Below are 51,925 nucleotides of genomic sequence, written 5' to 3'. Positions count from 1 at the left end.
TCGGCCCCTCCGGCTGCGGCAAGTCCACCCTGTTGCGCCTCGTCGCCGGGCTGGAGCCGCCGGAGGCGGGCCGCATCGCCGTCGATGGACGGCGGGTCGAAGGCCCCGATCCGTCGCGCCTCCTCGTGTTCCAGGACCCGACGCTCTATCCCTGGCGTACGGTGCAGGGGAATGTGAGGCTCGGGCTTGAGGCCCGCGGCGTCGCGAAACCGGAGCGCGCAGCGAAGGTCGAGGCGGCGTTGCGCCTCGTCGGGCTCGATGGCTTCGCCGAGGTGTTTCCCCACCAGCTCTCCGGCGGCATGGCGCAGCGCGCGGCATTGGCCCGTGCGCTGGTGAACGCGCCGCGCCTGCTGCTGCTCGACGAGCCGCTCGGCAAGCTCGACGCCCTGACCCGGCTCGCGCTGCAGGCCGAAATCCTGCGGCTCTGGCAGGAGACACGCTTCACCGCCCTCCTCGTCACCCACGACGTGGAGGAAGCCCTGGTGCTGGCCGAGCGGGTGATCGTGCTCTCCGACCGCCCGGCGGCGATGCGCGCGGACCTCCCCGTCGATCTGCCCTACCCGCGCCACCGCGACGACCCCGAACTGGTGCGCCTGCGCCGCACGATCCTCGGCCAACCGATCTGATCGGCGGACCCCTCAGGACGATGCGTCCCGCTTCGGGAAGGCGCTGAGCGAGACCCGCGCCACCTCCCGCAGGGCCTCGCGGTCGGCGCCGGAAGAGGCCAGGACGCCCATGCCCGAGGCGACGGTCGAGAGGAAGCGGGCCAGCGCCGCCGGGTCGGCCTCCGGGCTGAGATCGCCGTCGTGCCGGGCCTGGACGAAGCGCTCGCGCAACTCCGCCTCGCCCTGGGCGCGCCGTGCGGCGAGCTCGAACGGGATGTTCTCCGAGCCCTCGCCGCAGGCGAGCCCGCCCTGCACCAGCAGGCAGCCGGGCGGGTTGGCCGGATCGGTGTGGCTCTCGGCGATGCTGCTCAGAAACCGCTCCGCCACCTCGCGCGCCGTCGGGCCCGCCAGGACGTAGTGCATATGCGCCGAGCGGCGCTGCGCGTAGCGGTCGAGGGCGGCCTTGAGCAGGCCCTCCTTGCTGCCGAAAGCCGCGTAGAGGCTCGGCGGCTTGATGCCCATCGCCTTGGTCAGCATCGCGAGGCTCGCCCCGTCGTAGCCGTGGCGCCAGAACACCTCCATTGCCTCGTCGAGGGCCTTGTCCGCGTCGAACGACCGGGGCCGTCCCATCGCCATTGTCTGCCGGCTCCAACTTTTGTATCGAGTGATAGATAAGTCTCTTGACGTTCCGCGTCCATACCGACATGTGTAGTGAACCCTACAGATGTTGGAGCCGGCCGTGGACCCTCATCGCGACACTTCCCTGACCCGTTTCCTCTTCCGGCGCAGCGCCGGAGTCGGTTTGGCCCTCGCCCTGCTCGCGGGTGGCTCCTACCACTTCGCCTCCGGTCCGCTGCTCAAGGGAACACCGGCGGTCGCGGCGACGCCCCAGCCCGAGCCCACCGCACCTGCCGCGGTCGCTACGATCGAACCGCGCGAGGTCGTTCTCTGGGACGAGTTCTCCGGTCGGCTGGAGGCGGTCGAGCGCATCGACGTGCGGGCCCGCGTCGGCGGCGCGATCCAGGCGACGCACTTCGTCGAGGGCGATCTGGTCAAGGCCGGTGACCTTCTCGTCACCATCGATCCGGCGCCCTACGCCGCGGAGGTCCAGCGCCTGGAGGCCCAGGTCGCGGGTGCCGAGGCGCGGGTGGCGCTGACCGCGAGCGATCTCGATCGCGGGCGCCGGCTGTCCGACCAGCAGATCGTCACGGCGCGCGACCTCGACGTGCGCGCCAATGCGTTCCGGGAGGCGAAGGCCGGCCTCGATGGGGCGAAGGCGGCCCTGGAGGCGGCCCGGCTCAACTTGAGCTACACGCAGGTGCGGGCGGCGGTGAGCGGGCGCGTCGGCCGCCGCGAGATCACGCCGGGCAACCTCGTGGCGACCGGCGCCGGGGCTGCGGTGCTCACCACCCTCGTCTCGGTCGATCCGGTCTACGCAAGCTTCGACGCGGACGAGACCGTCGTCCTCAAGGCGCTCGCCTCCATCGCCGGCCCCGCGGGGACGCGCGGCAAGCTCGACCGCATCCCGGTCGAGATGGTGACGGCGGCGGGCACCCGCGCCCGCGGCCATCTCCAGTTCATCGACAACAGGGTCGATGCCCGCAGCGGCACGGTGCGGGTGCGCGCCACCTTCGCCAACGGCGACGGGCACCTCATCCCCGGCCAGTTCGCGCGGATGCGGCTCGGCCAAGTGGCGCCCGAGCGGCTGATCCTCGTGGACGAGCGGGCGGTGGGCACCGATCAGGACAAGAAGTTCGTCCTCGTCGTCGGAACGGACGACCGCGCCGCGTTCCGCGCCGTCACCCTCGGGCGCGCCGTCGAGGGCCTTCGCGTCGTGACCTCCGGCCTGTCGGCCGGCGAGCGCATCGTCGTCAACGGCCTGCAGCGCATCCGCCCCGGAACGCTCCTGCGGCCCGAGGCCGTGGCGATGGGCCAGCGCACGCCCGGCGCCAGCCAGCTCGCCAGCGCCGAAGCGCCGTAGCCTCCAGTCCTCTCCCCCACTCCCGATCCGACCCGCGCGACCGCCCCTTCGGCGGCTGCCCGACGCCTCGTGCCCGATGCCCGACCCCGGAGGGCGACATGAACCTGTCCAAGTTCTTCATCGACCGCCCGATCTTCGCGGGCGTGCTCTCGGTCATGATCTTCATCGGCGGGCTGATCTCGCTCTTCGCGATGCCAATCTCCGAGTATCCGGACGTGGTGCCGCCCTCGGTCGTCGTGCGCGCGACCTTCCCCGGCGCCAACCCGAAGGTCATCGTCGAGACCGTGGCGACGCCGATCGAGGAGCAGATCAACGGCGTCGAGGGCATGCTCTACATGTCGAGCCAAGCCACGACCGACGGCATCATGACCCTGACCGTCACCTTCCGGCTCGGCACCGACCCGGACAAGGCGCAGCAGCTCGTGCAAAACCGCGTCTCGCAGGCCGAGCCGCGGCTGCCGGCGATCGTGCGCCAGCTCGGCATCGTCACGGTGAAGTCCTCGCCCGACCTCACCATGGTCGTGCACCTCGTCTCGCCCAACGGGCGCTACGACATGACGTATCTGCGCAATTACGCGGTCCTGAACATCAAGGATCGCCTCGCCCGCCTCGACGGCGTCGGCCAGGTGCAGCTGTTCGGCTCCGGCGACTATTCCATGCGCATCTGGCTCGACCCGCAGCGGGTCGCCGAGCACGGCCTGTCGGCGGGCGACGTGGTGCGCGAGATCCAGGCCCAGAACGTGGAAGCCGCCGCCGGCGTCATCGGGGCCTCGCCGGCCGTGCCCGGCCTCGACCTACAGCTTTCGCTCAACGCCGAAGGGCGCCTCACCAGCGAGGAACAGTTCGGGGAGATCGTCGTGAAGACCGGCGAGAACGGCGAGATCACGCGCCTGCGCGACATCGCCCGGATCGAACTCGGCGCCTCGGACTACGCGCTCCGCTCGCTCCTCGACAACAAGTCGGCGGTGGCGATCCCGATCTCGCAATCGCCCGGCTCGAACGCGATCCAGATCTCCGACGAGGTGCGCCGGACCATGGCCGAGATCAAGCGCAACATGCCGGAAGGCATCGACTACCAGATCGTTTACGATCCGACACAGTTCGTGCGCGCCTCGATCGAGGCGGTGATCCACACGCTGCTCGAAGCCATCGCCCTCGTGGTGCTGGTGGTGATCTTGTTCCTGCAGACGTGGCGGGCCTCGATCATCCCGCTGCTCGCCGTGCCGGTCTCCATCGTCGGCACCTTCGCGGTGATGCATGCCTTCGGCTTTTCCATCAACGCGCTGAGCCTGTTCGGCCTCGTGCTCGCCATTGGCATCGTCGTCGACGACGCCATCGTCGTGGTCGAGAACGTGGAGCGCAACATCGAGGCGGGCCTATCGCCCCGCGACGCCAGCTATCAGGCGATGCGCGAGGTCTCGGGGCCGATCATCGCCATCGCGCTGGTGCTGGTCGCGGTGTTCGTGCCGCTGGCCTTCATCAGCGGTCTGACGGGCCAGTTCTACAAGCAGTTCGCGCTGACCATTGCGATCTCGACGGTGATCTCGGCGATCAACTCGCTCACCCTCTCGCCCGCCCTCTCGGCGCTGCTCCTGCGCGGCCACCACGCCCCGAAGGACCGGCTGACCCGCGTACTCGACGCCGGGCTCGGCTGGTTCTTCCGCCGCTTCAACCGCGCCTTCGGACGGGCCTCCGACGCCTACGGGCACGGCGTGCGCGGGGTCGTCTCGCGTAAAGGGGCGATGATGGTGCTCTACCTCGTCCTCGTTGGCGTGACCGTGGGACTGTTTCAAAAAATTCCCGGCGGCTTCGTGCCGGGCCAGGACAAGCAGTACCTCGTCGGCTTCGCGCAACTGCCCGACGGCGCCACCCTCGACCGGACCGAGGACGTGATCCGGCAGATGAGCGAGATCGCCCTGAGGGAACCCGGCGTCGAGAGTGCAGTCGCCTTCCCCGGGCTGTCGATCAACGGCTTCACCAACTCGTCGAACTCGGGAATCGTGTTCTCGACGCTGAAGCCCTTCGAGGAGCGTAAAGGTCCGGCGCTGAACGGCGCCGCCATCGCGATGTCGCTCAACAAGAAGTACGCCGCGATCCCCGAGGCCTTCATCGCGATGTTTCCGCCCCCGCCCGTCAACGGGCTCGGCACCATCGGCGGCTTCAAGCTGCAGATCGAGGACCGCGCCGGCCTCGGCTACGAGGCGCTGAACGAGGCGACCAAGGCGTTCATGGCCAAGGCCGCCCAGGCGCCGGAGCTGGTCGGGCTGTTCTCCAGCTTCCAGATGAACGTGCCGCAGCTCTTCGCCGACATCGACCGCACCAAGGCGCGCCAATTGCGCATCCCGGTCACCGACGTGTTCGACACGCTGCAGATCTATCTCGGCTCGCTCTACGTCAACGACTTCAACCGGTTCGGGCGCACCTACTCGGTGCGCGTCCAGGCCGACGCGCCGTTCCGCGCCCGCCAGGACGACATCGGCCAGCTGAAGGTGCGCGCCGGATCGGGCGAGATGGTGCCGCTGTCGGCCCTCCTTCAGGTGCGCCAGACCGCGGGCCCGGAGCGCGCCATGCGCTACAACGGCTTCCTGTCGGCCGACATCAATGCGGGCGCCGCCCCCGGCTTCTCCTCGGGCCAGGCGCAGGCGGCGGCCGCACGCATCGCCGCCGAAACGCTGCCGCGCGGCTTCGCGTTCGAGTGGACGGATCTCACCTATCAGGAGTTCATCGCGGGCAATTCCGGAATCTGGGTCTTCCCGCTGGCACTGCTGCTCGTCTTCCTCGTGCTCGCGGCGCAGTATGAGAGCCTGGCGCTCCCGCTCGCGATCCTGCTCATCGTACCGATGGGCCTGCTGGCTGCGATGTTCGGGGTCTGGCTGTCGGCGGGCGACAACAACGTCTTCACGCAGATCGGCCTGATCGTGCTGGTCGGCCTGTCGGCCAAGAACGCCATCCTGATCGTCGAATTCGCCCGCGAGCTGGAGTTCGCCGGCCGCTCGCCGGTCCAGGCGGCGATCGAGGCGAGCCGCCTGCGGCTGCGCCCGATCCTGATGACCTCCATGGCCTTCATCATGGGCGTGCTGCCGCTCGTCACCGCGACCGGCGCCGGATCGGAGATGCGCAGCGCCATGGGCGTGGCGGTGTTCTCGGGCATGATCGGCGTGACGGCCTTCGGCCTGTTCCTGACGCCGGTCTTCTACGTGCTGCTGCGCCGCCTCTCGGGCAACCGCCCGCTCAAGCAGCACGGCGAGGGCGTCGCGATCGGGGCTCGAGACAGGATCGAGCAAGCCGCTTAGGGCCCAGGGCAGGGATCTGGACCGTACGCATCCGATGTCGGATCAGCCCGGAAATGGGACAGACGCCTTCGAGGCCACCGCCTCGGACGGGCCTCGATCGGTCGTCGAGCTGCTCGTGAATGCCCGGCTCCGGGTGGTGCGTTGGAGGCCGCTCACCACCCCATCCGGACCTCCGGCGGACAGAGGTCGAATGTCCGCTTGGGGTCAAACTGAGGCACCGCTGGCAGCGCCCGACCATCGCCAGCCGGAACGGCTTCCGCTAAGCAGACTCACGCTGTGAGTCCGCTCGCGGCAGCCCTCCTGCCGGACCGATTCTCGGCTCCATGACACACGGCTCCGCCGCCTCGGACGATGCCTCGATCGCCGGCGATTCCTGGCTCGCTACGGCGCAGATCCTCATCGTCGACGACGAGCCGGGCATGCGCAACTTCCTCGTCCGCACGCTCGCGCCGCGCTGCGCCCGGGTCGAGGCGGTCGGCGATACCGTCGCCGCGGGCCGGCTGATCGAGGCGAGCCATTTCGACCTCATCATCCTCGACAACATCCTGGGCGGACGCACTGGCCTCGCCTGGCTGGCGGAGCTGCGCCGCGACGGCCTGTTCACCGACGTGATCCTGATCACCGCCTTCGCCGATCTCGAAACCGCGATTGAGGCCGTGCGGGCGGGCGCGGCCGACTTCGTGCTGAAGCCTTTCCGAACCAAGCAGATCCTCAACGCGGTGGTGCGCTGCCTCGACCGCGCGGCCCTGCGGCGGGAGAACTTCGTCCTGCGCCGCCAGCTGACGGTGCCGGCCCGCACGCAGGCGGTCGAGCGCATCGTCGGCACCTCGCCGCAGATGGCGGCGGTCCGCGACCTCGTCCTGCGCGCCGCCCCGACGCGCAGCACCGTCCTGATCACCGGCGAGTCGGGGACAGCCAAGGAGATCACGGCGCGCGCGCTCCACGAGCAGTCGCCCTTCGCCGACCGGCCGTTCGTGCCGGTCAATTGCGGGGCGATCGCCGCCGACATCATCGAAAGCGAACTGTTCGGCCATGTGAAGGGCGCGTTCACCAGCGCCGCTTCCTCCCGCGAGGGATTGTTCTTCTACGCGCAAGGCGGCACGCTCTTCCTCGACGAGATCGCCGAATTGCCCCTGGCGATGCAGGCCAAGCTCCTCCGGGTGATCGAGGATCGCAAGGTCCGCCCCGTCGGCTCGGACCGCGAGATCCCGATCGACGTGCGCCTGATTGCCGCCACCAACGCCGACCTGCCCGAGCGGGTCGCGGATGGCCGGTTCCGGGCCGATTTGTTCTACCGGCTCGACGTCGTCCGCATCCACCTGCCGCCCTTGCGCGAGCGGGTCGAGGACATCGAGCCGTTCACGCGGATGTTCATGGATCAGCTCTCGCTCCAGCTCGCGTTGCCGCCGCTGCCGATTTCCATGAGCGTGCTGCAGCGCTTCGAGGCCTATCCGTGGCCCGGCAATGCGCGGGAACTGCGCAACCGCATCGAGCGGGCCCTGATCCTCGGCACCTTCGACGAGCCCGGCTCCAGCGCGCCCGCCGAGCCGCGCACCGACGACCTCGCCGATGTCGAGAAGCGCCATATTCTGCGGGTGCTCGCCGCCTGCGACGGCAATCGGGCGGAAGCCGCGCGCCGGCTCGGTGTCTCGCGCAAGACTCTCGACCGTAAATGCGCGGAATGGAATGCCGAGCCGCCCGCCGACCTCTGAGCCGAACTCCGAGCCTTCCGTGGGCCGCTGGGGGCTGCGCTCGGTCCGCGTCCGCCTGCTCGCCCTCGCATTGCTGCCGACGGTGGCGGTGCTGCCGATCGTCCTCGGCTTCGCCCTGTTCTGGTGGCTTGCCGAGTTCGACGCGCTGCTGGTCTCGAAAGCGCGCGACGACCTGATCATCGCCCGCCAGTACCTGCGCCGCATCATGGAGCGGGGCGACGAGCAGATCGCCACACTCGGCCAATCCGCCGCCTTTGCCGAGGCCGCCCGCACGGGCGGGCTCGACGCGCTGCTCGAAGCACGTCGCAGCGCGCTCGGCCTCGACTTTCTCTACCTGACGGCGCCCGACGGCACGATCCTGGCCGCCTCGCCCGTGGGCGCCAAGCCGTCGAGCCCGACGCATTGGCGCGTCGTTGCCGCCGCGCTCGCCGGCAAGCCCGAGACTGGCCTCGACCTGTTCGAGGCCGGCGAGATGACCGCGATCTCCCCCGCCCTGGCGACGCGGGCGCGCCTCGATCTCGTGCCGACGACGGCGGCGGCCGAGACTGACCGCACGGTCGAGACGCGCGGCCTCGTCATCCATTCGGCGAGCCCCACGCCGCTGGCCGACGGCGGCAACGGCGCCCTCGTCGGCGGCTCGCTGCTCAACGGCAATCTCGGTTTCGTCGACACCCTCAACGAGCTGATCTACGCCCCCGCCGGCTTGCCTGCCGGCGGCCAGGGCACCGCGACGCTGTTCCTCGACGACGTGCGCGTGGCCACCAACGTGCGCCTGTTCGGCAATCGCCGCGCCCTCGGTACGCGGGTCTCGCGGGAGGTGCACGACGCCGTGCTGGGCCAGGGCCGCACGTGGCTCGACAGCGCCTTCGTCGTCAACGATCGCTACATCTCGGCCTACGAACCCATCGCCGACAGCGCCGGCCGGCGGATCGGCATGCTCTATGTCGGCTTCCTCGAACGGCCGTTCCGCCTCGCGCGCTGGGCAATGGTGGCGGCCGTGCTGGCCACCTTCGCGGTCGCGGCCGTCATCACGCTTCCGTTCCTGCTGACGGTTGCCCGCGCGATCTTCCGGCCGCTGGAACGCATGAACCGCACCATCGCGGCGGTCGATGCCGGCGATCTCGGCGCCCGCACTGGAACGGTCGTCGGCCACGACGAGATCGGGATCGTGGCGCGCCGCTTCGACGAGCTGCTCGACCGCCTCCAGGCCCGCGACGCGGAGCTGCGCGCCTTCGCGCGCGAACTCGACGACCGCGTCGAGGAGCGCACGCGCCAGCTCGAGGAGACTCAGCGGCAGCTCGTGATGTCGGAAAAGCTCGCCTCGATCGGCGAGATCACCGCCGGCGTTGCCCACGAGATCAACAATCCGATCGCGGTGATCCAGGGCAACCTCGAAGTCGCCCGCGAGGCGCTGGGTTCAGCGGCGGACGAAGTGCGGACCGAATTCGACCTGATCGACCAGCAGGTCCACCGCGTGAACATGATCGTCACGCGCCTGCTGCAATTCGCCCGGCCGGACGAGTATGCCGGCTACGTCGAGACGGTGGTGCCCGCCGAGGTCGTGAGCGACTGCCGCGTGCTCGTCCGCCACCTGCTCGAACGGGCCGATATCGCGGTCGAGAGCGGTGACACGGCAAACCGGACCGTCGAGGTCAGCCGGACCGAATTACAGCAGGTCGTCATCAACCTGATGGTCAACGCCATCCACGCGATGCCCGAAGGTGGCCGGCTCCGGCTGGCGACGCGGGACGAGGACCGCTCCGGCACCCCCGGCGTCGCGATCGAGGTCGCGGATACCGGCGTCGGCATCCCGCCCGACCGGCTGCAAAAAGTGTTCGACCCCTTCTTCACCACCCGGACCCACGGCGGCACGGGGCTCGGCCTCTCGATCAGCTACACGCTGATCGCGCGCTACTGCGGCCTGATCACCGTCGAGAGCGAGGTCGGACGCGGCTCTGCCTTCACGGTCTGGCTGCCGACACGGCAGGTAACGAACTGATGTGGGCTCGCCCTCCGGCAGGTTGACGATACCCAGCACCTGCGGCCTTGCGGCAGCGGGAACGCCGGATATCGGAGTTTGGGACCGAGGTTTAAACGACACCGCGGCCGCCTTTGCCCGTCGCCGCGGTGTCGTTCAGAGGGTATCGATCGAGCCACTGGTCGGACCAACGGCCGCCCGTTTCGGTGAGCGAAGCACGCCGTGTGGCATAAATCCTATGGCACGGACGCGTCACCTTCCCCAGGAGGCAGTCCAGGGCCAGCTGGGCGACCAGGGACGTGACGAACCCGAGCTCAATGGGTCCGTACGGCTGATAGTGGGCGCCGCAAGCGGGCTCCTCGACAGCGACGGCCTGCACGTCGGGCCAAGCCGCTACCCGGACATCAGGTACCCCCGTCCGGTCCAGCCCGCACCTGAGGCAGCCACCCCCAGGCGTGATGGCCCCCGCATGCCCCGCGACGGCGTGCGCCTCGGTCCAGCCGTAGACGACGGGCAATCGAATACTGAAAAACAAGGTCGCATGAACAACAATGATGCCTGTCCGGCCTCGCCTGGACACCCCGGCTAAGCTTTCATGTTTTGTTCCCCTCACCGTTCCAGGCTGCCATTCGAGGGCAGCCTGGAACCTATTCAAATCAAGGCAAGGCTGGATGGAGGTGGACACAACCTTTCATCACAGCCGTCCTTGCCGGATTACGAGCAGCCGGTGGTGCTGCCGCAGGTGTCGCATTTCAGGCAGGTGCCGTTGCGGACCAGCGTGAAGTTCGCGCATTCCGGGCAGGCTTCGCCGACATAACCCTTCATCTTCGCCTCGGCGCGGCGATCCGCGACGCTGCGCTCCGCCTTAATGAAGGGCAGGGCCTCGATGCTGCCCAGGGCCTGCGGCTCGGCCTTCAGCGCGGTCGCTCCGTGCACGGCGTGGACCGCGCCGCCGGCCGGCGCCGTCTGGCCGGTGCTGCCCGCGCCGACGCCGAGGGTGGCGCCCGACGGACCGCCCTGGATCAGAGTGAGCCGGTCGGCCGAACCGCGCAGCAGGCCGCGCGAGACCACCGCGGAGGCGGCCGGGGCCGCCTTGGACGCTTCGCGGGTCGTGTCGCCCTCGCCGCCGCCGAGCACCGTTCCGCCGATCTCGGCCGGATTGACGTGGGCGAGGTCGGTGCGACCGAGATACGAGACGGCCAGCTCGCGGAACACGTAGTCCAGCAGCGAGGTCGCGTTCTTGATCGCGTCGTTGCCCTGCACGAAGCCCGCGGGCTCGAAGCGGGTGAAGGTGAAGGCCTCGACATATTCCTCGAGCGGCACGCCGTATTGCAGGCCGAGGGAGATCGCGATGGCGAAGTTGTTCATCAGGCTTCGGAAGGTCGCGCCCTCCTTGTGCATGTCGATGAAGATCTCGCCGAGGCGCCCGTCCTCGTACTCGCCGGTGCGGAGATAGACCTTGTGCCCGCCGACGACCGCCTTCTGGGTGTAGCCCTTCCGCCGGTCCGGCATCTTCTCCCGCGAGCGGATGCGCTCGATCCGCTCGATCACCCGCTCGACGATTTTCTCGGCTGCGATCGAGGCCTTGGCGGCCGCCGGGGCCTGGATGATCGCCTCGACCGCGTCGTCGGCCTCCTCGTCGTCATCCGAGATCAGCGCCGCGTTGAGGGGCTGCGACAGCTTCGAGCCGTCGCGGTACAACGCGTTGGCCTTCAGGGCGAGGCGCCAGGACATCAGGTAGGCGGCCTTGCAGTCGTCCACCGTGGCGTCGTTCGGCATGTTGATGGTCTTGGAGATCGCCCCCGAGATGAAGGGCTGCGCCGCAGCCATCATGCGGATGTGGCTCTCGACCGAGAGGTAACGCTTGCCCAACCGCCCGCAGGGATTGGCGCAATCGAACACCGCGTAATGCTCGCGCTTCAGGAACGGCGCGCCCTCCAGGGTCATCGCTCCGCAGACATGGGTGTTGGCGGCCTCGATCTCCTTCTTGGTGAAGCCGAGGAAGGGCAGCAGCTCGAAGGTCGGATCGGCCAGCTTCTCCGCCGGGACCTTGAGGGTCTGGGTGAGGAAATCGTCGCCGAGCGTCCAGCGGTTGAACACGAACTTGATGTCGAAGGCCGACTTCAGCCCCGCTTCGATGGCCGCGATCTTGTCGTCCGTGAAACCCTTGGCCCGCAGGGAGCCGGGGTTGATCGATGGCGCCTGGCCCATCGAGCCGTGGCCGACCGCGTAGGCCTCGATCTCGGCGATCTCGGCCTCCCGGTAGCCCAGCGCCCGCAGGGCGTCGGGTGCGGCTTGGTTGATGATCTTGAAGTAGCCGCCGCCCGCGAGCTTTTTGAACTTCACCAGGGCGAAGTCGGGCTCGATGCCGGTGGTGTCGCAATCCATCACCAGGCCGATCGTGCCGGTCGGCGCGATCACGGTGGCCTGCGCGTTGCGGTAGCCGTGCCGCTCGCCCAGGGCGAGCGCCCGGTCCCAGGCCGCCCGGGCATGGGCGCCGATATCCGCCTGCGGGATGTTGGCGTGGTCGAGGCCCACCGGGGCGACGTTGAGGCCCTCGTAGCCCTCGGCCTCGCCATGGGCGGCGCGGCGATGGTTGCGGATCACCCGTAGCATGTGGGCGCTGTTCTCGGGATAGGCCTCGAACGTGCCGAGCTCGGCCGCCATCTCGGCGGAGGTGGCATAGGCCACGCCCGTCATGATCGCGGTGAGGGCGCCGGCGAGGGCCCGGCCCTTGTCCGAGTCGTAGGGCAGACCCATCGTCATCAGCAGGCCGCCGATATTGGCGTAGCCGAGACCGAGCGTGCGGTACTTGTAGGAAAGCTCGGCGATCTCCTTCGACGGGAACTGCGCCATCATCACCGAGATCTCGAGCACCACCGTCCAGAGACGGTTGAGATGCTCGAAGGCCTCGACGTCGAAATGCTTGGCCTGACGGTCATACATCGTCAGCAGGTTGGCCGAGGCCAGGTTGCAGGCGGTGTCGTCGAGGAACATGTACTCGGAGCACGGGTTCGAGGCCCGGATCCGCCCGCCGGTCGGGCAGGTGTGCCAGTCGTTCATTGTCGTGTTGAAGTGCAGGCCCGGATCGGCCGACGCCCAGGCGGCCTCGCCGATCTTCTCCCAGAGGTCCCGCGCCTTCACCGTCTTGGAGACCTTGCCGGTGGTGCGGGCGGTGAGCGCCCAATCCTCATCCGCCTCGACGGCCCGCAGGAACTCGTCGGTCAGCGAGACCGAGTTGTTGGAGTTCTGGCCGGCGACGGTGAGGTAGGCCTCCGAATCCCAATCGGTGTCGTAGACCGGGAACTCGATCTTGGTGAAACCCTGGCGGGCGAACTGCACCACGCGCTTGATATAGGCGTCGGGCACCATCGACTTGCGGGCGGCCTTGATCTCGCGCTTGAGCGCCGGATTGCGCTCGGCGTCGAAGCAGGCGTCGCCCTCCGCCTCGCACTGGGTGCAGGCCTTCATCACCGCCGTGAGGTGTTTCGAGACGACCTTGGAGCCGGTCACCAGCGCGGCGACCTTCTGCTCCTCCTTCACCTTCCAGTCGATGAAGGCCTCGATGTCCGGATGGTCGATGTCGACGATCACCATCTTGGCGGCGCGCCGCGTGGTGCCGCCGGACTTGATCGCGCCCGCCGCCCGGTCGCCGATCTTGAGGAAGGACATCAGGCCCGACGACTTGCCGCCGCCGCCGAGCTTCTCGTTCTCGGCGCGCAGCATCGAGAAGTTGGAGCCGGTGCCGGAGCCGTACTTGAACAGGCGCGCCTCGCGCACCCACAGGTCCATGATGCCGCCCTCGTTGACGAGGTCGTCCTGGACGCCCTGGATGAAGCAGGCATGCGGCTGCGGGTGCTCGTAGGATGAGGCCGACTTGGTCAGCTCACCGGTGCGGTAGTCGCAGTAATAGTGGCCCTGGCTCGGGCCATCGATGCCGTAGGCCCAGTGCAGGCCGGTGTTGAACCATTGCGGCGAGTTCGGCGCCACCATCTGGCGGGCCAGCATGAAGCGCAGCTCGTCCTGGAAGGCCGAGGCGTCTTCCTCCGACGAGAAGTAGCCGCCCTTCCAGCCCCAGTAGGTCCAGCACCCGGCGAGCCGGTCGAACACCTGGGTCGAGGAGATCTCGGAGACGAAGCGCTCATCCTCCGGCAGCGCGGCCAGAGCGGCCTCGTCGGGCACCGAGCGCCACAGGAACGAGGGAACGCTGTTCTCCTCGACCTTCTTCAGGCGGGCCGGCACGCCCGCCTTGCGGAAATACTTCTGCGCCAGCACGTCGGCGGCGACTTGGCTCCAGCTCTCGGGCACCGAGATGCCGGCGAGCCGGAAGACGACCGAACCGTCCGGGTTGCGGATCTCGCTCACCGCCTCGCGAAAGGCGATGGATGCGTAGGGGGACTGGCCGGCCGTGGTGTAGCGCCGATCGAACCGCATGAATCATTTCCCCATGGGACGCGTGGAAGCGCCCGGTGCGGAAGGTGCCGCACCGTGTCAGGATGAAAAGCAGGATGTCCGCTCCGGCCGTGTCGCGGCAAACCGCGCACGAAACCGTTCGATCCGATGTGCGGGCTGGGGATGGTGACCCGGCGCCGACCCGTCCGAAGCGATGCCCGAACCTTAACGCCCGGCTGCCTCTGACGTCAATAACTAGTGCCGGCTACCCGTGTTCCGCGCTAGATGTAGTGGTTTGAGGGATAATCCTGTGGATATCGCCGCCATTCCGCTAAGTGCCGTTTTCGCCTGTCGGATTCGACCGCGAATTATTTTCGATTCACAGGCAACCGCGCCGACCCGCCGGTCGGCATGGTAAACGGGCGTTTGGAACCCGGGCGGGCGTGCCGAAAATGCGACAGATGCGCCGTCTCGCTGGACGGGGCGTGCGGGCTGCCGCATAACGCCCGCATCGTATCGCGCCGGCCCGCGCCGCCGGGAGGAACCATGGCCCTGAAGGACACGCTGCTGCGGATCTTCACGTGGTGGAACGGGCAGACCGTGTCGCTCGCGCTCATCACCGCGCGCAGCGGCCAGTTCGTCGGCACGGACGAGCTCGGCAACAAGTACTACAAGGCGCAGGGCCCCCTGATCGATCGCTCGGTCGGCCCGGAGCGACGCTGGGTGGTCTATAACGGCTACGCCGACGCCTCCCGCGTGCCGCCCGGTTGGCGCGCATGGCTCTGCCACAACAACGACATCCCCCCGAGCGAGGAAGATTACCGCCCCCGCGAGTGGCAGAAGCCGCACGAGGAGAACATGACCGGCACCGCGGCCGCCTATCGGCCGAAGGGCTCGCAGCTCTCCTGGGGGGCACGCCCGGCCGCGACCGGCGATTACGTGCCCTGGACGCCGGGCGAGTGATCCGACGATTCCGTGATCGGTCGGGGCAACGCCTGAACTGAACCGATCCGGGGCTGCGGCCTTTCCCTCCCCAGACAGGATGGAGGGACTCGGATGCGCGCGATCACGATGGCGGCCCTGCTATGCCTTGCGGCCTCGGCGCCTCATGCCCAGGAGGCCGATGCGCGGGCGCAGGCCGAGCTGACCCCTGCCCTGAAATCCGAGAGCCTCGTCTTCAACGGCATCACCCGCTCCAAGGACGGGCGGCTGTTCTCGCCGTTCCAGCGTCAGCAGAAGGACAAGGGCATCCAGCTCGGCGAGTGGATCGACGGCAAGCCGCAAGCCTATCCCGACACGGCCTGGAACAGCTGGAAGACCGGTGACGACCCGGCCAAGGCCTTCGTCGGCGCCAACGCGATCCGCATCGGACCGGACGGCGATCTCTGGGTGGTCGACAAGGGAGCGCCCGAACTCGGCGGCACGCCTTTGCCCGGCGGGCCGAAGCTGGTGCAGATCGACCTCGCCACCAACGCCGTCCGCAAGGTCCACCCGCTCGGGGGGGCGACCACGGACAAGAGCTTCATCGACGATTTCCGGTTCAACGGTCGCAAAGTCTACCTGACCGATGCCGGCCAGCCGGGAATCATCGTGCTCGACCTCGACGACGGTTCGCTCCGCCGCGTCCTCGACGGGCATCCGTCCACGGTGGCGCAGCGCCCGCTCACCGGCGAGAACAAGGTGCTCCTCAGCGAGAAGGAGAAGCCGATCGCGATCCACGCCGACCAGCTCGAGGTCTCGCCCGACGGCAAATGGTTCTACTACCAGGCCTGCACCGGCCCGCTTTACCGGATCGAGACGAAGTGGCTGGACGACAAGGGGGCGAGCGAGCAGGAGCGGGGACGCCATGTCGCGCTGTTCGCCGCCACCGTCTCCACCGGCGGCACCGCCATCGACGGGGATGGCAACATCTACGCGTCCGACACCGACAATCTGCGCATCCTCAAATTCGCGCCCGACGGCACGCAGAGCACCCTGGTGCAGGATCCCCGCCTCGTATGGGTCGACGCGATGTGGATCGACGAGGAGGGGGGGCTGTGGATTCCGGCGGCGCAGATGAACCGCAGCAAAGCCATGAACGGCGGCACGGGCAAGATCGTGTTCCCGACCACTGTCTACCGCATGGCGATCGGGGCGAAGCCGGTGCGGAACTGACCGAACCGCACGCCATCGCCCTTTTTCCACCACCCTTGGGGTGTTGAGACGGCCGAAGCAGTGTTCGGGCCCACCGGCCGTTCGAATGACTCAAGAGGGCGACTTGAGCCGCATCCCCGTCAGAGCCGTGCGCCGGACCGCGCTCGCCGTCTTCGCCCTCGGCCTCGCCGCGCTGCCGGCCGCGGCCGACAAGATCAAGAACCCGACCGCGGTGTTCTCCGGGCTCGACAAGATCACCGGCCGCATCGTGACCTTCGAGGTCGCCATCGACGAGACCGTGCAGTTCGGGGCCCTGCAGATGACGCCGCGGGTCTGCTACTCGCGGCCGCCCACCGAGACGCCCAAGACCACCGCGTTCCTCGAAGTCGACGAGGTGACGCTCGACAGCAAGTACCGGCGCATCTTCACGGGCTGGATGTTCGCGGCGAGCCCGGGACTGCATGCCATCGAGCACCCGATCTACGATGTGTGGCTGACCGATTGTAAGGGCGGCACCGACGTGATCGCCGAGGCGAAGGATCAGGAAGACGTGCCGGCCCTCGCCTCGCGCCAGGAGAAGCCCGGCCGCAAGAAGGGGACGGATCCGACCAAGACCGCCAGCCAGGTCAACCAGAACGGCCAAGTCGATGTCGAGGGCCCACGCGGCGTGCCGGTCCAGCCCAAGCAGAAGCCGTCCCGAAAGTTCTTCCCGAACAACGAGGGCCCGGCGCCGGCCCCGCCGCCGCCCCGCGAGCCGCAGAACCTGTTCGACGCGCTGTTCCGGTAGGGGCACTCACCCTCTACCCCTCATACTCCCCCTCATCCTGAGGTGGCGGCGCGCAGTGGAGCCCTCATTCGAGGCCGCTCATGTGGCGCCTCAGGATGAGGGGGCCGGGTGGGAGAGGCCGCTCGATTGGGGGACTCACCCCGCCAGTCTTTGCCGCGAACTCAGGAACGGGCCGAGTGGCTTGCGGGCACCGGCGAAGCGCGCAAGCCCGATCGGGCGCGGCAGGCCGACATAGATCGCCTCCATACCCCCCGACAGACGGTAAGCCTCGTGCCAGAACGCGGTGCCGGAGCGATCGCGCCCGAAATCACGCCACCATGTCCGGTGCGGCTCCGAACGGGTGAAGGCTTCCAGGCTTTCGAAGTCGCGCCAGTACTGGCGCATGCCGATATGGTTGAGACCGAATACGAGGTTCTCGTGGGCCAAGAGCCCGTCGGGCATGTCGCGCTGGATACCGACGAGGCCACGACCGATCCCGAACAGCGCCTTCAGACCTCGCCAGGTGCCGACGCGAAAGCCGAGATAGACCACGACGAGATCCGGAAAGCCGGAGAGATCGACCGATTCCCGGTCCGGACGAGGCTCGTGGGTCGCTTGCGCTTGGCCGATCCGCATGGCACCACCTCGATGTTTACGCTGTCATCATAGGATCGTCGCGTACAGTGTCAACATCACCGTCGGCGAAGGCTAGCTACCACCATGGCGGATTGCGCGAAGCCCTGGTCGAGGCGGGACTGGCCATCCTGGAGGAGGGGGGTGATCCGGCCTCGCTGGGATTGCGCGAAGCCGCCCGACGGGCAGGCGTTTCGGCGATGGCGCCGTACCGGCATTTTCCGGACAAGGACGCCCTGCTCGCCGCCGTCGCCACGGTCGGCTTCGAACGACTGCGCGCCGCGCTCGAGGCCGCGGACGATCCGGACCGAGGCGTTCAGGGTTCCGTCGGAGAGACGATGGACGCCCGATCCGGTCTCCGCCGCGATGTCGAGACTTCGGCGGCTGCGGGTGGGGCAGGGGAGGGGCAGGCGGCGCTGGTTGCTCAAGGCGTCGCCTATATCGGCTTCGCGGCGGCCCATCCCGGACTGTTTCGGTTGATGTTTCGCACCTGCGCGGCCGAGCCGCCCGAGGCCCTGGCGGCGGCGTCCTCGGGAGCTTTCGGCGTGCTTGCTCACCGGGTGGCGGCGCTGATGCCGCCCGAGCGCGCGACGGACGAGGCGCTCCGGTGCTGGGCGCTCGTCCACGGCATCGCCGTGCTGGCGCTCGACGGGCTGCTCGGCGCGGATCTGCGCGGCAATCGTGAGGCCGTCGCCGCGCTCGCCGAGCGGCTGCTCGATCTCGACGCGCGGGGGCGCTGAGGCCGGTCAGTCCGGCGTATCGCGCCCCAAGCCGAGATCGGCCAGGGCCTCGCTGCCGGAGAAGACCCGCGCCGGGTCGCCCCACTCGGCCCGTTGGGTGGCGGCTTCGGCGAGGCGGCGCTTGTAGATGTGGCGCGGGACTTCCTCGACGCCGAACTGGCTGAGGTGGTCGGTGAGGAACTGGGTGTCGGCGAGCCGGAAGCCACCGCGGCGCAGCCGGGCGACGAGATGGACGAGGGCGACCTTGGACGCGTCGCGGGCCTCGTGGAACATGCTCTCGCCGAAGAACGCGGCACCGAGGCAGACGCCGTAGAGCCCGCCCACCAGCTGCCCGTCGCGGTAGACCTCGACGGTGTGGCAGGCGCCGCGGTCGTAGAGGGCGCCGTAGAGGTCGCGGATCCGGCCATTGATCCAGGTTCGCGCCGTATCGCGCCGTGGGGCGGCGCAGCCGTCGATCACCGCATCGAAATCGCGGTCGGTGACGACTTCGAACTGGTCCGACCGCACGGTGCGGGCGAGGCGCCGGGGCACGTGAAAGCGGTCGAGGGGCAGGACGCCTCGGGCCCGCGGCTCGACCCAGTAGATCGTCGGGTCATCGGCATCCTCCGCCATCGGGAAGATCCCCGCGGCGTAGGCCTTGAGCAGGATGTCGGGCGTGATGTCCACGGAAGTCCTGTCGTGCATCGACAAGTGTTGTCGCTCCGGTCGCGTGGGAACGCCAGCCCTATCCTCAACCCTCATTCCAAGGCCGCGGAGCGGGACGCGGACTCCACCCGTGATGCGGATGCAAGGCGGAATCTGCCCCCTCGCGGCCCCGTCATGGTTTTCGGGTTCTCTCCTTCGGCGAGACCCGGAACGACCGCGGAGGGCATAAAAAAGCCGACCCTCTGACGAGGGCCGGCTCTCGTATCCTCGTCTTGTCCGCTCAGCGCTTCGGATCCGTCTCCGACAGGCCCTCGCGTTCCAGGAAGGCCTCGAGCCAGTGGATGTCGTACTGGCCGTTCTGCACGTCGGCGTTCCGCACCAGGGTGCGGAACAGCGGCAGCGTCGTGTCGATGCCGTCGACCACGAACTCGTCGAGGGCGCGGCGCAGGCGCATCAGGCACTCGTTGCGGGTGCGCCCGTGCACGATCAGCTTGCCGATCAGCGAGTCGTAGTTCGGCGGAATGCGGTAGCCCTGGAAGGCCGCCGAATCGACGCGCACGCCGAGACCGCCCGGCGGGTGGAAATAGGTGATGAGGCCGGGTGAGGGCCGGAAGGTCGCCGGGTGCTCGGCATTGATCCGGCACTCGATGGCATGGCCCTCGACCTTGATGTCCTCCTGAGCCACGGACAAACCGCCGCCGGCCGCGACCCGGATCTGCTCGTTCACGAGGTCGATCCCGGTGATCATCTCGGTGACCGGATGCTCCACCTGGATGCGGGTGTTCATCTCAATGAAGTAGAACCGCCCGTCCTCGTAGAGGAACTCGATGGTGCCGGCGCCGAGATAGCCGAGCTTCCGCATGGCGTTGGCGCAGATGCCGCCGATCTCGGCGCGCATCTCTGCATTGAGCGCGGGCGAACCGCCTTCTTCCCAGACCTTCTGGTGCCGACGTTGGAGCGAGCAGTCGCGCTCGGCCAGATGCACCGCGTCGCCGCGACCGTCGCCGAGGATCTGCACCTCGATGTGGCGCGGCTTGGTCAGGTACTTCTCGAGATAGACCGCATCGTCGCCGAAGGCCGCCTTGGCCTCGGTGCGGGCCATGTTCAGCGCCTGCTCGAGGTCGGCCTCGGTGCGGGCCACCTTCATGCCGCGCCCGCCGCCGCCGGAGGCCGCCTTTACGAGCACCGGATAGCCGATCTCGGCGGCGACCCGCTTGGCCTCGTCCGTGTCGGTGATGCCGCCTTCCGAGCCGGGCACGCAGGGGATGCCGAGCGCCTTCGCCGTGCGCTTGGCCTCGATCTTGTCGCCCATCACCCGGATATGCTCGGCCTTGGGGCCGATGAAGCCGATATTGTGGTGGGCCAGCACCTCGGCGAAGCGGGCATTCTCGGACAGGAAGCCGTAGCCCGGATGCACCGCGTCCGCCCCCGTGATCTCGCAGGCCGCGATGATCGAGGGGATGTTGAGGTAGCTGTCGCGGGCCGCGGGCGGCCCGATGCAGACGCTCTCGTCGGCCAGCCGCACATGCATGGCATCGGCATCGGCCGTGGAATGGACCGCCACGGTCGCGATACCGAGTTCCTTGGCCGCCCGCAGGATGCGCAGGGCGATCTCGCCGCGGTTGGCGATCAGGATCTTGTCGAACATCCGCCAGCCATCACTCGAGGACGAGGAGCGCTTCGCCGTACTCGACCGGCATGCCGTCCTCGACGAAGATCGCGGTGACGGTGCCGGCGCGGGGCGCCACGATCTCGTTGAAGGTCTTCATCGCCTCGACGAGCAGCAGCTTGTCGCCCGCCTGGACCTTTGTGCCGATCTCGATGAACGGCTTCGCCTCCGGGGAGGGGCGCAGATAGGCGGTGCCGACCATCGGCGAGGGGACGGCGCCGGGATGCCCGGCCCCGGCCTTGGCGGGCGCGGGGGCGAGAGCCGCCGGAACCGCCGCGGGCGAGGCCGCAGGCGCCGCCGCGGCGATGGCGGCGGGCGGGGCGACCTGAACCGCCACCGTCTCGATCTTGCGGGCGACGCGGATGCGCAGGTCGCCCTTCTCGACCTCGATCTCGGTCAGATCGGTCTCGGCGACCATCTTGGCGAGTTCGCGCACCAGATCGGGATCGAAGGGTTCGTTCTTGGCCATCGGCTCTTGGTTCTGCAGTCAGGGAGCGGACGGGGACCGTCCGCGCAGGAGATGGGCGAGGGCTTCGAGCCCTGCGAGATAGCTGTAGGGGCCGAAGCCCGCGATCACCCCGGCGCAGACCGGTGCGATCAGAGAGACATGACGAAACGCCTCGCGGGCATGCACGTTCGAGAGGTGGATCTCGACCGCGGTCACGCCGGTTCCTGCGATGGCGTCGCGGAGCGCGACCGAGGTGTGCGTGTAGGCGGCGGCGTTGATGAGCACCCCGGCTCCGGCCGCGCCGGCCTCCTGCACGAACGTCACGAGTTCGCCCTCGTGATTCGTCTGACGGAAGGTCAGGGCGATATCGAGGCGATCCGCGCGCGATCGCAGGTCGCGCTCGATATCGGCCAGGGTGGCCGCGCCGTAGATGCCCGGCTCGCGCGTGCCCAGCAGATTGAGGTTCGGCCCGTTGAGACAGTGAATCGCGGTCATGCCAGCCGGATTTCTTTCGACGGGGGCCTGAGCCGCCCGGCGGGAGGGCCGGTCTTAGACGAGGCCGAGCGCCCGCGACAAGGGCGGTCGTGGTTTCCCTGCGATGGTCGCGTCCGCGTTCACGCCGTCCTTCGACGCGTGCCGTCATTCTGGGACCGCTCAGCTTAACCCGGAGCCCGCCCGCAATGCGCGGCTGGGGCAGGGGGCGAGGCCCGTCGTGGATGCCGGATCCGGCCTTCTTCGTGCTCCGGAATGACCGGGCGAAGATGACTCGGAAGAGCCCTCAGTAGGTCCAGCGCTGGGCCTTATTGACGAGGAAGTCGCGGAACGCCTGAACGCGGGCGACCGTACGCATTTCCTCGGCATAAACGAGGTAGCTCTCCATGGTCGGCATCTCGGCCTCGCGCAGGACCTGGACGAGGTTCTCGTCGCCGTCCACCGCGTAGTCGGGCAGGATGCCGACGCCGATCCCGGCCTCCATGGCCTTGTGCAGGGCGGTGATGTTGTTGACCGTGAAGTGGACCGGGCGGCGGTCGTCGCCCTCGCGGCCGATGCTGGAGAGATAGTGGGTGGCCAGCAGGTAGGAGGGCTCGTTTCCGCCGAAGGAGACGAGCCGGTGCTCGTCGAGATCGGCGATGGTCTTGGGCTCGCCGAAGCGCTTCACGTAATCGCGACTGGCGAAGGCGTGGTAATGCACCGTGAACAGCCGCCGCTGGATCAGGTCCGGCTGGGCCGGCCGACGCATGCGGATGGCGATGTCGGCCTCGCGCATGGCGAGATCGAGTTCCTCGTTGGTCAGCACCAATTCGACCCGGACATCCGGGTAGAGGTCGAGGAATTCCGAGATGCGGCCCGCGAGCCAGGACGAGCCGAGCCCGACCGTCGTCGTCACCCGCAGATCGCCTGACGGGCGCTCGCTCGTCTCGACGAGGCGGGCGCGGGTGTTCTCAAGCCGCAGCTTCATGTCCCGCGCGGCGCGGAACAGCAGGTCGCCCTGCTCGGTCAGGATCAGGCCGCGGGCGTGGCGGTGGAACAGCGGCGCCTTCAATTCGCGCTCGAGGGCGCTGATCTGACGGCTCACCGCCGACTGGCTGAGCCCGATATCGTCGCCCGCCCGCGTGAAGCTGCCGGCCTCCGCGACGTTGAGGAAAATCCGGATCTTGTCCCAATCCAAGGCCGTCACTCCCGCCCGTCGAGGTCTGCCCGTCACGGGAGGCCGCGACCCTTGGGCGTTGCACGACATCCACCCTGCTGGCGCCCCCGTCATTCGCTGAGCGAAGGGCTCCTCGCGAAACCGTAGGGCTCCTGCATGGTTCAGACTAGGACGGCAAGCTTGCGATTTGGTTGCGTCACAGGGCCGTCAACAGGGAAATGGGCGCCGGTCGCCGGTGCCCACCGTTATCCCCAAACGAACCTGCGAAGCGGCGGCCTTACTCGGCCGCGGCCTTGGCCGGGCTCTCGCCGACATCGAGGGCAGCCAGATACTTCTCGGCTTCGAGGGCCGCCATGCAGCCCATGCCGGCGGCGGTGATCGCCTGCCGGTAGACGTCGTCGGTGACGTCGCCCGCCGCGAACACGCCCGGCACGTCGGTCGCGGTCGTGCCCGGCGTCACCGCGATGTAGCCGCCATGTCGCATCGGCAACTGGCCCTCGAAGATGGAGGTCGCGGGCTGATGGCCGATCGCGACGAACAGGCCGTCGGTGGCGTGCTCGACGATCTGGCCGGAGCGCAGATCCTTCAGGCGCAGATGCGTGACCGAGGGCGGCGCCTCGGAGCCGCAGATCTCCTCGACGGCATGATGCCACTTCACGGTGACGTTGGCGTGCTTGAACAGCCGCTCCTGCAGGATGCGCTCGGCCCGGAACTCGCCGCGACGGTGGATCACCGTGACCGACTTGGCGAGATTGGCCAGATACAGGGCCTCCTCGACGGCGGTGTTGCCGCCTCCCACCACCGTCACGTCCTTGCCGCGGAAGAAGAAGCCGTCGCAGGTGGCGCAGGCCGAGACGCCGAAGCCCTGGAACTTCGCCTCCGACGGAAGGCCGAGCCACTTCGCCTGCGCGCCGGTGGCGATGATGAGCGCGTCGCAGCTATAGGTCTCGCCGGAATCGGCTTCCAGCCGGAAGGGACGGGTCTGCAGATCGACCTTGGTGATGTACTCGGACACGATCTTCGTGCCGACATGCTCGGCCTGAAGGCGCATCTGCTCCATCAGCCAAGGCCCCTGGATCGCTTCCGCGAATCCCGGATAATTCTCGACATCGGTCGTGATCATGAGCTGGCCGCCGGGCTGGAAGCCGGAGATCAGCAGCGGCTCGACCATGGCGCGGGCGGCGTAGATGGCGGCCGTGTAGCCCGCAGGTCCCGAGCCGATGATCACGAGTCTCGTGTGGGTGTGGGCCATCTCTCGCCGTCTCCTGGTTCCGGCCGAACCCGCGCGGCAGAGCGGGCCCGTCGCCTCATCGATTCGCGCGCAGTGTGGCACAGCGCACGGAAATTGATCGTTTCGAAGTCCGTGCCGCCCGGAGGCGTTCGATCTCCGTCTTTTGCCTCGTCCGAGAATGCCGCCCGACCCCGTTCAGTCCGGGCGCATCCCTCGCTCCGTGTGTGCCGCGGCTTCTCGCGACGAATTGGTTTCCGCCCCGTCGGAGTACGGTTCAGATGGACCCCTTCGGCGCCGGTATGACCGCCGATGGGCCCGCCGCCTCAGGGCTTTCCACCCGCCGCGCCGGATCGAACAGCCGCCGATGCGCCGCGTAGGCTGCGGCCATCGCTTCGGCGATCTCGGGGGTCGCGTCGATCGGGGTGTAGCGCAGGGCCTCCAGACGGCCGATGAAGGGTTTGAGGGCCCCCGCCATGGCGAGGCCCGCGAACATCCGCCGATGCCGAATATAGGTGCGCGGCAGGTCGAACAGCAGGAGTGGCACCCCGGTGCTCGCCGCCTCGCCGACCATGTTCGCCGAATCCGAGGTGACGACGATGTGGTCGGCGATCGCCAGCATGCCGATATAGGGATTCTCTCCCGTGCCGTCCCAGAGGAAGCCGCCCTTGCGGCGGATCAGGTCGCCGAGGGCCGCGCTGAGATCGGGCGGCGTGCGCCGCGACACCGTCATCATCAGGGTGCAGCCGCCATCGGCGAGCTTGGTCAGGTCGCGCACGAGGCGGCGCGTGTCGGACTTGCGGTAACTGAGGTGCCGGCTGTCGCCACCGATCAGCACGGCGATGCGCGGCCAGGGGAGGGCCGACAGCCGTGGGTCCGGCTGCGCGCGGGCGGCGTCGAGCCTGGCGCGGGAGACGGGGTGCGGGGCGGTGAGCGTCGTGAAGACGTTGGGGCCGCGCAGATCGTCGTAATCCGGAACCCAAATGAAGTCGGCGGTGTCGTGCCCCGTCCGCGGGTCCTTGAGGAAAGCCGTGAAGGTGCGCCCCTGCGAGGCACGTCGCACCGCCCGCAGATAGGGCACCGCGCGCCGGCCCGAGGCGATCAGGATATCGGGCAGGGGGCCTTCGAGGACGCCCCCGGCCCGGCCGGGCGCGTCGCGGGGATCGATCGGTCCCCAGGGAGCCATCCAGGTCAGCGGGCGACCGCGCGGAATGCGCCGCCGCTCGACATCCAGGCCGAGGGCTTGGGCGATCCCGATGCACTGGTTCTCGTCGCCGGCCTTGCCGTCGGTCACGATCCAGGCGCGCGCGCGCCCGATCTCGGGCGGCACGACGCCGTCCCCCGCCACCGGCCCGCTTCCGCTCACGCCACGCACGTCCCCGAACTGTGTCCCGCTTCCGACCCGACCGGCCGACTCTACTGAGTCGGCAGTTGGCGCCGAAGCCATGCCGCGTAATGCTCGGCCAGCGCCGCGACGCGCCGCCGCTCCGAGGCTGGATCGTACCACGCTCCGCCCGAACTCGCCGGCAGAGCCGAGAGCTGGGGATGGCGGGCGAGAACCGCACCGTCACGGCCGACCAGCAGCGCCTCGCCATCGAGATAATCGGTGACGCCGCCTCCGCCGAAGCTGCCGCGGCTCGCGCCTTGGGCCCCGGCATAGGGGTTGAGCGAGAGACCGCTCACGCGCACCACCAGGGTCGGCGCCCCCCGCACGATCCGATCGCCGAAGGCCTGCCGCAGCGCCGCCGTCAGATCGGCCCGCAGAGCCTCCGCCTGGGGCCCGCCGCCATAGGCGGCGAGCGGGCGCACATCGACGGAGACGCCACCGATCCGGCCGAAATCCTGGGCGCCGGCCGGCCCCGCGAACAGGCCGAGGCCCAGGGCCAAGAGGGCCGAGAGGGCCTTGAGGCCGGGGGCCGGCAACGGGATCAGGCTCCCCACTCGACGGCGACGACCTCGTAGGATTTGCCGCCGCCGGGCGTCGTCACCTCGACGGTGTCGCCGACGCCCTTGCCGATCAGCGCGCGCGCGATCGGCGAGGAGATCGAGACCCGACCCTCGCGCACGTCCGCCTCCGGCTCGCCGACGATCTGGTAGGTCTTCTCTTCCTCGGTATCCTCGTCGAGGAGCTTCACCCGCGCGCCGAACTTGATCTTGGCGCCCGAGAGCTTCGCGGTGTCGATGATCTCGGCCCGCGCGATCATGCTCTCCAGTTCGAGCACCCGGCCCTCGTTGTGGGACTGGGCCTCCTTGGCGGCATGATACTCGGCGTTCTCGGACAGGTCGCCCAGGGCGCGCGCCTCGGAGATCGCCTGGATGATGCGCTGCCGCTCCACCTGCTGGCGATGCTTCAGCTCTTCCTCGAGAGCTGCGTAGCCACGGATCGTAATCGGAACCTTGTCGATGCTCATGGTCTCGCGCCACAATGAAGAGGCCCGGCGGGAGCGGTGAGCTCCTTCCGGGCCGGAAAACGGCTCTCAGTTCAGACCGCGAGGCGCCCTGTCCGCCGGGCACCTCGCGCGCCGGAGGTATTTAGGCCGCGAAGTACTCCTGCAAGGCCCGCACCCGAAGGTCGCCTTCGAGATAGGCTCTGATCCCCTCGGCCGCCGCCATCGCGCCCGCCAGAGTGGTGTAGTACGGCACTTTATGCAAGAGGGCCGCCCGCCGGAGCGAGCGGGAGTCGGACAGCGCGCCCGCTCCCTCGGTGGTGTTGATGACGAGCGCGATCTCGCCGTTCTTGATCGCATCGACGATGTGGGGGCGGCCCTCCAGCACCTTGTTGATGCGGCCCGTCGGGATGCCTTCGTCGGCCAGATACCGCTGCGTCCCGCCGGTGGCGAGGATGCTGAAGCCGAGCTCCGACAGGAGCCGGATGGTCGGCAGCACGCGCGGCTTGTCGTCGTCGCGCACCGAGATGAATACGGTGCCGGTGCGCGGCACGGCGGTGCCGGAGCCGAGCTGGCTCTTGGCGAAGGCCACGCCGAAGCCGGCATCCAACCCGATCACCTCGCCGGTCGAGCGCATCTCCGGCCCGAGCAGGACATCGACGCCGGGGAAGCGGGCGAAGGGGAACACCGCTTCCTTGACCGCGATATGGTCGAGCTTCTTCGGCTTGAGGCCGAAGCCGTCGAGCCGCTCGCCTGCCATGATCCGCGCGGCGATCTTGGCGATCGGTTCGCCGATCACCTTGGCGACGAAGGGGACGGTGCGCGAGGCCCGCGGGTTCACCTCCAGCACGTAGATCGTGCCGTCCTTGATCGCGTATTGCACGTTCATGAGGCCGCCGACCTTGAGGGCCAGGGCCATCGCCTTGGTCTGGCGCTCCAGTTCGGCGATGATCTCGGGGCTGAGCGAGCGCGGCGGCAGCGAGCAGGCGCTGTCCCCCGAATGGATGCCCGCCTCCTCGATATGCTCCATGATGCCGGCGATGAACACGGTCTCGCCATCGCAGACCGCGTCCACATCGACCTCGGTGGCATCCGACAGGTAGCGGTCGAACAGCAGCGGGTTCTTGCCCAGGACCGTGTTGATCTGCCCCGTCTTGTCGTTGGGATAACGGGACTTGATGTCGGAGGGGATCAGGCTCGGCAGGGTGCCCAGCAGGTACTCGGCGAATTGCGCCTCGTCGCGGATGATCGCCATGGCCCGCCCGCCCAGCACGTAGGAGGGGCGCACCACGAAGGGCAGGCCGAGTTCGGCCGCGACGAGCCGGCTCTGCTCCACCGAGTAGGCGATGCCGTTCTTGGGCTGCTTGAGGCTGAGCTTGTCGAGGAGCCGCTTGAACTGATCGCGGTCCTCGGCGAGGTCGATGGCGTCGGGCGAGGTGCCGAGGATCGGCACGCCCGCCGCCTCCAGCGCGCGGGCGAGCTTGAGCGGCGTCTGGCCGCCGAACTGCACGATCACCCCGTGGAGCGTTCCGGCCTGCCGCTCCGTCTCGACGATCTCCAGCACGTCCTCCGCCGTCAGCGGCTCGAAATAGAGCCGGTCGGACGTGTCGTAATCGGTCGAGACCGTCTCCGGATTGCAGTTGACCATGATGGTCTCGTAGCCGGCTTCCGTCAGGGCGAAGCAGGCGTGGCAGCAGCAATAGTCGAACTCGATGCCCTGACCGATCCGGTTCGGGCCGCCGCCGAGGATGATGACCTTCTTCTTGTCCGACGGGTAAGCCTCGTCCGCCACCGTGCCGGCGAAGGGGGCGACGTAGGTCGAGTACATGTAGGCGGTGGGCGCCTTGAACTCGGCGGCGCAGGTATCGATCCGCTTGAAGACCGGGCGGACGCTCAAGGTACGGCGCGCGTCGCGCACGACCTGCTCGTCGGTATCGGCCAGAACCGCCAAGCGAGCGTCGGAGAAGCCCGCGGCCTTGAGCTGGCGGAAGGCGCCGGGCGTCGTCGGCAGGCCGTGGGCCTTCACCCGGTTTTCCAGATCGACGATGGCCTGGAGCTGCTCGAGGAACCACGGGTCGATCTTGCAGGAAGCGTGGATCTCCTCATGGCTGATCCCCAGCCGCATCGCCTGGGCGACCTTGAGCAGGCGGTCGGGCGTGGGCGTGCCGAGCGCGGCCTTGATGGCGTTGTGGTCGTCGCCCTTGCCGAGGCCCTCGATCTCGATCTCGTCGAGGCCGGTCAGGCCCGTCTCCAGGGAGCGCAGGGCCTTCTGCAGCGATTCCGCGAAGCAGCGGCCGATGGCCATGGCCTCGCCCACCGACTTCATGGCGGTGGTCAGGGTCGGCTCGGCGCCGGGGAACTTCTCGAACGCGAAGCGCGGGATCTTGGTGACGACGTAGTCGATCGTCGGCTCGAACGAGGCCGGCGTCGCCCCGCCGGTGATGTCGTTGGCGATCTCGTCGAGGGTGTAGCCGACGGCGAGCTTGGCCGCCACCTTGGCGATGGGGAAGCCCGTCGCCTTCGAGGCCAGCGCCGAGGAGCGCGAGACGCGCGGGTTCATCTCGATGACGATCATCCGGCCCGTGGCCGGGTCGATGGCGAACTGCACGTTCGAGCCGCCGGTCTCGACGCCGATCTCGCGCAGGACCGCCAGCGAGGCGTCGCGCATCACCTGATACTCTTTGTCCGTCAGCGTGAGGGCCGGCGCCACCGTGATCGAGTCACCGGTGTGGACACCCATCGGATCGACGTTCTCGATGGAGCAGACGATGATGCAGTTGTCCGCCTTATCGCGGACCACCTCCATCTCGTATTCCTTCCAGCCGAGCACGCTCTCCTCGATCAGCACCTCGTTGGTCGGCGACGCGTCGATGCCGCGCTCGACGATCTCCAGGAATTCCTCGCGATTGTAGGCGATGCCGCCACCGGTTCCGCCCATGGTGAAGGACGGGCGGATGATCGCCGGCAGGCCGACCTCGGCCAGCGCGATCAGGGCCTGGCCCAGAGCGTGCTCGATGTAGCGACGGCGACGGTCGCCCTCACCGCCGCTCCACTGCCGCTCGAACTCGGCGAGCGCTGCCGCGCGGGCATCCGGATCGGCATTGGCCGCCTCGATTCGCGCAGTCTCGGCCAGATACCGGTCGCGATCCGCCTTCTTGGCGGCGGAGGCGTTGGCGAGCTCGGATTTCGGCGTCTCAAGGCCGATCTTCGTCATCGCGTCGCGGAAGAGGTTGCGGTCCTCGGCCTTGTCGATGGCCTCCGCCGTGGCGCCGATCATCTGCACGCCGAACTTCTCGAGGACGCCCATGCGTTTCAGCGAGAGGGCGCAGTTCAGCGCGGTCTGGCCGCCCATGGTCGGCAGGAGGGCGTCGGGCCGCTCCTTCTCGATGATCTTGGCCACGATCTCCGGGGTGATCGGCTCGACATAGGTGGCGTCGGCCATGTCCGGATCGGTCATGATCGTCGCCGGGTTCGAGTTCACCAGAACGATCCGGTAGCCTTCCTCGCGCAGGGCCTTGCAGGCCTGGGTGCCGGAATAATCGAACTCGCAGGCCTGCCCGATGATGATCGGCCCCGCACCGATGATGAGAATGGAATGGATGTCGGTGCGTTTCGGCATTGAGCGCCTTGAGGTCTAGCTCGCGCGCGCTCACCCCCCGCGCGCCGCCTCTTTCGGGCGGCGCCCGAAGGGATCGGGCGGCCTGGATGATCGTCAAGCCCCGCGTTTACACCCGGCCGCGCGGCATTGAAAGAGCGGCCCCGCCATGCCCGTTTTCCAACCCCGCGATCTCTCCCGCCGGCTCGGAGACCCCCTCCGCCTCGACTGATTTTAAAAGTTTAATTATTCGAATTTATACCAGTATATCTCCATTTGCTGTTTCCTAATAGAGTCTATATCGGACGAAGATCGGCGATGTATGCCGATCATCATGAGAATCATTCCGAGGAAGCGAACAATGGCGTTGAAGCATCTGATGGTCGCGGTGACCCTGCTCTCGGGCGTCGCGTCGGCGCTGCCGGCCGCGGCCGAGGAATTCACGGTCAAGGCCCTCAACAACGGGCCGGGCGGGTCGATGGTGTTCGATCCGGCCTTCGTGAAGCTGAAGCCCGGCGACAGCATCAAGTTCGTGCAGACCGACAAGGGCCACAACGTCGAGACCATCAAGGGCATGGCGCCGGAGGGCGCGGAATACGTGAAGACGGTCGTGAGCCAGGACGCCGTCGTCACGTTCGACAAGGAGGGTGTCTACGGCTTCAAATGCGCGCCGCATTACATCATGGGTATGGTCGCGCTCGTGGTCGTCGGCGACAAGCGCGACAACCTGGAGGCCGCCAAGAGCGTCCCCCACAATAAGCTGACGCAGAAGCGGTTCGAGCCGCTCTTCGCCCAGGCGCAGTAACCGGAGCCCGCCCCGGGAAGGCGGTCCCGCCTCATCTAGCGAGGACCGCCGCTCAATCCCCCGACATGACCAGCGCCCAGAAGCGCTTGTAGCGGGTGCCCGGGGCATCGACCCGGGCGATGCCGATCCGGCGCAACTGCGGCATGAGCATGTTGCGATTGTGCTCGGGCGAGGCCTTCCAGCGGTCAAGGACCTGATCGAAGGTTTCCGAACCCGCGCTGAGATTCTCCGACGCGTAGCGCTTGGCAAAGCCGGCCTGCGCCATTCGGCTCTCGAACGAGCCGGCGGCCTCGTGGCTGAGGCGCCCCATCCGCGCATTGGCGCCTGCCTGGAACGAGGCCGCGCGAATCAAGCTCGAATCGATCGTGACGGGTCCGAGGCCGTGCTGCGCCCGGTAGCGCGAGATCGCCTGGGCGGCGGCGCCCTCGTCGAGAATCACCGGGACCGTCGGAAGGCTGGCGTCCAGAACGGGCGAGCCGCCGCAGCCCGCGAGCGTGAGAGCGAGGAGAAGCGCGGCGGAAACGGGGCGCAGGATCGGCATCGGGCGATTCGGAGCGAGGGCGTGAGGCGTTGCCCCAGCGCATCCCCGGCCGATGCGGCGAAACAGCGGCGAGTCCGGACAGACGCAACGGTGCGGTCGCCGCCGTGGCGCCGCGGCCACGCATGCGCCGCAGCCAGCCATGCATCCCGGCGCACGAACAGGCCGACCGGCCCGAGGGCGCGGACCGAATTCGACGATGCAAGGGATCAGATAAGTTCGAGCCGCTTGTGCCGATTTCAGCTTGCGGTCTAGATTGTCTTCTTAAGAAGACGTGGCGCGGGCGACGGGGCTCGAACCCGCGACCTCCGGCGTGACAGGCCGGCACTCTAACCGACTGAGCTACGCCCGCGTGGCGGTCGCCGGAGGGGATGGCCTCGCTGCCGGCGACGAGGCGGGGTTTAGGGGGGGCGCTTCGGGCTGTCAAGCAAGGGAAGCGCACTTTCGCGATTCGTTTTCCGGCCGGCTTCCGGCGCGGTGAAGGGCGATCGGAAAGATCTCGGCGCGGCCTACGCGTTTAACGTGTATCGAGCGAGAAGAGTGGTATGGGCCATCGCGCGGATCGCCCGACCCGCCCTTCCGTGGGGGCAACCCATGCGTGCTGCGAAGGTAGCCCATGCACTGGTATACCAGCGTGGCTGTCTCGGGGTGCATGGGGTGTTTGTGCGACGCGCAATACCCTTGTTTCGTCCTGAGGCCTCGTCTAAGCCTCGCCAGCGCCCAGTCTGGCATTGGAGGAATTCCACGGGAGGAACCCTCTCCGCGGCCAGGCGTCGACGCGAGGGCACTTCCATGATCCTCCCGCGCAACGAAACGAGGGGTTCGGCATGACCGGCCTGCTTGCGGACTATCTTCCGCTTATCGTGTTCATCGGCGTCTCGCTGTTCATCGCGGCGGCCCTGCTGGTTGCGCCCTTCGTGGTCGCCTATTCGAGCCCGGATCCTGAGAAGCTCTCGGCCTACGAATGCGGCTTCAACGCATTCGATGATGCGCGCATGAAGTTCGATGTGCGCTTTTACCTCGTCGCAATTCTATTCATCATTTTCGATCTAGAGGTCGCTTTCCTGTTTCCCTGGGCGATCACGTTCGGGGAACTTGGTTGGTTCGGCTTCTGGTCGATGATGATTTTCCTCGGCGTCCTGACCGTCGGCTTCGTCTACGAGTGGCGCAAGGGCGCCCTCGAATGGGACTAGGCCACGGCCGGTCCGACGCCGCCCTTCCTATCCTCGCTCAGAGGCAGAAATGGCCCTGAACCCGACCCTTTCCCGCGCGCCCGAGATCGCGCCCCAGCCGAAAGGGATCATCGATCCCGCGACCGGCCGGCCCATCGGCGCCAGCGATCCGATGTTCCTGTCGATCAACGATGAGTTGGCCGATCGCGGGTTCCTGGTCACCAGTGCCGACGAACTCATCAACTGGGCCCGCACCGGCTCGCTGATGTGGATGACCTTCGGCCTCGCCTGCTGCGCCGTCGAGATGATGCAGATGTCGATGCCGCGCTACGATTGCGAGCGCTTCGGCTTCGCGCCCCGTGGCAGCCCGCGTCAGTCCGACGTCATGATCGTCGCCGGCACGCTGACCAACAAGATGGCCCCGGCGCTCCGCAAGGTCTACGACCAGATGCCGGAGCCGCGCTACGTCATCTCCATGGGCTCCTGCGCCAATGGCGGCGGCTACTACCACTATTCCTACTCGGTGGTCCGCGGCTGCGACCGCGTCGTGCCGGTCGATATCTACGTGCCGGGCTGTCCGCCTTCGGCGGAAGCGCTGCTCTACGGTGTTCTGCTGCTGCAGCGGAAGATTCGCCGTATCGGCACGATCGAGCGCTGAGGGAGAGGCGATGAGCGAAGCCATGCCCGCCGCCGTGACCACCAACGGCATTGTCCTGCGCGGCACCGTCGCGGCGCCCCAGGGCGACGACGCCTTGCGCGCCATGGGCGAGCGCATCGACGGCGCCCTGGGCCCCGCGGTCACCGATTGGGCGATCGCCTTCGGCGAACTGACCCTGACCGTGCAGGGCAGCGACATCGTCTATGCGCTGACCTACCTGCGGGACGAGCCGGCCTGCGCCTTCCGGTGCTTCATCGATATCTGCGGCGCCGATTATCCGCAGCGGGCGCGCCGGTTCGAGGTGGTCTACCACCTGCTCAGCCTGCGCCATAACACCCGCGTGCGGGTGAAGGTGCAGACGGATGCCGCGACGCCGGTGCCCTCCGCGATCACGGTCTTCCCGGCCGCCAACTGGTACGAGCGCGAGACCTACGACCTCTACGGCATCCTGTTCTCGGGTCATCCCGACCTGCGCCGGCTGCTCACCGATTACGGCTTCGAGGGGCATCCGCTCCGCAAGGACTTCCCGCTGACGGGCTTCGTTGAGGTCCGCTACGACCAGGACGAGGCGCGCGTCGTCTACGAGCCGGTCAAGCTCACCCAGGAATTCCGGAACTTCGACTTCCTGTCGCCGTGGGAGGGCACGGATTACGTGCTCCCCGGCGACGAGAAGACGTCGAGCTGAGGCCGCGGGCATGTCCGAACACAATATCCGCAACTTCTCGATCAATTTCGGGCCGCAGCACCCGGCGGCGCACGGCGTGCTGCGCCTCGTGCTCGAGCTCGACGGCGAGGTGGTCGAACGTGTCGATCCGCATATCGGCCTGCTTCATCGCGGCACCGAGAAGCTGATCGAGCACAAGACCTACCTCCAGGCGACGCCCTATTTCGACCGGCTCGACTACGTGTCGCCGATGAATCAGGAGCACGCATTCTGCCTGGCGATCGAGAAGCTCGCCGGCATCGAGGTTCCGCGCCGCGCCAAGCTCATCCGCACCCTGTTCTGTGAGATCGGGCGGCTGCTCTCGCATCTCCTCAACGTGACGACGCAGGCGATGGATGTCGGCGCTCTCACGCCGCCCCTCTGGGGCTTCGAGGAGCGCGAGAAGCTGATGATCTTCTACGAGCGCGCCTCGGGTGCCCGCCTGCACGCCAACTATTTCCGCCCCGGCGGCGTGCATCAGGACCTGCCGCCCGCGCTCATCGACGATATCGAGGCGTTCTGCGACCCGTTCCTGCAGGTGGTCGACGACCTCGACAACCTCGTCATGGCCAACCGCATCTTCAAACAGCGCAACGTCGACATCGGCATCGTCAGCCAGGACGAGGCGATGGAATGGGGCTTCTCGGGCGTGATGGTGCGCGGTTCGGGCATCCCGTGGGATCTGCGCAAGTCGCAGCCCTACGAGGCCTACGAGGAGATGGATTTCGACATCCCCGTGGGCAAGAACGGCGACACCTACGACCGGCAGGTCATCCGCATGGAAGAGATGCGGGAATCGGTGAAGATCATGAAGCAGTGCTGCGCCAAGTTGCGCGAGCCTGCCGGGCAGGGCCCGATCGCCTCCACCGACGGTAAGTTCGCGCCCCCGCCGCGCCGGGAGATGAAGCGCTCGATGGAAGCGCTGATCCACCACTTCAAGCTCTACACCGAAGGCTTCCACGTCCCGGCGGGCGAGGTCTACGCGGCGGTCGAGGCGCCCAAGGGCGAGTTCGGCGTCTATCTCGTGTCGGACGGCACCAACAAGCCGTATCGCTGCAAGATCCGGGCTCCGGGCTTCGCGCATTTGCAGGCGATGGACTGGATGTGCCGCGGCCACCTGCTGGCCGATGTGTCCTGCGTGCTCGGCACGTTGGACATCGTGTTCGGTGAAGTGGACCGCTGAAGGAACGCGTCGGACGTCATGGCCAACCGCAGACTCGCCCCCGCCGCCGAGCAGCCTCAGAACTTCGCGTTCTCTCCGGAGAATGCCGAGTGGGCCCGCGGCCAGATCGAGAAGTACCCGGAAGGGCGTCAGGCCTCCGCCGTGATCCCGCTGCTGTGGAAGGCGCAGGAGCAGAACGGCGGGTGGCTGCCGCAGAAGGCGATCGAGGCGGTCGCCGACCAGCTCGGCATGCCGCATATCCGCGTGCTGGAGGTCGCGACCTTCTACACGATGTTCGCGCTGGAGCCGGTCGGCCGCTTCTGGATTCAGCTCTGCGGCACGGTTCCCTGCGATTGCTGCGGGGCGAAGGAGCTGAAGGCCGCGCTTCAGGCGCGCCTCGGCCCGCCCGGCCACGTTTCGGCGGACGGCAACTTCTCCTGGCTCGAGGTCGAGTGCCTGGGCGCCTGCTGCAACGCGCCGATGGTGCAGATCAATCAGGATTACTACGAGGATCTGACGCCCGAGAGTCTCAACAAGCTCATGGACGATCTCGCCGCCGGGCGCCCGGTCAAGATCGGATCGCAGATCGGTCGCGTCTCGTCCGAGCCGAAGGACGCGGTCAACACGCTCACCGACCCGACGCTGTTCGACGGTTCGCGCGTCGGCGCTTGGCGCAAGCGCTTCGAGGCGACGAAGGCCGAGGAAGAGATCAAGCACGAGGAAGCTGCCTCCTCCGAGGCACGGGCCGCGACGGAGGCGAAGCCCGCCCGTCCAGAGGCCGGTCGTCCCATCGAGCAGGGCACCGCCGACGGGCCGGCGCAGCGCGCCGCCGCGGGTGAACCTCCGGTGCGGGAATCGGACAAGGCCGAGGCCACGGAGCGGGGCACCTCGCAGGCCAAGACCGCTGGGTCCCGGCCGGGGGACAGCTCGGCCCTCGACTCGCCGGCCGAGCGCGTCGCGGCGGGCGAACCCCCGGCCGTGACCGTGACGCCCGACGAGGAGACCCGTGCGCTCGCCGAAGATGCGGCTCTGCGCACCGAACCGCCGCAGCACCCGGTGGCCGGGGGCGCGGACGACGCGGTGCCCGAGACGGAGAGCCCGGAGGCGCGCGCCGACGCGGCAGGCCAGCGTCCTGCGGGATTGCCGGCTGCCCGCGACGACCGTCCGGACGACCTGACCCGGATCCGGGGAATCGGCCCGGTCAACCAGACCCGCCTGAACGGCCTCGGCATCTGGCATTACGACCAGATCGCCGCCTGGACCCCGCAGGAGGTCGCCTGGGTCGGTGCGTACCTCGCGTTCCCAGGTCGGATCGATCGCGAGAACTGGGTGCGGCAGGCCGCCGACCTCGCCGGAACGAAGGGCTGAGGACCGACACATGCTCTCCGATCAGGATCGCATCTTCACCAATCTCTACGGCCTGCATTCGCCCGATCTCGAGGCGGCGAAGAAGCGGGGCGCCTGGGACGGCACCAAGTTTCTGCTCGATCAGGGCCGGGACTGGATCATCGACGAGATGAAGGGCTCGGGCCTGCGCGGCCGCGGCGGCGCAGGCTTCCCGACCGGCCTGAAATGGTCGTTCATGCCCAAGAAGTCCGACGGGCGTCCCCATTACCTCGTCGTCAATGCCGACGAGTCGGAGCCGGGCACCTGCAAGGACCGGGAGATCATGCGGCACGATCCGCATCTCCTGATCGAAGGCTGCTTGCTGGCGTCCTTCGCCATGGGCGCGCATGCCTGCTACGTCTATATCCGCGGCGAGTACGTGGCGGAGAAGTTCGCCCTTCAGCGGGCCGTGGACGAGGCTTACGCGGCCCGTCTTGTCGGCCCGTCGAACATCCACGATTACCCGTTCGACATCTACGTGCACCACGGCGCGGGTGCCTATATCTGCGGCGAGGAGACGGCCCTCATCGAGAGCCTTGAGGGCAAGAAGGGAATGCCGCGGCTGAAGCCGCCGTTCCCGGCGAATATGGGCCTCTATGGCTGTCCCACGACCGTCAACAACGTCGAGTCGATCGCGGTCGCCGGCACCATCCTGCGCCGGGGCGGCGCGTGGTTTGCTGGTCTCGGCGGCAAGAACAACACCGGCACCAAGCTGTTCTGCGTCTCGGGCCACGTCAACAAGCCCTGCAACGTCGAGGAAGAACTCGGCATCACCTTCCGCGAGCTGATCGACAAGCATTGCGGCGGGATGCGCGGCGGCTGGGACAATCTTCTGTGTTCCATCCCGGGCGGTTCATCCGTCCCGCTCGTTCCGGCCGAGCAGATCATCGACGCCAAGATGGACTTCGATACCCTCCGCAATCTCGGCTCGGGTCTCGGCACCGCGGCGGTGATCGTGCTCGACAAGTCGACCGACATCGTCGGCGCGATCGCGCGCATCTCGTACTTCTACAAGCACGAGTCCTGCGGCCAGTGCACGCCTTGCCGGGAGGGCACCGGCTGGATGTGGCGCGTGCTGACCCGCATGGCCGCCGGCCGCGCGCAGAAGCGCGAGATCGACATGTTGCTCGAAGTCACCAAGCAGGTGGAGGGGCACACGATCTGCGCGCTGGGCGATGCGGCGGCCTGGCCGATCCAGGGCCTGATCCGGCATTTCCGGCCGGAGATCGAGAAGCGGATCGACCAGTACAGCGCCAACCCGCACATGGATGCAGTGCCGATGGCGGCGGAGTGACCGCCGCCCCGATGCTCAACGTCGAGAAGACACGATGACCAAAATCCTCGTCGACGGCACCGAGGTCGATGTCCCGGCCGATTACACCCTGCTCCAGGCCTGTGAGGTCGCGGGCGCGGAAATCCCGCGCTTCTGCTTCCACGAGCGGCTGTCGATCGCCGGCAATTGCCGCATGTGCTTGGTGGAGCTGAAGGGCGCGCCGAAGCCGGTGGCCTCCTGCGCCTACGCGGTGAAGGATTGTCGGCCCGGACCGAACGGCGAGCCGCCGGAGGTTCTGACCCGCTCGGGCCTCACGAAAAAGGCCCGCGAGGGGGTGATGGAGTTCCTCCTCATCAATCACCCGCTCGATTGCCCGATCTGCGACCAGGGCGGCCATTGCGACCTGCAGGATCAGGCGATGGCCTACGGCGTCGATTCGACCCGCTATCACGAGAACAAGCGCGCGGTCGAAGAGAAGTATATCGGCCCGCTGGTGCGCACGGCGATGAATCGCTGCATCCACTGCACCCGCTGCGTCCGCTTCCTGGCGGAGGTGGCCGGCGTGCCGGATCTCGGCGCCATTGGCCGTGGCGAGGACATGGAGATCACGAGCTACCTGGAACAGGCGATGGGCTCGGAGCTGCAAGGCAACGTCGCCGATCTCTGCCCCGTCGGCGCGCTGGTCCACAAGCCGCAGAGCTACAACGTGCGCCCGTGGGAGCTGCACAAGACCGAATCCGTCGACGTGATGGATGCGGTGGGCTCCGCGATCCGCGTCGATGCCCGCGGCCGCGAGGTGATGCAGATCGAGCCGCGGATCAGCGAGGAGATCAACGAGGAGTGGATCTCCGACAAGACGCGCCACGTGGTCGACGGTCTCCGCCTCCAGCGGCTCGACCGACCGTTCCTGCGCGAGAACGGACGCGTGCGTCCGGCCTCCTGGGGGGAGGCCTTCTCGGCCATCGCCGCCAAGATGAAGGGGGCCGACCCGAAGCGCGTCGGCGCGCTGGTCGGTGATCTCGCGGGCGTTGAGGAGATCTTCGCCCTCCAGCAGCTGATGGGATCGCTCGGCGTCACGAATCTCGATGCGCGCCAGACCGGCGAGGCACTCGATCCGGCCTGGGGCCGCGCCGCCTACACGTTCGGACCGACGATCCCCGGTATCGAGCGGGCGGACGCGATCCTCCTGGTCGGCACCAATCCACGCACCGAGGCCTCGCTGCTGAACGTGCGCATCCGCAAGCGCTGGCGCATGGCGCCGCTCGCCGTCGGCCTGATCCTCGACGAGCAGCCCGATCTGACCTACCCCTACACCTATCTCGGCGCGGGCGCGGACACCCTGACCTCGCTGGGCAAGGGCGAGCACAGCTTCCTCGAAATCCTGCAAAAGGCCGAGCACCCCCTCATCATCGTCGGCGAGGGCGCGCTCGGCGTGCCCGGCGCGCTCGCCGCCGCGGCGGCCCTGGCGAAGGAAGTCGGCGCCGTCGCGGAGGGCTGGAACGGCTTCGGCGTGCTGCAGACGGCGGCGGCCCGCGTCGGTGCGCTCGATCTCGGCTTCGTGCCGGGGGAGGGTGGGCTGACCTTCTCGCAGATGCTGGAGCCGGGTGCGCTCGACGTGGTGTTCAACCTCGGCGCCGACGAGCGGGCGATCCCACCGGGTGCCTTCGTGATCTACCAGGGCACCCACGGCGATGCCGGTGCGAGCCGCGCCGACGTGATCCTGCCGGGCGCCGCCTATACCGAGAAGAGCGCGACCTACGTCAATCTGGAAGGCCGGGTGCAGATGACCAATCGCGCCGGCTTCCCGCCCGGGGATGCCCGCGAGGATTGGGCGATCCTGCGCGCCCTCTCCGACATCCTGGGCAAGCGCCTGCCCTACGATTCGCTCGGAGGCCTGCGCAAGGCGTTGTACGCTGCCCATCCGCATCTCGCCGCGGTCGGGTCCGTCGAGCCGTCGGATATGGCGGCGTTGGAGACGCTCGCGGCGCTGCCGGGTCGGTCCGAGAAGGCGGCGTTCTCCTCGCCGGTTGCCGACTTCTATCTCACCAATCCGATCGCCCGTGCCTCGCGGGTGCTCGCCGAGTGCTCCGGGCTCGCCCGGGGCCGCGCGCTCGAAGCGGCGGAATAGGGAACGGCCCGATGACCTTCCTCGAGGTGCTCGGCACCGTTCTCCTGATCGCGCTGAAGAGCTTCGTGCTGCTCGCAGCGCTCCTGGTCTTCATCGCCTACGCCCTTCTGGCGGATCGCAAGATCTGGGCGGCGGTGCAGTTGCGGCGGGGGCCCAACGTGGTCGGCCCCTGGGGTCTGTTCCAGTCCTTCGCCGATCTCCTGAAGTTCGTGCTGAAGGAGCCGGTCATTCCGGCGGGCGCCAACAAGGCGATCTACCTGTTGGCGCCGCTGGTCTTCGCGATGCTGGCGCTCGCCTCCTGGGCGGTGATCCCCCTGGCGGATGGCTGGGCGATCGCCGACCTCAATGTCGGCATCGTCTATATCTTCGCCATCTCCTCCCTCGGCGTTTACGGCGTCATCATGGGCGGCTGGGCGTCGAACTCGAAATACGCCTTCCTCGGCGCGCTCCGATCCGCCGCGCAGATGATCTCCTACGAGGTGTCGCTGGGCTTCGTGATCATCTGCGTGCTGCTCTGCGCCGGCTCCCTCAATCTCTCGCGCATCGTCATGGCGCAGGACACGGCGCTCGGGCTGTTCGGCTGGTACTGGCTGTGGCTGTTCCCGATGTTCGGCGTGTTCTTCGTGTCCGCGCTCGCCGAGACGAACCGCCCGCCCTTCGATCTCCCTGAGGCGGAATCGGAGCTCGTGGCCGGTTACATGGTCGAGTATTCCTCGACGCCGTACCTGCTGTTCATGCTCGGCGAATACGTGGCCATCATGACCATGTGCGCGCTCGGGACCGTGCTGTTCCTCGGCGGCTGGCTCTCGCCGATCCCGTTCGCGCCCTTCACCTGGGTGCCGGGCGTGATCTGGTTCGCGCTGAAAGCAAGCTTCCTGTTCTTCATGATCGCCATGGTGAAGGCCATGGTGCCGCGCTACCGCTACGACCAGCTCATGCGGCTCGGCTGGAAGGTCTTCCTGCCGCTGTCGCTGATCTCGGTCATCGTCGTCGCCTTCGTCCTCAAGCTCACCGGCCTCGCGCCGGGAGCCTGACCGCAACCGCATTCGGAGATCGCGCCGTGAAGCTCGATCAGGTCGCCAGAAGCCTTCTCCTGAAGGAGTTCGTGTCGGGGTTCGTCCTCGCCATGAAGTATTTCTTCAAGCCGAAGGCCACGATCAACTATCCCTTCGAGATGGGGCACCGGGGGCCGCGCTTCCGGGGCGAGCATGCCCTGCGCCGCTATCCCAACGGTGAGGAGCGCTGCATTGCCTGCAAGCTCTGCGAGGCGATCTGCCCGGCCCAGGCCATCACCATCGAGGCGGGCCCCCGCCGCAACGACGGCACGCGGCGCACCACGCGCTACGACATCGACATGGTGAAGTGCATCTATTGCGGCATGTGCCAGGAGGCCTGCCCGGTCGATGCCATCGTCGAGGGGCCGAACTTCGAGTTCTCGGTCGAGACTCGCGAGGAGCTGCTCTACGACAAGGAGAAGCTGCTCGCGAACGGCGACCGCTGGGAGCGCGAGATCGCCCGGAACATCGCGACCGACGCACCGTATCGCTGAGGTTCCGGCCAAGGTCTTCCGGTGCGCTGTTGTGCGCCGCAGGGCCGAGTTCTATAGACGGGCCGCCGCCTGCGGCCGAGGGTCCACCGAGGCAGAAGGGAGCCGCCCGCGAGGGCGGCCGATGCTGAAAACCGCATGACCGCAGCCGCCGCCTTCTTCTATCTCTTCGCGGGCCTCGCCGTTGCCTCGGGCTTCATGGTGATCGCCGCCAGGAACCCCGTCACATCGGTGCTGTTCCTGATCCTCGCCTTCGTGAACGCCGCGGGCCTCTTCATCCTGATGGGGGCCGAGTTCCTGGCGATGATCCTCGTCGTCGTCTATGTCGGCGCGGTGGCGGTGCTGTTCCTGTTCGTCGTGATGATGCTCGACGTGGATTTCGCCGCCCTCCGGCAAGGCTTCCAGCGCTACCTTCCCGTCGGCGGGTTGATCGGTGCCGTGTTCCTCATCGAGCTGCTGCTGGTCGTCGGCAGCTGGACGATCGATCCGGGGCTCGTGCAGGCGCCGCTCGGGCGTGCCGCCCACGGCGAGAGCCTGACCAACACCCAGGCGCTCGGGCGGGTGCTCTACACGGATTACGTCTACTTCTTCCAGATCGCCGGCCTGATCCTGCTGGTCGCGATGATCGGCGCCATCGTCCTGACGCTGCGCGACCGCACCGGCGTCAAGCGCCAGAACATTTCCGTCCAGAACGCCCGCACTCAGGCGATGGCGGTCGATACCATCAAGGTGCCCTCCCGGCAGGGCGTGGAGGTCTGAGCATGATCGGCCTGAGCCACTACCTGACGGTCGCCGCGATCCTGTTCACGCTCGGCGTGCTCGGCATCTTCATCAACCGCAAGAATGTCATCGTCATCCTGATGTCGGTCGAGCTGATCCTGCTCGCGGTCAACATCAACTTCGTGGCGTTCTCGACCCACCTCAACGACATCACCGGCCAGGTCTTCGCTCTGTTCGTGCTGACGGTGGCCGCGGCCGAGGCCGCCATCGGCCTCGCCATCCTGGTGGTGTTCTTCCGCAACCGCGGCTCCATCGCCGTCGAAGACGTGAGCATGATGAAGGGCTGACCGCTCTCACCAGCGCGCCACCCTCTCGTCCGCCTGCTGCGAGGCACGATCCCCCATGTATCACGCCATCGTCTTCTTCCCGCTGATCGGCGCGCTGATCGCCGGCCTGTTCGGCCGCACGCTCGGCGCCCGGCTGAGCGAGCTCGTGACGACGGGCTGCCTCGCCTTCGCCTGCCTCCTGTCCTGGGGCGCCTTCTTCCTCGTCACCGGGGACGGCCGGGCCGAGACGGTCCACGTCGCGCAGTGGTTCACGGCGGGCGACCTCGTGGTCGATTGGGCCTTCAAGGTCGATACGCTGACGGCGATCATGCTCGTCGTCGTCACCTCGGTCTCGACCCTCGTGCACGTCTATTCCATCGGGTACATGCACGAGGATCCGCACCGGCCGCGCTTCTTCGCCTATCTGTCGCTGTTCACCTTCGCCATGCTGATGCTGGTGACGGCCGACAACCTCGTGCAGATGTTCTTCGGCTGGGAAGGCGTCGGCCTCGCCTCCTACCTGCTGATCGGCTTCTGGTACGAGAAGCCCTCGGCCAACGCCGCGGCGATGAAGGCCTTCATCGTCAACCGCGTCGGCGATTTCGGTTTCTCGCTGGGCATCTTCCTCGTCTTCGTCCTGACGGGATCCGTGGGCTTCGACGCCATCTTCGCCAAGGCCCCGGAGCTGAAGGACGCGACCTTCCACTTCCTCGGACATGACTGGCACGCCCTGACGCTGGCCTGCCTGCTCCTGTTCATGGGGGCCATGGGCAAGTCGGCGCAGTTCCTGCTGCACACCTGGCTGCCGGACGCCATGGAGGGCCCGACCCCGGTCTCGGCGCTCATCCACGCCGCCACCATGGTGACCGCCGGCGTGTTCATGGTCGCCCGCCTGTCGCCGCTGTTCGAGCTGGCCCCGACCGCGCTCACCGTCGTCACGATCATCGGCGGCATCACGGCCTTCTTCGCCGCCACCGTCGGCCTCGTGCAGAACGACATCAAGCGGGTCATCGCTTACTCGACCTGCTCGCAGCTCGGCTACATGTTCGTCGGCCTGGGGGTGGGCGCCTACGCCACCGGCGTGTTCCACCTCTTCACCCACGCCTTCTTCAAGGCGCTGCTGTTCCTCGGCGCCGGCTCGGTCATCCACGCGATGCACCACGAGCAGGACATGCGGAACATGGGCGGCCTGCGCCCGTACATCCCCTTCACCACGGCGATGATGACGATCGGCACGCTCGCCCTGATCGGCTTCCCGTTCACCGCCGGCTACTACTCCAAGGATGCGATCATCGAGGCGGCCTACATGTCGGACCGCCCCGGCCACGTGCTGGCGTTCCTCGCCACCGTGATCGCCGCGCTGATGACCTCGTTCTATTCCTGGCGCCTGTTCTTCCTCACCTTCGAGGGGCCTCAGCGCTGGGTCGCGCACGGGGCCCATGGTCACGACGACCACGCGCACGCCGCGCACGACGATCATGCCTCGGCCCATGCCCACGCTCTCGCGCACGAGGCCGACGGCAAGCCCGGCCATCATGAGGGTGTGGCGCACGACGACAAGGGTCACGATCTGGAGCCCGCCTCGCACAGCGCGATCGAGCACCACGACGATCACGGCGCCCACAAGCCGCATGAGAGCCCGCTCGTGATGACGATTCCGCTCGGGATCCTAGCCTTCGGTGCGCTGTTCGCCGGCCTGATCTTCAAGGAGCGGTTCATCGGGCACGACATGGACCGGTTCTGGGGTCACGCGCTGCCGCACCATTCCGGCAACGACATCATGCACAAGATCCACGACGCGCCGGGCTGGGTCGCCGCCTCGCCCGCGATCATGCTCGTGCTCGGCTTCGTTCTGGCCTTCTGGATGTATCTCCGCCGGCCCGACCTGCCGAACCGTCTCGCGACCTCGCAGCCGATCCTGTACCGCTTCCTGCTCAACAAGTGGTACTTCGACGAGATCTACGACCGGCTCTTCGTGCGTCCGGCCAAGAACTTCGGGCTGTTCCTCTGGAAGGAAAGTGACGGGCGCGTCATCGACGGCTTCGGCCCCGACGGCATCTCGGCCCGGGTCGTGGACGTCACCCGCGGCGTGGTCCGCTTCCAGACCGGCTACGTCTACCACTACGCCTTCGTGATGCTCGTCGGGGTCGCCGGCCTGATCACGTGGTACCTCGTCTCCGGCGTGCCGGCGGTCGGAGGAGCGCATTGATGTTCGGCCTCGGCATTCTCTCCGGGCTCCTGATCGTCCCGCTCGCGGGCGCCGCCTTCATCCTGACGCTGGGTGAGGAGACGGAGGCCGTGAAGCGCAACGCCCGCTGGGCGGCGCTGATCACCACCATCGTCACCTTCCTGCTCTCGCTCGCCGCCTGGGCCCGCTACGACATCGCGTCCCCCAGCTTCCAGCTGGTCGAGAGCCATGCGTGGCTGGCCGAGACCATCCGCTTCAAGCTCGGGGTCGACGGCTTCTCGATGCCGCTGATCCTGCTGACCACCTTCCTGATGCCGTTCTGCATCGGCGCCTCGTGGCTCTCGGTCGAGCACCGGGTGAAGGAGTATTTCGTCGCCTTCCTCGTGCTGGAAACGACGATGATCGGCGTGTTCTGCGCCCTCGACCTGGTGCTGTTCTACCTGTTCTTCGAGGCCGGCCTGATCCCGATGTTCCTCATCATCGGCATCTGGGGCGGCAAGCGGCGCATCTATGCCAGCTTCAAGTTCTTCCTCTACACCCTGCTCGGCTCGGTGCTGATGCTGCTGGCCATCATGGCGATGTACTGGGAGGCCGGCACCACCGACATCCCGACGCTGCTGGCCCACCGCTTCCCCGTCGGCATGCAATGGTGGCTGTGGCTCGCCTTTTTCGCCTCTTTCGCGGTGAAGATGCCGATGTGGCCGGTTCATACCTGGCTCCCCGACGCCCACGTCGAGGCGCCGACGGCGGGCTCCGTGATCCTGGCGGGCATCCTGCTGAAGATGGGCGGCTACGGCTTCATCCGGATCTCGCTGCCGATGCTGCCGGACGCGAGCGCCGAATTCGCGCCCCTCGTCTTCGCCCTCTCGGTGATCGCGATCATCTTCACCTCGCTCACCGCGATGATGCAGACCGACATCAAGAAGCTGATCGCCTATTCCTCGGTGGCGCATATGGGCTTCGTGACGCTGGGCCTGTTCACCCTGAACGAGCAGGGCATCCAGGGTGCCCTGTTCCTGATGATCTCCCACGGCATCGTCTCGGGCGCGCTCTTCCTCTGCGTCGGCGTCGTCTACGATCGGATGCACACCCGCGAGATCGCGGCCTATGGCGGTCTGGTGAAGCGGATGCCGCTCTACGCCGCCGCCATGATGGTTTTCACCATGGCCAATGTCGGCCTGCCCGGCACCTCGGGCTTCGTTGGCGAATTCCTCGCGATGATGGGCGCGTTCAAGGCCAACCCGACGGTCGCGTTCTTCTCGGTCTTCGGCATCATCCTGTCGGCGGGCTACGCCCTGTGGCTCTACGCGCGGGTGATCTACGGGAAGCTGGAGAAGCCCAATCTCCAGGGTATCCTCGACCTCGACCTGCGGGAGAAGATCATCATCGCGCCGCTCGTCGCGCTGACGATCTGGTACGGCGTCCACCCGGCCCCGGTGCTCGATACCTTCGCGCCCTCGACCGAAGCCCTGATGCAGAACATGCGCACGGCGCTCGCCAACACGCAGACCGCGGAAGCGGCCGCCAAGGCGGCGAAGCTCGCAGCGGCCGAGAACATGGCTGGACCGAAGTCCCAGAAAATCGAGGCCGCCGCGCGATGACCCCGATCCAATCCGTCCTGCCGGCGATCACGCCGGTCCTGCCGGAGATCGTTCTGAGCATCGGCGCGCTGCTGCTGGTGCTCTGGGGCGCGTGGCGCGGCGAGCGCTCGGCCGAGAGCGTCAATCTCGGCGCGCTCGGGCTTCTGATCTTCACCTTCTTCCTCGTGGTCTCCCAGACCGGCCAGGTCACCACGCTCAACGGCGCCTTCATCGCCGACCCCTTCGCCCGGGTGATGAAGGCCCTGATCCTGATCGGCTCGTCCGCCACGATCCTGCTCTCGCGAGACTATTTCCAGCGCGAGCGCATCGACCGGTTCGAGTATCCGCTGCTGATCGTGCTGTGCACCATCGGCATGATGGTGATGGCCTCGGCCAACGATCTGATCTCGCTCTATCTCGGCCTGGAGCTGCAATCGCTCGCCGCCTACGTCATCGCCGCCTTCCACCGCGACGACGTGAAGTCCACGGAAGCCGGCCTGAAGTACTTCGTGCTCGGCGCGCTCTCGTCGGGCATGCTGCTCTACGGTGCCTCGTTGGTCTACGGCTTCACCGGTACGGTCTCGTTTCCCGGCATCGTCACGGCGCTCGACGGCCCGGTGAGCTTCGGCATCGTGCTGGGCATCGTGTTCGTCGCGGCGGGCGTCGCCTTCAAGCTGGCGGCGGTGCCGTTCCACATGTGGACGCCGGACGTCTACGAGGGCTCGCCGACGCCGGTCACCGCCTTCTTCGCCTCGGCGCCCAAGATGGCCGCCATGGCGATGACCGTGCGCGTGTTCATCGGTGCCTTCCCCGACGTGACCGCGGTCTGGCAGCAGATCATCGTGTTCGTCTCGATCGCCTCGATGGCGCTCGGCTCCTTCGCGGCGATCGGCCAGCGCAACCTCAAGCGCCTGATGGCCTATTCGTCGATCGGCAATGTCGGCTACGCCCTCATCGGCTTGGCCGCCGGCTCGGAGGAGGGCATCCGCGGCGTCGTGATCTACATGGTGATCTATCTCGCCATGACGCTCGGCGCCTTCGCGGTGCTGCTCTCGCTGCGGCGCAAGGACCGGATGTTCGAGACCATCGACGACCTGTCCGGGCTCTCGCGCACGCATCCGTGGCTGGCCTTCAGCCTCGCCGCGATGATGTTCTCGCTGGCCGGCATCCCGCCGCTCGCCGGGTTCTTCGCCAAGTTCTACGTCTTCGCCGCCGCCATCAAGGCGGGGCTGGTGACGCTGGCGGTGATCGGCGTGGTGACTTCCGTGGTCGGCGCCTTCTACTACCTGCGCCTCGTCAAGGTGATGTATTTCGACGAGGCGCAGGCTCCGTACGAGCGGATTCCGCCAGGTTCGGCCATCGTGCTCGCCGCATCGAGCGTCGTCGTGGTGCTGTTCTTCCTCATCCCGGCGCCGCTGGTGGCGGCGGCGGGCAGCGCCGCGAAGTCCCTGTTCTGAGAAGCATGACCTTCCGGCTCAGCCCGGCGGCCCGCGCGGAGGGCCACCGCCTGCATAGCCACGACCGCCTCGGCTCGACCAACACCGAGGCTCTCGCCCGCGCTCGCGAGGGCGAGACCGGCCCGCTCTGGGTCGCGACCCGCCTGCAGGAGGCGGGCCGGGGCCGGCGCGGCAACGTCTGGCAGTCGCCCGAGGGCAATCTTTTCGCGAGCTTGCTCTGGCCGGTCCAGGGCGTGGCGCCGGAGATGGTCGCGACCCTGGGGTTCGTCGCCGGGGTGGCGCTGGTCGATGCGATCCGGGATGTGTGCCGCTCCTCCCACCCCCACCCTCATTCAGAGGTGCCCGCTTCAGCGGGCCTCGAAGGAGGGCTCCAGGGATCGCCCGATCCGCTGGAGCCCTCCTGCGAGGCTGCGCTTCGCTTCGCACCTCAGGATGGGGGTATGGGAGGGACAGGCGAAGCTTCGTTCCGCCTGAAATGGCCCAACGACGTCCTCATGAACGGCAAAAAACTCGCCGGGATCCTCTTGGAGGCCGAGCAACTCCCCAGCGGGCGGCGTGCGGTCGTCATCGGTTTCGGCGTGAACGTTGCGGCCGCCCCCGACGATCTGCCCTACCCGGCCGCGGCCCTTCGCCCCGCGCATGCGGTCGATGCGCCCAGACTGCTCGAATCCTTGACCGAACGATTTGTCGAAGCGGCCCAGATCTGGAACAAGGGGCGCGGATTTCCGAAAATCCGGCAGCTCTGGCTGGAGCGCGCGGCGGGGGTGGGTGCCCCCGTGTCGGTGCGAACCGCCGAGACGACGCTGTCCGGTGTTTTCGACACGATCGACGAGGGGGGGCGGCTTGTGATCCTCGCCCCGGACGGAACACGACGAACCGTGACGGCGGGCGAGGTGCATTTCGGAAGTGCCGCGACGGCGGCCTGAGACTGGATAGACGACAAGATGACGACACGGCAGGACGAGCTCGTCTTCGTGCCGCTCGGCGGCGTGGGCGAGATCGGCATGAATGCGGGCCTCTACGGGATCGGACCCGAGCGGGCACGCAAATGGATCATGGTCGATTGCGGCATGGGCTTCGCCGGTGAGGAGGGTTTGCCGGGCATCGATCTGATGTTCCCCGACCTTGCCTTCATCGAGGAGCGCAAGAAGGATCTTCTGGGGATCTTCATCACCCACGCGCACGAGGATCATATCGGCGCGATCTCCGAATTGTGGCCGCGCCTGAAGGCGCCGGTCTACGCCACGCGCTTCGCCAAGCAGCTTCTCGAGACTCGCCGCCTCTCCGAGCCCGGTGCGCCCAAGGTCGATCTGCGCGAGATCAAGCCGGGCAAGCGGGTCACCGTCGGCCCGTTCGAGATCGAGTTCGTGCCGGTGGCCCATTCGATCCCGGAATCGAATGCGGTGGCGATCCGCACCGAGTTCGGCCTCGTGGTGCATACCGGCGACTGGAAGCTCGACGACACGCCGGTGGCCGGCGACACCACCTCGCCGGAGGCGTTCACCGCACTCGGCGACGAGGGCATCCTGGCGCTGGTATGCGATTCCACCAACGTCCTGCGCGAGGGCCGTTCGCCGAGCGAGTCTGAAGTCTCGGCCACGCTCCGGCGCATCATCGAGGAATCGCCCCACCGCGTGGCGGTGACGACCTTCGCCTCGAACGTCGCCCGCATCCGCGCCGTAGCGGAGGCCGCCCAGGCTTGCGGTCGTGAGGTGATCGCGGTTGGCCGGGCCATGGACCGAGTCATCGATGTCGCCCGCGAATGCGGCTATCTCGACGGCCTGCCGGACTTCCGCGGTGCGGAATCCTACGGCCACATCCCCCGCGACAAGGTGGTCTGCCTGCTCACCGGTTCGCAGGGCGAGCCGCGGGCGGCCATGTCGCGGGTCTCGCGCGACGACCATCCGGCGATCTCGCTGACCGCCGGGGATCGGGTGATCTTCTCGTCCCGCGCGATCCCCGGCAACGAGCGCGATGTCGGCGCCATCATCAACGACCTGATCGAGGCCGGCATCGAGGTCATCACCGACCGCACCGAACTCGTCCACGTCTCGGGCCATCCCCGGCGCGAGGAGATGGTGGCCATGTACAGCTGGACCCGGCCGAAGGCGGTGGTGCCGGTCCACGGCGAGGCGCTGCATCTCGACGAGCATGCGCGCTTCGCCCGCTCTCAAGGCGTCGAGACGGTGGTGAAGGCGCGCAACGGTGCCGTCGTGCGCCTCGCTCCGGGCAAGCCCGAGGTGGTCGAGCATGTCCGCGCCGGCCGGCTCTACAAGGACGGCAACGTCCTGATCGACGCCAAGGACCGGGCGATCCCCGAGCGCCGCAAGCTGTCCCAGACCGGCATCGTCTCGGTGGCCATCGCCATCGATGAGCGCGGCGCGGTGGTCGGCGAGCCGGCGGTCGACATCATGGGTCTGCCCAATCGCGGTCGCGATGGGGAGCCCTTGCTCGACACCGTGGTCGATACGGTCAACCGCACCCTGAGCGGCCTGTCGCGCGGCAAGATGAAGGATTCGGAAGCCGTCGAGAACGCGGTCGACCGGGCCGTGCGCTCCGCCGTCAACGAAGCCTGGGGCAAGAAGCCCGCCTGCCACGTGCAGGTGGTCGAGGTCTGAGCTCTCGTTCCTCGCCACGGATCCCGGGCTCGCCCGGGATCCGCACGGAGCTGCCGCCATAGGGCGGACCGATCCGGGTGGGGAGGATCCAAAAGTGGGGAGGTACAGGATGAAGCCGGAGCGGTACCTTCCGCATCACCCCTAACCCCCTCCCCACGAGGGGGAGGGGAACGCAGCGGGTAGGGAGGAGCAAACAATGATCGGACGGCTCAATCACGTGGCCATCGCGGTGAAGGATCTCGACGCGGCGACCGCGGTCTATCGCGATACGCTCGGCGCCAAGGTGACGGAGCCGCTGCCGCAGCCGGAGCACGGCGTCACCGTCGTCTTCGTCGAACTGCCCAACAGCAAGGTCGAGCTGATGTCGCCGTTGGGTGAGAACTCGACCATCCAGGGCTTCGTCGACAAGAACCCGGCCGGCGGCATCCACCATGTCTGCTACGAGGTCGACGACATCATCGCTGCCCGCGATCAGATGAAGGCGGCCGGCGCCCGCGTGCTCGGCACCGGTGAGCCGAAGATCGGTGCGCACGGCAAGCCGGTGATTTTTCTCCACCCGAAGGACTTCCTGGGGACCCTCGTCGAGTTGGAGCAGGTCTGAGCGCCTTCCCGACGGGGCTTTCTCTGCCGTGTCGGCACGCGGCTTTCCTGATTCCCGCCCACATCCCGAGGCGCCCGCCTCGGTGGGCCCTCGAAGGAGGCTCCAGGGGTCGCGAACCTTCCGGAGACCTGCTTCGAGACTGCTTCGCGGCACCTCAGGATGTGGGCGGTGGATGGGAAAGGCCGATCAGGCAAGTCCAAGACTCGCCCCTAAGACTCGCTCCTAAGGCTCGCCCCGAAATCCCTCCCGTCGGCGGGCAGGGATCCGTGCGGTGCGCGATCCGTCAAGAATAACGGCCATCCATGACCCCCCTTCGCACCATCGCCGCCTCGACCCCGCTCACCGTGCTGACGGTAGCAGCCCTCGTCGCGATCCTGGTGGCGGTCGCCGTGAAGGGGTTTGCCCTCACCGTTTTCGGGGCGCTCGCCCTGTACTTCGTGCTGTGGTGGACCTTCCTGTTCGCGATCCTGCCCCTCGGCAACGCGGCCGAGGCGGATCCGCAGCGGTTGGTGCCGGGGCAGGATCCCGGCGCGCCGGCCTTGCCCCGCTTGCGGGAGAAGGCATTGCTGACCACGCTGCTGGCCGGCGGGGCTTTCGTGGCCGCGATGCTGATTTTCCCGCTCGCGCGGCTGTGAGCGACCTGACACCCGAAAGATTCGCGGCCGGACGCAGCGCCGCGTTGACAGGCGCCTGAGGGGATCCGCACCCTGTCTCGACGGCCCCGGTATCCATGCGGGCCGGTAGGGAGACACGCCATGGCCGGGATGGTGGCAGGGCCGCGCGCGCCCGCTGACAGCAAGGCCGGCGCGGGCGGCAATGGCTGGCTTCTGCCCTTCATGCTCGCCCTGTTCTTCGCCTGGGGCCTCGCCACCGTCCTCGTCGATATCGTCACGCCCAAGCTCAAGAGCCTGTTCGCGCTGAGCTACACCGAGGCGACGCTCACCCAATTCTGTTTCTTCGCCGCCTACGCGCTGATCTCGCTGCCGGCGGGTGCGATGGTGACGCGGATCGGCTCCATGCGCGGTCTGGTCGTCGGCCTCGTCGTGATGGCGGCGGGCTGCCTGCTCTTCGCGCCCGCCGCGCGGATCGGCCTGTTTCCGATGTTCCTGCTGGCCCTGTTCGTGATGGCCTCGGGCATTGCCGTATTGCAGGTGGCGGCCAACCCTCTGGTGGCCGGCCTCGGCGACCCGGCTCAGGCCTCAAGCCGGCTG

43 protein-coding genes and 1 tRNA gene (1 of these 44 only partly in view) are annotated in these 51,925 nt (G+C 67.9%); 29 read left to right on the top strand and 15 right to left on the bottom strand.

Going from position 1 to position 51,925, the window contains the following annotated elements; all coding sequences use genetic code 11:
• A partial coding sequence (locus OWC43_RS03090; protein ID WP_393955668.1) for an ABC transporter ATP-binding protein occupies nt 1-626 on the top strand: 626 nt, incomplete at its 5' end.
• A 12-nt stretch (nt 627-638) separates the two neighbouring features.
• On the opposite strand, the gene OWC43_RS03085 is transcribed toward OWC43_RS03090, so the two are convergent.
• A complete protein-coding gene (locus OWC43_RS03085; protein WP_137828781.1) occupies nt 639-1,241 on the bottom strand; it encodes a TetR/AcrR family transcriptional regulator in 603 nt (200 codons plus the stop codon).
• An 88-nt stretch (nt 1,242-1,329) separates the two neighbouring features.
• Here OWC43_RS03085 and OWC43_RS03080 point away from each other — a divergent pair, with 88 nt between their 5' ends.
• From OWC43_RS03080 to OWC43_RS03065, 4 genes are all read left to right on the top strand, one after another.
• Nucleotides 1,330-2,586: an efflux RND transporter periplasmic adaptor subunit gene (locus OWC43_RS03080; protein WP_393955667.1), complete on the top strand. Its 1,257-nt coding sequence runs from the start codon at nt 1,330-1,332 to the stop codon at nt 2,584-2,586.
• Nucleotides 2,587-2,684: 98 nt separating this feature from the next.
• Nucleotides 2,685-5,879, top strand: coding sequence for an efflux RND transporter permease subunit (locus OWC43_RS03075; RefSeq protein ID WP_393955666.1), 3,195 nt, complete (start codon nt 2,685-2,687; stop codon nt 5,877-5,879).
• 323 nt (nt 5,880-6,202) lie between these two features.
• The gene (locus OWC43_RS03070) at nt 6,203-7,591 is read left to right on the top strand and encodes a sigma-54-dependent transcriptional regulator (protein WP_393955665.1); all 1,389 of its coding nucleotides are present in this window, start codon (nt 6,203-6,205) and stop codon (nt 7,589-7,591) included.
• Nucleotides 7,566-9,590 (top strand): cache domain-containing protein, encoded by a 2,025-nt coding sequence (locus OWC43_RS03065; protein ID WP_393955664.1) that lies wholly within the window; start codon nt 7,566-7,568, stop codon nt 9,588-9,590. The genes OWC43_RS03070 and OWC43_RS03065 overlap by 26 nt, the downstream gene beginning before the upstream one ends.
• Before the next feature lie 693 nt (nt 9,591-10,283).
• Here OWC43_RS03065 and OWC43_RS03060 read toward each other — a convergent pair.
• Nucleotides 10,284-14,003, bottom strand: coding sequence for a vitamin B12-dependent ribonucleotide reductase (locus OWC43_RS03060; RefSeq protein ID WP_393955663.1), 3,720 nt, complete (start codon nt 14,001-14,003; stop codon nt 10,284-10,286).
• Nucleotides 14,004-14,507: 504 nt separating this feature from the next.
• Between OWC43_RS03060 and OWC43_RS03055 the strand changes: the two genes are divergently transcribed.
• The 3 genes from OWC43_RS03055 (at nt 14,508) to OWC43_RS03045 (ending at nt 16,881) form a co-directional block, all read left to right on the top strand.
• Nucleotides 14,508-14,924: an NADH:ubiquinone oxidoreductase subunit NDUFA12 gene (locus tag OWC43_RS03055; RefSeq protein WP_137828774.1), complete on the top strand. Its 417-nt coding sequence runs from the start codon at nt 14,508-14,510 to the stop codon at nt 14,922-14,924.
• Nucleotides 14,925-15,017: 93 nt separating this feature from the next.
• The gene (locus OWC43_RS03050) at nt 15,018-16,115 is read left to right on the top strand and encodes an SMP-30/gluconolactonase/LRE family protein (protein ID WP_393955662.1); all 1,098 of its coding nucleotides are present in this window, start codon (nt 15,018-15,020) and stop codon (nt 16,113-16,115) included.
• A 103-nt stretch (nt 16,116-16,218) separates the two neighbouring features.
• A complete protein-coding gene (locus tag OWC43_RS03045) occupies nt 16,219-16,881 on the top strand; it encodes a DUF2155 domain-containing protein (protein ID WP_137828772.1) in 663 nt (220 codons plus the stop codon).
• 135 nt (nt 16,882-17,016) lie between these two features.
• On the opposite strand, the gene OWC43_RS03040 is transcribed toward OWC43_RS03045, so the two are convergent.
• The gene (locus OWC43_RS03040) at nt 17,017-17,496 is read right to left on the bottom strand and encodes a monooxygenase family protein (protein WP_393955661.1); all 480 of its coding nucleotides are present in this window, start codon (nt 17,494-17,496) and stop codon (nt 17,017-17,019) included.
• Between the two features lie 47 nt (nt 17,497-17,543).
• On the opposite strand from OWC43_RS03040, the gene OWC43_RS03035 reads away from it, so the two are divergent.
• Entirely contained in the window at nt 17,544-18,233 is a 690-nt protein-coding gene (locus tag OWC43_RS03035) for a TetR/AcrR family transcriptional regulator (RefSeq protein ID WP_393955660.1), read from the top strand.
• Between the two features lie 6 nt (nt 18,234-18,239).
• Here OWC43_RS03035 and aat read toward each other — a convergent pair whose 3' ends face one another.
• From aat to carB, 10 genes are all read right to left on the bottom strand, one after another.
• Nucleotides 18,240-18,917: a leucyl/phenylalanyl-tRNA--protein transferase gene (aat, locus tag OWC43_RS03030; RefSeq protein ID WP_393955659.1), complete on the bottom strand. Its 678-nt coding sequence runs from the start codon at nt 18,915-18,917 to the stop codon at nt 18,240-18,242.
• Nucleotides 18,918-19,158: 241 nt separating this feature from the next.
• Nucleotides 19,159-20,526, bottom strand: a complete 1,368-nt coding sequence (gene accC, locus OWC43_RS03025; protein WP_137828769.1) for an acetyl-CoA carboxylase biotin carboxylase subunit — start codon at nt 20,524-20,526, stop codon at nt 19,159-19,161.
• Nucleotides 20,527-20,536: 10 nt separating this feature from the next.
• Nucleotides 20,537-21,016 carry an acetyl-CoA carboxylase biotin carboxyl carrier protein gene (accB, locus tag OWC43_RS03020; RefSeq protein ID WP_393955658.1) on the bottom strand — a complete coding sequence of 160 codons (480 nt, stop codon included), beginning with the start codon at nt 21,014-21,016 and terminating at the stop codon, nt 20,537-20,539.
• An 18-nt stretch (nt 21,017-21,034) separates the two neighbouring features.
• Entirely contained in the window at nt 21,035-21,490 is a 456-nt protein-coding gene (aroQ, locus tag OWC43_RS03015; protein ID WP_137828767.1) for a type II 3-dehydroquinate dehydratase, read from the bottom strand.
• A 283-nt stretch (nt 21,491-21,773) separates the two neighbouring features.
• A complete protein-coding gene (locus OWC43_RS03010; protein ID WP_137828766.1) occupies nt 21,774-22,664 on the bottom strand; it encodes a LysR family transcriptional regulator in 891 nt (296 codons plus the stop codon).
• Between the two features lie 256 nt (nt 22,665-22,920).
• On the bottom strand, nt 22,921-23,895 hold the full coding sequence (gene trxB / locus OWC43_RS03005; RefSeq protein ID WP_137828765.1) for a thioredoxin-disulfide reductase: 975 nt from the start codon (nt 23,893-23,895) through the stop codon (nt 22,921-22,923).
• Between the two features lie 253 nt (nt 23,896-24,148).
• A complete protein-coding gene (locus tag OWC43_RS03000; protein ID WP_393955657.1) occupies nt 24,149-25,237 on the bottom strand; it encodes a mitochondrial fission ELM1 family protein in 1,089 nt (362 codons plus the stop codon).
• A gap of 50 nt (nt 25,238-25,287) precedes the next feature.
• Complete coding sequence (locus OWC43_RS02995) at nt 25,288-25,794, bottom strand: hypothetical protein (protein ID WP_393955656.1); 507 nt, start codon at nt 25,792-25,794, stop codon at nt 25,288-25,290.
• 5 nt (nt 25,795-25,799) lie between these two features.
• Nucleotides 25,800-26,276, bottom strand: coding sequence for a transcription elongation factor GreA (gene greA / locus OWC43_RS02990; protein WP_171015441.1), 477 nt, complete (start codon nt 26,274-26,276; stop codon nt 25,800-25,802).
• 127 nt (nt 26,277-26,403) lie between these two features.
• Entirely contained in the window at nt 26,404-29,877 is a 3,474-nt protein-coding gene (carB, locus tag OWC43_RS02985) for a carbamoyl-phosphate synthase large subunit (protein WP_393955655.1), read from the bottom strand.
• 337 nt (nt 29,878-30,214) lie between these two features.
• Between carB and OWC43_RS02980 the strand changes: the two genes are divergently transcribed.
• Nucleotides 30,215-30,658, top strand: a complete 444-nt coding sequence (locus tag OWC43_RS02980) for a pseudoazurin (protein WP_393955654.1) — start codon at nt 30,215-30,217, stop codon at nt 30,656-30,658.
• 52 nt (nt 30,659-30,710) lie between these two features.
• Here OWC43_RS02980 and OWC43_RS02975 read toward each other — a convergent pair whose 3' ends face one another.
• Both OWC43_RS02975 and OWC43_RS02970 read right to left on the bottom strand, forming a co-directional pair.
• The gene (locus OWC43_RS02975; protein WP_393955653.1) at nt 30,711-31,199 is read right to left on the bottom strand and encodes a CAP domain-containing protein; all 489 of its coding nucleotides are present in this window, start codon (nt 31,197-31,199) and stop codon (nt 30,711-30,713) included.
• A gap of 272 nt (nt 31,200-31,471) precedes the next feature.
• Nucleotides 31,472-31,548 (bottom strand) — tRNA-Asp (locus tag OWC43_RS02970).
• 475 nt (nt 31,549-32,023) lie between these two features.
• Here OWC43_RS02970 and OWC43_RS02965 point away from each other — a divergent pair.
• The 19 genes from OWC43_RS02965 to OWC43_RS02875 all read left to right on the top strand — a co-directional run.
• On the top strand, nt 32,024-32,389 hold the full coding sequence (locus OWC43_RS02965; protein WP_137828759.1) for an NADH-quinone oxidoreductase subunit A: 366 nt from the start codon (nt 32,024-32,026) through the stop codon (nt 32,387-32,389).
• A gap of 49 nt (nt 32,390-32,438) precedes the next feature.
• Nucleotides 32,439-33,026, top strand: coding sequence for an NADH-quinone oxidoreductase subunit B family protein (locus tag OWC43_RS02960; RefSeq protein ID WP_137828758.1), 588 nt, complete (start codon nt 32,439-32,441; stop codon nt 33,024-33,026).
• A gap of 10 nt (nt 33,027-33,036) precedes the next feature.
• Nucleotides 33,037-33,711, top strand: coding sequence for an NADH-quinone oxidoreductase subunit C (locus OWC43_RS02955; protein WP_393955652.1), 675 nt, complete (start codon nt 33,037-33,039; stop codon nt 33,709-33,711).
• A 10-nt stretch (nt 33,712-33,721) separates the two neighbouring features.
• On the top strand, nt 33,722-34,912 hold the full coding sequence (locus tag OWC43_RS02950; RefSeq protein ID WP_137828757.1) for an NADH-quinone oxidoreductase subunit D: 1,191 nt from the start codon (nt 33,722-33,724) through the stop codon (nt 34,910-34,912).
• Between the two features lie 18 nt (nt 34,913-34,930).
• Nucleotides 34,931-36,259, top strand: a complete 1,329-nt coding sequence (gene nuoE, locus OWC43_RS02945; RefSeq protein WP_393955651.1) for an NADH-quinone oxidoreductase subunit NuoE — start codon at nt 34,931-34,933, stop codon at nt 36,257-36,259.
• Nucleotides 36,260-36,269: 10 nt separating this feature from the next.
• Nucleotides 36,270-37,571, top strand: coding sequence for an NADH-quinone oxidoreductase subunit NuoF (gene nuoF / locus OWC43_RS02940; RefSeq protein ID WP_137828755.1), 1,302 nt, complete (start codon nt 36,270-36,272; stop codon nt 37,569-37,571).
• 34 nt (nt 37,572-37,605) lie between these two features.
• Complete coding sequence (gene nuoG, locus OWC43_RS02935; protein WP_393955650.1) at nt 37,606-39,678, top strand: NADH-quinone oxidoreductase subunit NuoG; 2,073 nt, start codon at nt 37,606-37,608, stop codon at nt 39,676-39,678.
• Nucleotides 39,679-39,689: 11 nt separating this feature from the next.
• Nucleotides 39,690-40,712 (top strand): NADH-quinone oxidoreductase subunit NuoH, encoded by a 1,023-nt coding sequence (gene nuoH / locus OWC43_RS02930; RefSeq protein WP_137828753.1) that lies wholly within the window; start codon nt 39,690-39,692, stop codon nt 40,710-40,712.
• Between the two features lie 26 nt (nt 40,713-40,738).
• Nucleotides 40,739-41,227 (top strand): NADH-quinone oxidoreductase subunit NuoI, encoded by a 489-nt coding sequence (nuoI, locus tag OWC43_RS02925; RefSeq protein ID WP_091942023.1) that lies wholly within the window; start codon nt 40,739-40,741, stop codon nt 41,225-41,227.
• A 135-nt stretch (nt 41,228-41,362) separates the two neighbouring features.
• Entirely contained in the window at nt 41,363-41,983 is a 621-nt protein-coding gene (locus OWC43_RS02920) for an NADH-quinone oxidoreductase subunit J (protein WP_137828752.1), read from the top strand.
• Between the two features lie 2 nt (nt 41,984-41,985).
• On the top strand, nt 41,986-42,291 hold the full coding sequence (nuoK, locus tag OWC43_RS02915; RefSeq protein ID WP_137828751.1) for an NADH-quinone oxidoreductase subunit NuoK: 306 nt from the start codon (nt 41,986-41,988) through the stop codon (nt 42,289-42,291).
• Between the two features lie 55 nt (nt 42,292-42,346).
• Nucleotides 42,347-44,479 (top strand): NADH-quinone oxidoreductase subunit L, encoded by a 2,133-nt coding sequence (gene nuoL / locus OWC43_RS02910; protein WP_137828750.1) that lies wholly within the window; start codon nt 42,347-42,349, stop codon nt 44,477-44,479.
• The gene (locus OWC43_RS02905) at nt 44,479-46,059 is read left to right on the top strand and encodes an NADH-quinone oxidoreductase subunit M (RefSeq protein WP_137828749.1); all 1,581 of its coding nucleotides are present in this window, start codon (nt 44,479-44,481) and stop codon (nt 46,057-46,059) included. Before nuoL ends, OWC43_RS02905 begins: the two co-directional genes overlap by 1 nt.
• The gene (gene nuoN, locus OWC43_RS02900) at nt 46,056-47,495 is read left to right on the top strand and encodes an NADH-quinone oxidoreductase subunit NuoN (RefSeq protein ID WP_137828748.1); all 1,440 of its coding nucleotides are present in this window, start codon (nt 46,056-46,058) and stop codon (nt 47,493-47,495) included. The genes OWC43_RS02905 and nuoN overlap by 4 nt, the downstream gene beginning before the upstream one ends.
• A gap of 5 nt (nt 47,496-47,500) precedes the next feature.
• Nucleotides 47,501-48,421, top strand: a complete 921-nt coding sequence (locus OWC43_RS02895; protein WP_137828747.1) for a biotin--[acetyl-CoA-carboxylase] ligase — start codon at nt 47,501-47,503, stop codon at nt 48,419-48,421.
• An 18-nt stretch (nt 48,422-48,439) separates the two neighbouring features.
• Nucleotides 48,440-50,113, top strand: a complete 1,674-nt coding sequence (locus OWC43_RS02890) for a ribonuclease J (protein ID WP_137828746.1) — start codon at nt 48,440-48,442, stop codon at nt 50,111-50,113.
• Nucleotides 50,114-50,309: 196 nt separating this feature from the next.
• Nucleotides 50,310-50,714 carry a methylmalonyl-CoA epimerase gene (gene mce, locus OWC43_RS02885; protein ID WP_091942038.1) on the top strand — a complete coding sequence of 135 codons (405 nt, stop codon included), beginning with the start codon at nt 50,310-50,312 and terminating at the stop codon, nt 50,712-50,714.
• 302 nt (nt 50,715-51,016) lie between these two features.
• On the top strand, nt 51,017-51,349 hold the full coding sequence (locus OWC43_RS02880) for a DUF1467 family protein (protein ID WP_137828745.1): 333 nt from the start codon (nt 51,017-51,019) through the stop codon (nt 51,347-51,349).
• A gap of 120 nt (nt 51,350-51,469) precedes the next feature.
• Nucleotides 51,470-51,925, top strand: the 5' end (the start) of a protein-coding gene (locus OWC43_RS02875) for a sugar MFS transporter (RefSeq protein ID WP_393955649.1). It continues 852 nt past the right edge of the window; only the first 456 of its 1,308 coding nucleotides appear in the window; it begins with the start codon at nt 51,470-51,472; its stop codon lies off the right edge, out of view.

This window comes from Methylorubrum sp. POS3, assembly GCF_043352485.1.
Classification (GTDB): domain Bacteria; phylum Pseudomonadota; class Alphaproteobacteria; order Rhizobiales; family Beijerinckiaceae; genus Methylobacterium; species Methylobacterium suomiense.
The sequence above is the reverse complement of the archived record's forward strand: the minus strand, read 5'-3'. Positions and strand labels throughout refer to the sequence as shown.

Bases quoted from the DNA above. Each gene is read 5' to 3' on its own strand.
- OWC43_RS03040 (WP_393955661.1), bottom strand. From the start codon at position 17,496: ATGCGGATCGGCCAAGCGCAAGCGACCCACGAGCCTCGTCCGGACCGG.
- OWC43_RS02980 (WP_393955654.1), top strand. From the start codon at position 30,215: ATGGCGTTGAAGCATCTGATGGTCGCGGTGACCCTGCTCTCGGGCGTC.
- OWC43_RS03050 (WP_393955662.1), top strand. From the start codon at position 15,018: ATGCGCGCGATCACGATGGCGGCCCTGCTATGCCTTGCGGCCTCGGCG.
- mce (WP_091942038.1), top strand. From the start codon at position 50,310: ATGATCGGACGGCTCAATCACGTGGCCATCGCGGTGAAGGATCTCGAC.
- nuoN (WP_137828748.1), top strand. From the start codon at position 46,056: ATGACCCCGATCCAATCCGTCCTGCCGGCGATCACGCCGGTCCTGCCG.
- OWC43_RS02960 (WP_137828758.1), top strand. From the start codon at position 32,439: ATGGCCCTGAACCCGACCCTTTCCCGCGCGCCCGAGATCGCGCCCCAG.
- OWC43_RS02890 (WP_137828746.1), top strand. From the start codon at position 48,440: ATGACGACACGGCAGGACGAGCTCGTCTTCGTGCCGCTCGGCGGCGTG.
- aat (WP_393955659.1), bottom strand. From the start codon at position 18,917: ATGCACGACAGGACTTCCGTGGACATCACGCCCGACATCCTGCTCAAG.
- OWC43_RS02975 (WP_393955653.1), bottom strand. From the start codon at position 31,199: ATGCCGATCCTGCGCCCCGTTTCCGCCGCGCTTCTCCTCGCTCTCACG.
- OWC43_RS03075 (WP_393955666.1), top strand. From the start codon at position 2,685: ATGAACCTGTCCAAGTTCTTCATCGACCGCCCGATCTTCGCGGGCGTG.
- nuoH (WP_137828753.1), top strand. From the start codon at position 39,690: ATGACCTTCCTCGAGGTGCTCGGCACCGTTCTCCTGATCGCGCTGAAG.
- OWC43_RS03065 (WP_393955664.1), top strand. From the start codon at position 7,566: ATGCCGAGCCGCCCGCCGACCTCTGAGCCGAACTCCGAGCCTTCCGTG.
- OWC43_RS02905 (WP_137828749.1), top strand. From the start codon at position 44,479: ATGTTCGGCCTCGGCATTCTCTCCGGGCTCCTGATCGTCCCGCTCGCG.
- OWC43_RS03060 (WP_393955663.1), bottom strand. From the start codon at position 14,003: ATGCGGTTCGATCGGCGCTACACCACGGCCGGCCAGTCCCCCTACGCA.
- OWC43_RS02920 (WP_137828752.1), top strand. From the start codon at position 41,363: ATGACCGCAGCCGCCGCCTTCTTCTATCTCTTCGCGGGCCTCGCCGTT.
- aroQ (WP_137828767.1), bottom strand. From the start codon at position 21,490: ATGACCGCGATTCACTGTCTCAACGGGCCGAACCTCAATCTGCTGGGC.
- OWC43_RS02895 (WP_137828747.1), top strand. From the start codon at position 47,501: ATGACCTTCCGGCTCAGCCCGGCGGCCCGCGCGGAGGGCCACCGCCTG.
- nuoG (WP_393955650.1), top strand. From the start codon at position 37,606: ATGACCAAAATCCTCGTCGACGGCACCGAGGTCGATGTCCCGGCCGAT.
- carB (WP_393955655.1), bottom strand. From the start codon at position 29,877: ATGCCGAAACGCACCGACATCCATTCCATTCTCATCATCGGTGCGGGG.
- OWC43_RS02955 (WP_393955652.1), top strand. From the start codon at position 33,037: ATGAGCGAAGCCATGCCCGCCGCCGTGACCACCAACGGCATTGTCCTG.
- accB (WP_393955658.1), bottom strand. From the start codon at position 21,016: ATGGCCAAGAACGAACCCTTCGATCCCGATCTGGTGCGCGAACTCGCC.
- OWC43_RS03070 (WP_393955665.1), top strand. From the start codon at position 6,203: ATGACACACGGCTCCGCCGCCTCGGACGATGCCTCGATCGCCGGCGAT.
- OWC43_RS02950 (WP_137828757.1), top strand. From the start codon at position 33,722: ATGTCCGAACACAATATCCGCAACTTCTCGATCAATTTCGGGCCGCAG.
- OWC43_RS02880 (WP_137828745.1), top strand. From the start codon at position 51,017: ATGACCCCCCTTCGCACCATCGCCGCCTCGACCCCGCTCACCGTGCTG.
- OWC43_RS02965 (WP_137828759.1), top strand. From the start codon at position 32,024: ATGACCGGCCTGCTTGCGGACTATCTTCCGCTTATCGTGTTCATCGGC.
- OWC43_RS03080 (WP_393955667.1), top strand. From the start codon at position 1,330: ATGTTGGAGCCGGCCGTGGACCCTCATCGCGACACTTCCCTGACCCGT.
- nuoL (WP_137828750.1), top strand. From the start codon at position 42,347: ATGTATCACGCCATCGTCTTCTTCCCGCTGATCGGCGCGCTGATCGCC.
- nuoK (WP_137828751.1), top strand. From the start codon at position 41,986: ATGATCGGCCTGAGCCACTACCTGACGGTCGCCGCGATCCTGTTCACG.
- nuoF (WP_137828755.1), top strand. From the start codon at position 36,270: ATGCTCTCCGATCAGGATCGCATCTTCACCAATCTCTACGGCCTGCAT.
- trxB (WP_137828765.1), bottom strand. From the start codon at position 23,895: ATGGCCCACACCCACACGAGACTCGTGATCATCGGCTCGGGACCTGCG.
- OWC43_RS03085 (WP_137828781.1), bottom strand. From the start codon at position 1,241: ATGGCGATGGGACGGCCCCGGTCGTTCGACGCGGACAAGGCCCTCGAC.
- nuoE (WP_393955651.1), top strand. From the start codon at position 34,931: ATGGCCAACCGCAGACTCGCCCCCGCCGCCGAGCAGCCTCAGAACTTC.
- accC (WP_137828769.1), bottom strand. From the start codon at position 20,526: ATGTTCGACAAGATCCTGATCGCCAACCGCGGCGAGATCGCCCTGCGC.
- OWC43_RS03055 (WP_137828774.1), top strand. From the start codon at position 14,508: ATGGCCCTGAAGGACACGCTGCTGCGGATCTTCACGTGGTGGAACGGG.